This window comes from Niallia laureatilytica (assembly GCF_046613985.1).
Classification (GTDB): Bacteria; Bacillota; Bacilli; order Bacillales; family Cytobacillaceae; genus Niallia.
In genome coordinates this window covers 1-43,566 of record NZ_JBKKHP010000021.1, presented here as the reverse complement: position 1 = coordinate 43,566, position 43,566 = coordinate 1, and the positions used below count along the sequence as shown (strand labels likewise).

General features: G+C 37.9%; 42 protein-coding genes and 1 pseudogene. 7 read left to right on the top strand and 36 right to left on the bottom strand.

The window, feature by feature from the left end:
• Window positions 1–23 precede the first annotated feature (23 nt).
• Window positions 24–1,304: a glycosyl hydrolase family 18 protein gene (locus ACLIJJ_RS25835; protein WP_411411906.1), complete on the bottom strand. Its 1,281-nt coding sequence runs from the start codon at window positions 1,302–1,304 to the stop codon at window positions 24–26.
• An 81-nt stretch (window positions 1,305–1,385) separates the two neighbouring features.
• On the bottom strand, window positions 1,386–2,096 hold the full coding sequence (locus ACLIJJ_RS25830) for a GntR family transcriptional regulator (RefSeq protein ID WP_237942733.1): 711 nt from the start codon (window positions 2,094–2,096) through the stop codon (window positions 1,386–1,388).
• Window positions 2,097–2,254: 158 nt separating this feature from the next.
• Between ACLIJJ_RS25830 and ACLIJJ_RS25825 the strand changes: the two genes are divergently transcribed.
• Entirely contained in the window at window positions 2,255–4,153 is a 1,899-nt protein-coding gene (locus ACLIJJ_RS25825) for a beta-glucoside-specific PTS transporter subunit IIABC (RefSeq protein ID WP_251645824.1), read from the top strand.
• Window positions 4,154–4,167: 14 nt separating this feature from the next.
• Window positions 4,168–5,607, top strand: a complete 1,440-nt coding sequence (gene bglA / locus ACLIJJ_RS25820) for a 6-phospho-beta-glucosidase BglA (protein WP_233315265.1) — start codon at window positions 4,168–4,170, stop codon at window positions 5,605–5,607.
• A 203-nt stretch (window positions 5,608–5,810) separates the two neighbouring features.
• Here bglA and phoU read toward each other — a convergent pair whose 3' ends face one another.
• From phoU to ACLIJJ_RS25790, 6 genes are all read right to left on the bottom strand, one after another.
• Entirely contained in the window at window positions 5,811–6,470 is a 660-nt protein-coding gene (gene phoU, locus ACLIJJ_RS25815; RefSeq protein WP_251645822.1) for a phosphate signaling complex protein PhoU, read from the bottom strand.
• Between the two features lie 13 nt (window positions 6,471–6,483).
• Window positions 6,484–7,257, bottom strand: a complete 774-nt coding sequence (gene pstB, locus ACLIJJ_RS25810; protein ID WP_237942737.1) for a phosphate ABC transporter ATP-binding protein PstB — start codon at window positions 7,255–7,257, stop codon at window positions 6,484–6,486.
• Window positions 7,258–7,269: 12 nt separating this feature from the next.
• Complete coding sequence (gene pstB / locus ACLIJJ_RS25805; RefSeq protein WP_233315262.1) at window positions 7,270–8,028, bottom strand: phosphate ABC transporter ATP-binding protein PstB; 759 nt, start codon at window positions 8,026–8,028, stop codon at window positions 7,270–7,272.
• A gap of 16 nt (window positions 8,029–8,044) precedes the next feature.
• Window positions 8,045–8,932, bottom strand: a complete 888-nt coding sequence (pstA, locus tag ACLIJJ_RS25800) for a phosphate ABC transporter permease PstA (protein ID WP_233315261.1) — start codon at window positions 8,930–8,932, stop codon at window positions 8,045–8,047.
• Complete coding sequence (gene pstC, locus ACLIJJ_RS25795; protein WP_233315260.1) at window positions 8,932–9,855, bottom strand: phosphate ABC transporter permease subunit PstC; 924 nt, start codon at window positions 9,853–9,855, stop codon at window positions 8,932–8,934. Before pstC ends, pstA begins: the two co-directional genes overlap by 1 nt.
• 68 nt (window positions 9,856–9,923) lie before the next feature.
• Window positions 9,924–10,814: a phosphate ABC transporter substrate-binding protein gene (locus ACLIJJ_RS25790; protein WP_233315259.1), complete on the bottom strand. Its 891-nt coding sequence runs from the start codon at window positions 10,812–10,814 to the stop codon at window positions 9,924–9,926.
• Between the two features lie 388 nt (window positions 10,815–11,202).
• Between ACLIJJ_RS25790 and ACLIJJ_RS25785 the strand changes: the two genes are divergently transcribed.
• Complete coding sequence (locus ACLIJJ_RS25785; protein WP_233315258.1) at window positions 11,203–12,153, top strand: site-specific integrase; 951 nt, start codon at window positions 11,203–11,205, stop codon at window positions 12,151–12,153.
• 89 nt (window positions 12,154–12,242) lie between these two features.
• Here ACLIJJ_RS25785 and ACLIJJ_RS25780 read toward each other — a convergent pair.
• The 12 genes and pseudogenes from ACLIJJ_RS25780 to ACLIJJ_RS25725 form a co-directional block, all read right to left on the bottom strand.
• Window positions 12,243–13,165, bottom strand: a pseudogene (locus ACLIJJ_RS25780) (glycoside hydrolase family 1 protein).
• Between the two features lie 681 nt (window positions 13,166–13,846).
• Entirely contained in the window at window positions 13,847–14,971 is a 1,125-nt protein-coding gene (gene menC, locus ACLIJJ_RS25775) for an o-succinylbenzoate synthase (protein WP_233315257.1), read from the bottom strand.
• A 13-nt stretch (window positions 14,972–14,984) separates the two neighbouring features.
• A complete protein-coding gene (locus ACLIJJ_RS25770; RefSeq protein ID WP_411411905.1) occupies window positions 14,985–15,632 on the bottom strand; it encodes a GntR family transcriptional regulator in 648 nt (215 codons plus the stop codon).
• A complete protein-coding gene (locus ACLIJJ_RS25765) occupies window positions 15,601–16,845 on the bottom strand; it encodes an MFS transporter (protein WP_341080870.1) in 1,245 nt (414 codons plus the stop codon). The genes ACLIJJ_RS25770 and ACLIJJ_RS25765 overlap by 32 nt, the downstream gene beginning before the upstream one ends.
• Entirely contained in the window at window positions 16,817–18,211 is a 1,395-nt protein-coding gene (locus ACLIJJ_RS25760) for a M20/M25/M40 family metallo-hydrolase (RefSeq protein ID WP_233315254.1), read from the bottom strand. The genes ACLIJJ_RS25765 and ACLIJJ_RS25760 overlap by 29 nt, the downstream gene beginning before the upstream one ends.
• 462 nt (window positions 18,212–18,673) lie before the next feature.
• Window positions 18,674–18,925 carry a ribonuclease toxin immunity protein CdiI gene (cdiI, locus tag ACLIJJ_RS25755; protein ID WP_411411904.1) on the bottom strand — a complete coding sequence of 84 codons (252 nt, stop codon included), beginning with the start codon at window positions 18,923–18,925 and terminating at the stop codon, window positions 18,674–18,676.
• 111 nt (window positions 18,926–19,036) lie between these two features.
• On the bottom strand, window positions 19,037–19,651 hold the full coding sequence (locus ACLIJJ_RS25750) for a malonate decarboxylase holo-ACP synthase (protein ID WP_411411903.1): 615 nt from the start codon (window positions 19,649–19,651) through the stop codon (window positions 19,037–19,039).
• Window positions 19,645–21,318 (bottom strand): biotin-independent malonate decarboxylase subunit beta, encoded by a 1,674-nt coding sequence (mdcD, locus tag ACLIJJ_RS25745; protein WP_411411902.1) that lies wholly within the window; start codon window positions 21,316–21,318, stop codon window positions 19,645–19,647. The genes ACLIJJ_RS25750 and mdcD overlap by 7 nt, the downstream gene beginning before the upstream one ends.
• Window positions 21,308–21,607 carry a malonate decarboxylase subunit delta gene (locus ACLIJJ_RS25740; RefSeq protein ID WP_341080877.1) on the bottom strand — a complete coding sequence of 100 codons (300 nt, stop codon included), beginning with the start codon at window positions 21,605–21,607 and terminating at the stop codon, window positions 21,308–21,310. The genes mdcD and ACLIJJ_RS25740 overlap by 11 nt, the downstream gene beginning before the upstream one ends.
• A gap of 18 nt (window positions 21,608–21,625) precedes the next feature.
• Window positions 21,626–22,450, bottom strand: coding sequence for a triphosphoribosyl-dephospho-CoA synthase (locus tag ACLIJJ_RS25735; RefSeq protein ID WP_411411901.1), 825 nt, complete (start codon window positions 22,448–22,450; stop codon window positions 21,626–21,628).
• 1 nt (window position 22,451) lies between these two features.
• Window positions 22,452–24,104, bottom strand: a complete 1,653-nt coding sequence (gene mdcA, locus ACLIJJ_RS25730; protein WP_411411900.1) for a malonate decarboxylase subunit alpha — start codon at window positions 24,102–24,104, stop codon at window positions 22,452–22,454.
• Window positions 24,083–24,994 carry an ACP S-malonyltransferase gene (locus tag ACLIJJ_RS25725; protein ID WP_233315247.1) on the bottom strand — a complete coding sequence of 304 codons (912 nt, stop codon included), beginning with the start codon at window positions 24,992–24,994 and terminating at the stop codon, window positions 24,083–24,085. Before ACLIJJ_RS25725 ends, mdcA begins: the two co-directional genes overlap by 22 nt.
• Before the next feature lie 124 nt (window positions 24,995–25,118).
• Here ACLIJJ_RS25725 and ACLIJJ_RS25720 point away from each other — a divergent pair, with 124 nt between their 5' ends.
• Window positions 25,119–25,994: a LysR family transcriptional regulator gene (locus ACLIJJ_RS25720; RefSeq protein ID WP_341080883.1), complete on the top strand. Its 876-nt coding sequence runs from the start codon at window positions 25,119–25,121 to the stop codon at window positions 25,992–25,994.
• A 184-nt stretch (window positions 25,995–26,178) separates the two neighbouring features.
• Window positions 26,179–27,663 carry an aldehyde dehydrogenase family protein gene (locus tag ACLIJJ_RS25715; RefSeq protein ID WP_233315245.1) on the top strand — a complete coding sequence of 495 codons (1,485 nt, stop codon included), beginning with the start codon at window positions 26,179–26,181 and terminating at the stop codon, window positions 27,661–27,663.
• A gap of 74 nt (window positions 27,664–27,737) precedes the next feature.
• On the opposite strand, the gene ACLIJJ_RS25710 is transcribed toward ACLIJJ_RS25715, so the two are convergent.
• The 7 genes from ACLIJJ_RS25710 to bla form a co-directional block, all read right to left on the bottom strand.
• Entirely contained in the window at window positions 27,738–27,908 is a 171-nt protein-coding gene (locus tag ACLIJJ_RS25710; RefSeq protein WP_411411899.1) for a hypothetical protein, read from the bottom strand.
• A 324-nt stretch (window positions 27,909–28,232) separates the two neighbouring features.
• Entirely contained in the window at window positions 28,233–28,973 is a 741-nt protein-coding gene (locus ACLIJJ_RS25705) for a hypothetical protein (RefSeq protein WP_233315243.1), read from the bottom strand.
• A gap of 358 nt (window positions 28,974–29,331) precedes the next feature.
• Window positions 29,332–29,799, bottom strand: coding sequence for an Imm6 family immunity protein (locus ACLIJJ_RS25700; protein WP_411411898.1), 468 nt, complete (start codon window positions 29,797–29,799; stop codon window positions 29,332–29,334).
• An 89-nt stretch (window positions 29,800–29,888) separates the two neighbouring features.
• Window positions 29,889–30,170 carry a hypothetical protein gene (locus ACLIJJ_RS25695; protein ID WP_411411897.1) on the bottom strand — a complete coding sequence of 94 codons (282 nt, stop codon included), beginning with the start codon at window positions 30,168–30,170 and terminating at the stop codon, window positions 29,889–29,891.
• Window positions 30,171–30,537: 367 nt separating this feature from the next.
• A complete protein-coding gene (locus tag ACLIJJ_RS25690) occupies window positions 30,538–31,236 on the bottom strand; it encodes a hypothetical protein (RefSeq protein ID WP_411411896.1) in 699 nt (232 codons plus the stop codon).
• Between the two features lie 267 nt (window positions 31,237–31,503).
• Window positions 31,504–32,106: a hypothetical protein gene (locus ACLIJJ_RS25685; protein WP_411411895.1), complete on the bottom strand. Its 603-nt coding sequence runs from the start codon at window positions 32,104–32,106 to the stop codon at window positions 31,504–31,506.
• Window positions 32,107–32,199: 93 nt separating this feature from the next.
• Window positions 32,200–33,174 (bottom strand): class A beta-lactamase, encoded by a 975-nt coding sequence (gene bla, locus ACLIJJ_RS25680; RefSeq protein WP_411411894.1) that lies wholly within the window; start codon window positions 33,172–33,174, stop codon window positions 32,200–32,202.
• 437 nt (window positions 33,175–33,611) lie between these two features.
• Between bla and ACLIJJ_RS25675 the strand changes: the two genes are divergently transcribed.
• Complete coding sequence (locus ACLIJJ_RS25675) at window positions 33,612–33,974, top strand: hypothetical protein (protein WP_411411893.1); 363 nt, start codon at window positions 33,612–33,614, stop codon at window positions 33,972–33,974.
• A gap of 454 nt (window positions 33,975–34,428) precedes the next feature.
• Here the strand turns inward: ACLIJJ_RS25675 and ACLIJJ_RS25670 are convergent, their stop codons facing one another.
• The 3 genes from ACLIJJ_RS25670 to ACLIJJ_RS25660 all read right to left on the bottom strand — a co-directional run bounded on the left by ACLIJJ_RS25670 (window position 34,429) and on the right by ACLIJJ_RS25660 (window position 36,397).
• Window positions 34,429–35,193, bottom strand: coding sequence for an SDR family oxidoreductase (locus ACLIJJ_RS25670; protein ID WP_411411892.1), 765 nt, complete (start codon window positions 35,191–35,193; stop codon window positions 34,429–34,431).
• Window positions 35,194–35,556: 363 nt separating this feature from the next.
• Complete coding sequence (locus tag ACLIJJ_RS25665; RefSeq protein WP_411411891.1) at window positions 35,557–36,006, bottom strand: FAD-dependent monooxygenase; 450 nt, start codon at window positions 36,004–36,006, stop codon at window positions 35,557–35,559.
• Complete coding sequence (locus tag ACLIJJ_RS25660; RefSeq protein ID WP_411411890.1) at window positions 35,999–36,397, bottom strand: flavin-dependent monooxygenase; 399 nt, start codon at window positions 36,395–36,397, stop codon at window positions 35,999–36,001. The genes ACLIJJ_RS25665 and ACLIJJ_RS25660 overlap by 8 nt, the downstream gene beginning before the upstream one ends.
• Window positions 36,398–37,421: 1,024 nt before the next feature.
• On the opposite strand from ACLIJJ_RS25660, the gene ACLIJJ_RS25655 reads away from it, so the two are divergent.
• Entirely contained in the window at window positions 37,422–37,892 is a 471-nt protein-coding gene (locus ACLIJJ_RS25655; protein ID WP_411411889.1) for an SHOCT domain-containing protein, read from the top strand.
• Between the two features lie 143 nt (window positions 37,893–38,035).
• Here ACLIJJ_RS25655 and ACLIJJ_RS25650 read toward each other — a convergent pair whose 3' ends face one another.
• The 6 genes from ACLIJJ_RS25650 to ACLIJJ_RS25625 form a co-directional block, all read right to left on the bottom strand.
• Window positions 38,036–38,317, bottom strand: a complete 282-nt coding sequence (locus ACLIJJ_RS25650) for a hypothetical protein (protein WP_233315232.1) — start codon at window positions 38,315–38,317, stop codon at window positions 38,036–38,038.
• 104 nt (window positions 38,318–38,421) lie between these two features.
• Entirely contained in the window at window positions 38,422–40,533 is a 2,112-nt protein-coding gene (locus ACLIJJ_RS25645) for an SA1320 family protein (protein WP_411411888.1), read from the bottom strand.
• A 13-nt stretch (window positions 40,534–40,546) separates the two neighbouring features.
• Window positions 40,547–41,488 carry a DUF1672 family protein gene (locus tag ACLIJJ_RS25640; RefSeq protein WP_411411887.1) on the bottom strand — a complete coding sequence of 314 codons (942 nt, stop codon included), beginning with the start codon at window positions 41,486–41,488 and terminating at the stop codon, window positions 40,547–40,549.
• 442 nt (window positions 41,489–41,930) lie between these two features.
• A complete protein-coding gene (locus ACLIJJ_RS25635) occupies window positions 41,931–42,227 on the bottom strand; it encodes an NUDIX domain-containing protein (protein WP_411411908.1) in 297 nt (98 codons plus the stop codon).
• 341 nt (window positions 42,228–42,568) lie between these two features.
• Window positions 42,569–42,910, bottom strand: coding sequence for a GNAT family N-acetyltransferase (locus ACLIJJ_RS25630; protein ID WP_411411907.1), 342 nt, complete (start codon window positions 42,908–42,910; stop codon window positions 42,569–42,571).
• 118 nt (window positions 42,911–43,028) lie between these two features.
• Window positions 43,029–43,439 (bottom strand): NUDIX hydrolase, encoded by a 411-nt coding sequence (locus tag ACLIJJ_RS25625; RefSeq protein ID WP_411411886.1) that lies wholly within the window; start codon window positions 43,437–43,439, stop codon window positions 43,029–43,031.
• Window positions 43,440–43,566: the final 127 nt, after the last annotated feature.

Sequence of the window (43,566 nt, the reverse complement as noted above, 5' to 3'; positions counted from 1 at the left end):
CTTGCCGGGGTTTTTCTAATTGTTTAAAGGCTGTTAGCTCCTTTGATGATGGTTACTTCTCTTTGTAGATAGGCCCAGTTTTGCGGTGCCGGCAAGCTGATTTGCCAAAAGGTTGTTCCAGCAAGCTTGTTTACGTCGATTATTTTGTATTTTTCTAGATAACTCCTGATATCTTCAAACCAGACGATATGCTGATTATTTCCTGACCAGTATTCAAACCACGGAGATTTTGCCGCATTATCGTATTGAATGTCTGTAAGTAAGGATATTGCTGTATTTTGGGCGGCAAGGACAGATACCCCTTGTGTCGCATTTGTAGCGACTACTTTGTCATATCCATATAGCGCCATTGCAATCATCAGCTTCTCGGAACTAACCAATGTTAAAGCATAGGCAACAACCTGTTCGACAAAGGCAATAGGCGAAACAGGTTCAGGCGGACCGCCAGGGTAGCCGTAATCAATGGTCATCAATGCCATTAAATCCGCACTCCTGGCTATAGCTGCATAATCATATGCTCCAACAATCCGGTTTGCTGGAAGATCTGCCGATTTGGCGTGGACATTCACATTCAATAACAAACTTCCTAACTGTTGTTTTAATGCTTGTAAAAATAAATTAAAATCATTGCGGCGAGCTGGCGGAATAAACTCAAAATCAATACTTACGCCTCCAAAGCCGCGAGTATTTGTGAGATTAACAATGCTCGATACTAAGTTTTGCCGGTATACGGCGTTCTCCAAAACAGCACCCGCAAGTTCTGGGCTAAAACCGCTGCTTGTAAAATTGCGGATCATTAATAAGGGAATGCTGTTAAGCTGCCGGCATCGATTGATAAGTGCACTATCATCTGTTTGTGCAAAGCAATAGCCTTCCGTTGTGAAGGAATAGTTGACAATAGCAATATACGTTAGCTGTGCAGCAAGGGAATTTATAGTGGCAAGATTTGCTATTGTATTGGATGGAACAATAAAACCAAGTGTGCTTATTGTCAGTTTGGTCGGAGAGGGTATATTAATTATTTGCCCAATTTGCAAAGGATTTAAAGAAACGCCTTCATTCGCAGCCGTGATAGCAGGAATGGTTGTATTAAATTGTTGTGCGATTTCCCATAAGTTATCACCGTTAATTGTTTTATAGGCACGAACAGGTAAAGCATTATCTGTGATGTACAGGGCAAGTCCTGGCACAATACTTGAGGAAGTTAAACCGTTAGTAGTAATAATCGTATTTTCCGCCACATTATAACGAGCAGAAATTGACCATAGATTTTCCCCGCTCTTTACGACATGAACAGTCATCATAACACCCCCTTTTAATCCATTTATATGGGAGATGTTCAAGATTATACAGGTTTTATCATATGGTCATGTATGTTTATGAACTCACAGTATATGACTGTTTCCTTGGAGGAAGAACTGTGATTGCTCGTAATTATACGTTACCTTTGAAAAATCAAAGGGCTGGCCGTTTGTTAAATGAAAAATGGTCTCAGCAGAAAGCTTCGGATCTCCACTCACTAGTCCTAGATAACCTGCTTCCGCCTCATCCAGTTTCCCAACTTGAAGATACATATCTGAGAAACCAACCTTAAGTCCTAATCCCTCTGTAATATAATGAAAAATCGATTCAGTAACAATTTCTTTATTCAAGTAGGAAATGATGCCTTTATGATAGTAAGATTCTTCCAAACATAAAGTTTGCCCATTAATATACCTTACCCTTTTTACATAGTAAACATCTTCCGTCTCCTTTAAGTTTAAGCTTTGTGCAGCTTCAGCTGTCGGTTTTCTTACATCGAATTCAATTACTTGTGACGTTATTTGAAAACCCTCTAAATCCTTTTTAAACCCTTGATTCGAAAGTAAGCTTATATAGCCTTTGCGGTGGTGTCTTCTTACAAAAATACCGCTGCCTCTTACTTGAAAGATAATGCCCTTTTTCTCGAGCATATCAAGAGACTTGGTTATTGTGCTTTTACTGACCTCAAACTGATTCATTAATGCTTCGATGACAGGAAGTTTGTCCCCTTGCTGGAGGGAATGGTCCTCAATATATCTTTCAATTTCTGCTGCGATTTGCTGGTACTTTAACATATACATTCCTCTTTAATTATTTATAGAAGGATTATAGCATAAATCAGCAAAAATCTCATTTATCATTATGATGGTACAAAATAATTTGTTGGTACTTGATAAATTATACCGATACAATTATAATGTAAGCGTATAAAGGATTGAAGGAGGGGTACAAATTGGCAGGAAATGTTAGAGATTATCCGAAGTTAGCTAAAGATATTTTGAGCGCTGTCGGTGGTGAGGACAACATAGTCAGTGCAACAAGATGTGCGACAAGATTGCGTTTAGTATTAAAGCGCTCTAACCCGCAAGCGAAAGAAGAAATTTCTGCAATGCCGGGAGTTGTAACGGTTGTAGAAAACGGCGGACAATTTCAAGTTGTAATTGGTCAGCATGTCGGAGAGGTTTATGAGCATTTTTCTAATCTGATTAATTTAGATGCAGTACATACGGAAAATGAAAATAAAGGAACCATCCTCAACCGTATCATCGCCACGATGTCTGCAGTGTTTGCGCCATTTGTTTATATCTTGGCAGCAGCTGGTATTTTGCAAGGTTTATTGATTATCATAAACTTATTGTTTGATAGTTTCGCAGAAACTGGCACCTATCAAGTATTGAGCTTTATTTCTTGGGCTCCATTCACTTTTTTGCCGATTTTTATCGCAATTACTGCGTCCAAGCATTTTAAAACAAATACTTATATTGCAGTGGCCTGTTGTGCTGCATTAGTGAGCCCGACTTGGGCAGAAATGGCTGCACAAATTTCTGAAGGTTCAAATATTAACTTTATTGGAATCGCTTTAACAGAAACAACTTATACTTCATCCGTATTACCTCCGCTCTTCTTAGTGTGGATCTTGTCTTATTTGGAACGTTTCTTAAATAAGTACATCAATGAAGTAATCAAGCCATTATTTGTTCCCTTTTTCAGTTTAGTTATTATGGTACCGTTAACCATCACGCTTATTGGCCCGCTAACAACAATGGGCGCAAACGGCATTGCTAACGGCTATAATTTCTTGGCAGAAAATGCACCAATTGTTGCTGGTGCTATCATCGGCTCTTTATGGCAAGTTATCGTCATCTTTGGTGTTCACTGGGGAGTTACCCCGATGGTATTGGCCAACTTTGATTTATACGGCCGTGATTCCTTCCAAGCCTATCAAACGATTGCTGTTATCGCACAGGTTGGAGCAGTTTTAGGGGTAATCTTAAAGGCCAAAAGCCAAGAAACAAGAAAAGTCAGTGTGTCTGCAGGCGTAACTGGTATTTTCGGAATTACCGAGCCTGCGATTTATGGGGTTAACTTACGATTCAAAAAGCCATTCATCTTCGGATGTATCGGCGGCGGTATTGGGGCGATTACAGCAAGCTTTTTTAACCCATACTACTTTGCATATGCAGGCTTGCCTGGTCCGTTAACAATCGTAAACGGCATCAATGAAGACTATCCAATGTCCGTTTGGGGAATATTGATCGGGGCAGCAATTGCCATCATCCTTCCAGTTGTACTTGTGCAAATTTTCGGTTATGGAGAAACAAATGACAGCAGCAAAACAGCAAGTCTAGAAAATACTAACACATCAAGCGCTCCGGAAATTGCAGCAACAACGATCACAGAGCTTACTGTTAACTCTCCAATTAGCGGCAAGGTTGTTCCTCTCTCTCAAGTGCCTGATGAAGTATTTAGTTCAGGTGCCATGGGGCAAGGAATTGCCATTGAACCAACAGAAAATAAAGTGATTGCACCATTTGAAGGCACTGTTGTGATGATTGCCCCAACAAAACACGCAATAGGCCTAAGATCAGAAACTGGTGTTGAATTGCTTATTCACATTGGTTTGGATACTGTTACACTCGATGGCAGCCCATTCACCGTCAAGGTTAAAGATGGCGAAAAATTCAATAAAGGTGATTTATTAATTGAATTTGATAAAGACTATATTGAGAGTAAAGGATTAAAGACAATCACACCTGTCATTGTTACTAACACATTCGCTTACGAAGAAGTTATCATCGAGAAAGTGGAAAATTGTACTTTTAATCAAACATTATTTACAGTAATTAAATGAGGAGGAATACAAACATGAGTAAATTACCAAAAGATTTCCTATGGGGCGGCGCACTTGCTGCTCACCAATTTGAAGGTGGCTGGAATGCAGGCGGAAAAGGTCCAAGTGTCGTCGATGTTTTGACAGCTGGTGAACATGGTGTTGCCAGAAAAATCACGGATACGATTGAGGAAAATGAGTTTTATCCTAACCATGAAGCAATCGATTTTTATCATCATTACAAAGAAGATATCGCATTGTTTGCTGAAATGGGCTTAAAATGCCTAAGAACTTCTATCGGCTGGAGCAGAATTTTCCCGAAAGGTGATGAAGCTACACCGAATGAAGAAGGCTTGCAATTCTATGATAATGTGTTTGACGAATTGTTAAGCAATGGCATTGAGCCTGTTATCACTCTTTCTCACTTTGAAATGCCATTGCATTTAGCAAGAGAATACGGCGGTTTCCGCAATCGTAAAGTCGTCGATTATTTTGTGAAGTTCGCAGAGGTTGTTTTCAACCGTTATAAAGATAAAGTGAAATACTGGATGACATTCAATGAAATTAATAACCAAATGGATGTAGACAACCCATTATTCTTATGGACAAATTCTGGTGTTACGATTAAAGATGGCGAAAATCCAAAAGAAGTTATGTACCAAACAGGTCATCATGAATTGATTGCTAGTGCATTAGCTGTTTCTGCCGGCAAGAAAATCAATCCAGAATTCCAAATTGGGGCAATGGTATCACATGTTCCTATTTACCCGTTCTCTTCTAATCCAGAAGACATCATGCTTGCAGAAGAAGAAATGAGACAGCGCTACTTCTTCCCTGATGTGCATGTACGCGGCGTTTATCCAAAATACGCATTAAAAGAATTTGAACGAGAAGGCTATAATATCAAATTCGAAGAAGGCGATGACGAGATATTACGCAATGGTACGGTTGATTATTTAGGCTTCAGCTACTATATGTCAACGACTGTAAAAAGCGATGTAGTAAATGACAACACTGGCAACATCGTTAACGGCGCATTACGAAATGGTGTAGAAAATCCTTATATTAAGTCAAGTGACTGGGGCTGGGCAATTGATCCGACAGGATTGCGCTATACATTAAACCGCTTCTATGATCGCTATCAAATTCCGTTGTTTATTGTAGAGAACGGCTTTGGGGCTATCGACACAATCAGTGAGGATGGCTCTATCCATGACCCAGAAAGAATTCAATACTTGAAATCTCATATTGAAGCATTAGAAAAAGCAGTTGAATACGACGGCGTTGATCTTATCGGATACACACCTTGGGGTATCATTGATATCGTTTCCTTCACTACAGGAGAAATGAAGAAACGCTACGGAATGATTTATGTTGACCGTGATAATGAAGGCAACGGCAGCATGAAACGCTTTAAGAAAGAATCCTTTAACTGGTATAAAAAAGTTATTGAAACAAACGGCGAAGTTCTTTAATGACAGAAAAAAACCTTATCCTTTTAACAGGATAAGGTTTTTTTCTATTACAGCCATTTATTTTAAGTTTTAACAAAATCCGGACATACTTTTGACATATTTATGCTCTACAATATGATTAAGTTGCCGCATCCCCCACCTCACACACTAACAATGCTGCGATAATCAAAAACAGGAGCGGATTCTATCCTGCTCCTGTTTTTTTATGCATTTAAATCATAGCGCTTTCCAGTAACTAAATAAATAACATGCTCCGCAATATTGGTTGAATGGTCTGCTACTCTTTCAATGTATCTGCACACAAAGGCAAGCTGTGTTATCTGGTTTGTATTATCAGGATTTTGCTTGAGATAGCCCATTAACTCTTTAACAAGCATGCCATACATTTCATCCACTTTATCGTCCTCTTGTGCACATTGTCTTGCTAGAGCAACATCCTCCTGCAAAAAGGACTGTAAGGAATCGCTAAGCATTTTCAATGCCATATCCATCATCTTTGGGATATCGACTATTTCCTTAATCAGTTTTTCGTTGCCGATATGCAATGTTGATTTTGCGATATTCACTGCATTATCTGCAATGCGCTCCACTTCAGAAGATATTTTCAAAGCAACAATAATTTTGCGCAAGTCTCTTGCAACAGGTGCTTCCATCGCAATTAAAGATATGGCTTTATCATTAATATCATTTTCTAAATCATCAATTGCTGTGTCTCGTTCAATAATTTGTTTCGCTTGTTCCAAATCTTGCTTAATAAGTACTTGGATGCTGTCCTGGATGGAAACCTCCGAAAGGCGGGCCATTTCCATCAGCATATCCTTTAATTGATTCAAGTTACTATCGAAGTTTGATCTTATATTCATGAGCTCACTCCCATTATCCAAATCTTCCTGAGATATAGCCTTCTGTCCGTTCATCGGCAGGATTCGAGAATATCTTCTGCGTATTATCCAGCTCAATAAGCTGACCCATTAAAAAGAAGGCGGTTTTATCTGATACCCTTGAAGCCTGCTGCATATTATGGGTAACAATGACAATTGTGTATTTTTCCTTTAATTTTAAAATTAATTCCTCAATCTTTAAGGTTGAAATCGGGTCTAATGCAGACGTCGGTTCATCCATCAACAGTACATCTGGCTTTGTTGCAAGCGCTCTTGCGATACATAACCGTTGCTGCTGTCCTCCTGACAAGCCAAGTGCTGGACCGTTCAAACGATCCTTCACCTCATCCCATAAAGCAACATCCTTCAGGGAGCTTTCCACAATGTTATTGAGTTCTTCTTTCTTCTTGATGCCGTGTATTCTAGGTCCATAAGCAACATTGTCAAAGATCGATTGAGGAAATGGATTACCCTTTTGGAATACCATTCCTACCTTCTTTCGTAATTCAACAAGATCCAGTCTGTCACTTAAAATATTTTGTTTGTCAAAGTTGATCTCTCCTGCCATCCTTACATTCGGCACATATTTGATCATTAAGTTCAATGTTTTGATGAACGTCGACTTCCCGCAGCCGGAAGGACCGATGATCGCGGTAACCTCCTTTTCATTAATAGGAAAGTTGATTTCCTTTAATGCATGATGGTCACCATACCATAAATTGAGATCGACACAATCGAAAATCGCCTTCGTACTAATATCTGTAGACAATTCTTTTCCTCCTTATCCGAACCGGCCGGAAATATATTCTTCCGTCTTCTGATTAGAAGGCGCCGTGAATATCGTTTCCGTCACATCGTATTCAATTAAATCACCAGAGAAAAAGAAGGCGGTTTTATCCGAAATACGTGATGCCTGTGACATATTATGGGTCACAATGATAATGGTATAATCCTTCTTCAGCTCTAATATTAATTCTTCTACCTTCGCATTAGAAATCGGATCTAGTGCAGAGGACGGTTCATCAAGGAGCATCACAGTTGGTTTCATGGCTATGGTTCTCGCAATACAAAGCCGCTGCTGCTGACCACCAGATAAAGATAAAGCTGATTTATGAAGCCTGTCCTTTACTTCCTCCCATAGGGCGGCTTTCGTTAAGCTTTCTTCTACAATGCGATCAAGCTCTGCTTTCTTCCTTACTCCATTATATTTCAAAGCGTGCGTAATATTATCATAAATTGATTTCGGAAATGGATTAGGCTTTTGAAAAACCATCCCGATTTCCTTTCGTAATGCAACGACATTTATATCGTCTGATAATAAATTAATGTCCTCGTACAGTATCTCTCCTTGTGCCCTCGCACCTGGAATAAGATCATTCATTCTGTTAACTGTCCTTAAAAACGTTGATTTTCCACAGCCGGAAGGACCAATTAGCGCTGTGATGGAATTCTTTTCAATCTGCATAGAAATCCCGTTAACTGCCCGCTTATCTCCATAAAAAAATTCGAGATTTTTTACATCTAAAATAGGTGTGCTCATTTTTTTCACCAGCCTTCTATTTCGTTGCCGTGATTTTTTTATGAATAAGTGTTCCAATCCATCTTGCTAATAAGTTGAAAATTAAGACTGCCAAAATTAAAACCGCAGATGCGCCATTAGAAACTTGTTCAATGTCTGGAATTAAGCCTTGTGTATTAACAGACCAAATGTGGACAGCCAGTGTCTCGGCAGGCCGGAAGATATTCAGCGGTGATCTGTCAGAAAACGGATTCCAATCAAGATAATTTAACCTTGGTGTGGAAAGTCCTGCTGTAAACAGCAAGGCGGCAGCTTCGCCAAAGACACGCCCTGATGCAAGAATCGCACCAGTCAGAATTGAAGGAAACGCACTAGGCAGAATAACTGTTTTAATCGTATGCCAATGGGTAATACCAAGAGCAAGACTTCCTTCCTTCAGTTCTCTTGGAACAGTTCGAATAGCATCTTCACTTACCCTGACTAGAACAGGAAGATTAAAAACGGTAAGCGCCAAAGCTCCCCCTAATATTGTGTATCCCCAGCCAGTCAAGTTCACAAACATTAATAAACCAAACATTCCAATAACAATGGATGGGAGAGATGATAATACTTCAATACAAGAGCGAATAATATCTGTTACTTTTCCAGGTCGGGCGTATTCTGCCATAAATATTCCGCCGCCAATTCCAAGAGGAAGAGAAATTATCATGGTAATTACAAGAATATATAAAGAATTAAACAGCTGGTCCCTAACCCCGCCGCCAGCGCGAACATTACTGGAAGGCGATGTTAGAAAATCAAGGGAAACATAACGTAAACCATTAAATAAAATATAAGCAAACAATCCAACTAATATACATACTATGATGGTGGCAATAGCAACTAATACAACTGTTGCAACACGGTCTGCTGTTTTACTGTTCATTACATTTTCCTCCTTGATGACACATAACGAATGAGGATAATAAAGATAAATGACATAATTAACAAAATCAGTCCCATCGACCAAAGTGTATTATTTTCCACACTGCCGTATGTTGTATGGCCCATATTCAACGTAATAATCGTTGTTAATGTTGCAGCTGCATCAAGAAAGCTAGATGGCAAATCCTTTACATTTCCAATTACCATTTGCACAGCTAATGCTTCACCAAATGCACGTGCCATCCCTAAAATCACTGCTGTAAGCAAAGTTGGCAGTGCTGCTGGAATAAGAACCTTCCATATTGTCTGCCACCGAGTAGCTCCGAGTGCAAATGAACCTTCCCGTAAATTATTAGGTAAAGAACTCATTGCATCTGTAGCAATACTTGTAATTGTAGGCAATATCATAATGGAGAGGACAATTGTTCCCGCAAGTAAACTAAAACCGAGACCACCGATATTATCTCTAATAAACGGCACTAATACGGATAATCCAATAAATCCATACACAACAGATGGAATCCCAACAAGCAGTTCAATGACAGGCTGAATTATCTTTTTCCCCCAAGAAGGAGCAATCTCTGTCATGAAAATAGCAGCTCCTATACCGAGTGGCGCTGCAACAAGTGCAGACAGAAAAGTGACCGCAAAGGAGCCAAAAATAAATGGAAATGCCCCGAATTTTGGATTGGCTTTATTCGTTGGATTCCAATCAGTGCTTGTCAAAAACTCGAGCGGGCTAATTCCGTTTTTAATAAATGATTGCAGTCCTTTTACTCCAAGGAAAATCGTAATAGAAATCGTCACAGCAATCATAATGATTGCACATAATGTCACGAGAATTTTCCCGCGGAACTCATTGCCTACTCCTGTTTTTGCTGATTTCAATAATCTGTCTTTTGCAGGAATCGTTTTTTCTCTCATGCTAAAAAACCTCCCCTTATGGCTTAACAGGGTAAATGCATATAAAAGCATCTACCCTGTTCAATTTTTTAAAGATCCTTCAGATTACCCTCAGCATCTCTTTCTACCTTCATTTCTGTTACAGGTAAATATCCTTGCTCTTTCAGCAATGTGCTTTGAATGTCTTCTGACATCACATAATCAAGAAATGATTTTGTTAAGCCTTTTGGTTCCCCTTTCGTGTAGGAATGCTGATAGGCCCAGATTGGGAATGTTCCATTTTGCACATTTTCTTCTTTTGCCTCAACTCCATCAACAGACAGTGCTGTTATAGAATCATCTGTAAAATAGGAGAAAGCAAGATAACCTACTGCACCTTCTGTTTCCGTTAAGATTTTCTTCACTGTATTAGACGAGTCCTCTGTTATCCCTTCTGCAGGTGTTGCATCATCGAGACCAAATTTATTAAAAACTGCACGAGTTCCAGAAGAATCAGGACGATTCACGAGGACGATTTTTTGGTCTTTACCGCCAACATCCTTCCAGTTTGTAATTTTACCTGTGAAAACCTTAATTAAATCCTCTTTCGAAATATCTGTAATTCCTACATTCGGATTAACGGCAGCAGTGATACCGACAACTGCTACTTTATGATCCACTAGCTCATCAGCCTTAATGCCTTCTTTTTCTTCTGCATACACATCAGAGTTACCAATATCAACAGAACCTTCAGATACTTGAGATAATCCCGTACCAGAGCCACCTGCGTTTACTTGGACATCTGCATTTGGATTTTCGGCCATGAACTCTTCTGCCGCTGCAGCAATTAACGGCTGCATAGCAGAGGAACCAGAAACAACTAAGGAACCAGAATTTTCGTCACCGTTATCTGCATTTTCATTACCGCCACCGCATCCTGCAGCGATGACCATTAATGCAAAAATCATTAATACATAACCAAACCTTTTAAAGCTCTTCATTAATAGCCCTCCAATAAAATATTTAAATATTTTCACTACCGGCATGATTGCTTCTAGTAGAAAGGAATATTTTTTCTAACTTAGTATGTGTTACAAGATAATTAGTTATTAATGCGAGGATTAAAAATATCGCATACAATCGCAGTCATTTTATACCAAATATTAGGAATGCAGAGATTCGCTCTCTGACAAAATTAACTTTCCTTTAATGGATAACCATTCACCTAATTTCCTTGTAGAGCTCCTTAGAAACATTCTTTTTTATGGAAAAAACAAAGGCTAAATAAGAAATTTTTACTTAAAAATGGCTTAAATACTTCTCATTTAAGCTGACTTCCGATAATATATAGTTATCGGAAGTCAAGAAAAGCAGTTAGGAGAGGAACAAATGCTCGTTCCAGATCATAAAAATACCCCTGCATTTACAAAGCAGCAAATGGACAAAATAAACTATTATATCTCCCACTCGAAAAGTAATAATACGAAAAAAAGCTATTATGCAGATTGGAAGCATTTCACCGATTGGTGTGCCTTACATAATGTCTCCCCCCTCCCTGCCGAAGTGGAAACAATTTGCTTCTATTTAACAGAGCTAGCGGAATCACATAAATTCTCCACATTAAGAAGACGAATTGCATCTATCAGTGAAGCACATAAAATGAGCATGCATGTCAGTCCCACGAAAAGCTTAGAAGTGATTGCATTGATGGATGGGATACGAAGAGAAAAAGGATCACGGCAAAGACCGAAGAAAGCATTGATGCTCCAAAACCTGCCTGATTTAATAAGTGAGATAGATACTGCCACCTTAGCAGGAGTCCGCGACAAAGCAATTATCTTATTAGGCTTTGCCCTTGCCAGCAGACGGTCAGAGTTAGTGGCGATTAATGTCGATGATTTGGAATTTCATGATTTCGGCATGGACGTTAGTGTCCGTGACACGAAAACAAGAAATGATGATTTAATTAAAGGGGTTGTGTTTTCCAATAATGAATATTGCCCTGTCAAAGCAACAGAGGATTGGATCGAAACAGCAAAGCTTTTCAACGGCGCGTTGTTCCGCTCCATTGATCGCCATGGCAATATAAATGGAAGACTTAGTGATAAGTCGATTTCCTTAATCATTAAAAAGTATGTCGCCTTGGCCGGTATGGACCCAAGACAGTTTGGCGGACACAGCTTGCGAAGCGGCTTATCGACAAGTGCGGCGATGATGGGAATGACCGATATTGCGATCATGAAACAGACTGGCCATAAGACGAGAGAAATGGTCGATCGGTATGTACAGGCAGGGCAAAGATATCGTAATAATGCGAGCAGTGTGCTGCGAAATTTGTGAGGGTATATATAATTGAAGAAACTCGGATTTTTCCGGCGAATTTTTCATAAAAAAAGAGAAATTGAGTGGGCTCAATTTCTCTTTTAGTGTTACAATTCTGCACCGTTCGTCTTTATAACCTTCTTATACCAATAAAAGGAGTCCTTTTTAATTCTGTCATAAGAACCGTTTCCTAAATCATCTGCATCAACATAGATAAAGCCGTAACGTTTTGACATTTGTGAGGTAGACGCACTTACGATATCAATACAGCCCCATGGTGTATAGCCCAGCATTTCGACTCCTTCCTTGCAGGCGAGGTTCATTTGCTCAAAATGCTTTCGACAAATAGAAGGTGCAATGCTTGATAGATTGCTGCCTCTGCGTCTTTTTTACTCGCATACTTTTCTTCTACCACACCAACTGTTGTAAATGGATGTCTAAAAACACTGTCAATTTCATTAAAGGTTAGCCAGTACTTAACATACTCTCCAAAGTTTTTAAAGCATACCTTCGAATAGGTAACAAACATATCTACTACCTCACGGGAAACCCAGCCATCATAATGATTAACTAGATAGAGTGGCATCTCGTAATGAGACAGGGTAACAAGTGGTTCAATATTTCTTCTGCGCATTTCTTTAAAAAGACGTACATAGTAATCAATAGCCGCTTGAATCGGCTCTTCTTCTGTACCTGTTGGAAAAAGCCTCGTCCAAGCAATAGATACTCGCAAACATTTCATGCCTATTTCTTCCATTAATGCTAAATCCTCTTCATAGCGCTGATAAAAGTCAATGCCGTGTCTTTTCGGATAATAAACAGGACCATCTGTTTGCATGGCCTCTTCTATTTGTTCTGGACTAACATGCCACTGACTGACATAATCGCTTTTATCTATATTCGGCTTATACATTGCCACATCTGCCACAGACATTCCCTTACCGTCCTTATCCCAAGCACCTTCTGCTTGGTTTGCTGCAATCGCTCCACCCCATAAAAATCCCTTTGGAAAATAGCTTTTCTCTGTCATTTAAATCTCCACCATTTCATCTGCTGTTGGAAGCTCAATATCAGCACCAGCTGATGGCATATACTTCCCACACCAAACAGATATTCAGACACATGCAGTGCTTTATCAGATTATTATGGATATATTGGTTAGTAGATTTCGATATTATCGTAAGTTGGAAAGTGAAGAATAAATAAGTCTTATCTGTAATAAAAGAAGAACCAATTAACTAATTGGTTCTTTAAGATATTCGGAATGAAAATCTTTCATCCTTCAACTGTGTATTTATATCATGTATAGGATGTACAAAGGCTATGTCAAGGTGATGCGGAATAGGAGTAAAATATGTATAGAAAGCAGCCCCTCTCTTCTCTTCAAAAAGAGCGGCTACTTAATGAAAGGAAGCGAACCAAGTGGATTTGCCATACAAAAGGCGAATTGTATTTTTTGAACAGCATGTCCTCCATGCAATTCCCTAACATCATATGTAGACAACCTGGTTTGGTGCACAATATTAAATCAAAATTTCAGGAGACTTTTTTCTTGTGCTGATAAGTGTCAAATTAACTGGACAAGAACATGATAACGCTCACATTCTGTCTTTTTATTTTCAAAACGCTTGCCAAAAAACCAAATGACCTTAGCTTGAGCTAAGGTCATTGTTCTACATTGGTGATAACAGTTCAGTTTGAACTTTTTTTATTAGACAGCTACACTCTCATTCACAACCACTTTCTTTTCAACAGTAAACTGATCTAGTGCGTAATCGTCAATATCATAACCAAGTCCTGCTTGTTGTGGGACATCTACATAGGTGCCGTTTAATTCAATCGCTGGGTTAATGATATCTTGGTTGTAATAACGAGATGATGCTGCGATGTCGTTCGGCAGTGTGAAGCCTGATAATGTTGCCGCAGCGATGTTATGGGCACGTGCGATACCTGAATCTACCATGCCGCCGCACCATACTGGAATACCGTGGGACTCACAAAGTGCTTGGATTTTTTTCGCTTCTGTCAACCCGCCAACACGGCCTACTTTAATGTTGATGATACCGCAGCTTCCTAGTTCGATAGCTTTTCGTGCATCTTCAACTGTATTGATGCTTTCATCAAGACAGATTTTCGTATTGATTTGTGCTTGTAGTGTTGCATGGTCCACGATATCGTCATGATCAAGCGGCTGTTCGATCATGATTAAATCGAGTTTATCTAGCTCTTTGAATACCTCGATATCATCTAGTGTGTAAGCAGAGTTAGCGTCTGCCATCAGCATAATGTCGCTGAATTCTTCTCGAACAGCTTTCATAATTTCAACATCTTTGCCTGGTTTGATTTTAATTTTAACTCGTCTGTAGCCTTCATCTAAATAGCCTTGCACAACTTTAACCATTGTAGCAGCATCCTTTTGAATACCGATGCTGACCCCTGTTTCTACTTGTGATTTTGTTCCGCCAAGGAGCTGGTAAACTGGTTTGTTTTCGATTTTTGCATACAGATCCCAAAGCGCACAGTTAATAGATGATTTTGCTAAGTTATTTTTACGGATATGTTCAAAGATAGTGCTTGTTTCGTCAGGATGGGCAATATCTCCTTCTTTTAGCAATAATGGAATTAAGCAATCTTGTAATGCTGCCCAACAGCCATTTACAAACTCTTCGTTGTATAAAGGGAATTCAAATGCTGAGCATTCTCCATAACCAATTTTCCCTTCGCCATGAATCTCAACAATGATGCATTTTTTTGCAGTCATTGCAGCAAAGCTTGTTTCGAATGGTGCTTTTAACGGGATGTCTACTTTTCTTAACACAATTTTATCAATTTTCATGGTCATACACTCCTTAAGATTGTTTTTTTAAATAGTCTTTTAAGTTTGTTAATACGCGATTATTGTGCGTCAACAAGATGTCTTGCAGCTCGTCAAACTTGCCTTGTTGTATCAAATCAAGCATCTTTTCATGCTCCGAAATGGAGAGATTGATGCGATTTTCAAATGTAAAGTTAAGATTTTGGAACATTAACAACGGATATTTCAGCTTCAAGTAGAATTCTTGGAGAACATCACTATTGCTTAAACAAATCATATGATAGTGAAAGTTAAAGTTCATTAACGTATAGTCCACTTGATTTTTGACATTTTTCATTTGCTTTAATTCTTCTTGTAAAGAGTTAAATGAATAATCAGAAATATCAACTTGGTTTAAGCGGCGTATCGCCATTTGTTCGAGATTGTTTCTGATTTCAAAAATATCGTAAACATCTTGCGTCGAGAATTCTTTGACAAAGCTGCCTTTCCGCGGCTTTTTAACAGCAATTCCTTCCTGCTCGAGCCGGTATAATGCTTCTCTTACAGGCGAACGGCTGACAGAGAATTTATCCGCATAATCACTTTCCCGAATGCGGCTTCCTTGGGGCAATTCACCATTAATGATTTGATTGACCATATAATTAAAAATCTCATTGGGCAATTGTTGGGTTTGCAGTAACATCCTCTTCTTCCTTTCTTTTAGGTACAGCACGTAATGTTAATGAAACGATAAAGGAGAGGGCAACAGCAGCAATCAAGAACATAAACGCCGCATTGTATGAACCATTAAATAAATCTATTAAGAATCCAATTGCAAGCGGTGCAACAAAACCAGCGATCTGTCCGCCGAAATTAACAATTCCAGAAGCGGAACCAAACTTATCGGGTAAGATGAAGCTTGCAAGTAAAGCAAAGATAGAGCCAAAAGCAATGGATTTAAAGAAATACACTAGTATTTGAAAGATGATAACAGATGTTAATGTTTTAGAAGAATACATTCCATAAATAAGAACAGCTGTTAAAACAGACACAATACTAAGCAAGTACTTTTCTTTTTGCTGGAAGAACTTCATCATAAGCCATCCGCTCATTGCTGCCCCTAGACCTGCAGCAATAAATGGGAGCGGTACAAGAATCGAGATTGCCTTTAAGTCAACACCGCGAACATTAAGCAAGTAAGTTGGCATCCAAGAATCTAGCCCTTTGTTGACGATACTGACACCGAAACAAATGATTACTAACTGCCAGATGATGGTACTTTTTAATAGCTCTTTATAGCTTATTGAATTTTTAGCTTTAGCTTGCGTTGCGGCCGTAGTTTGCTTCATTGGGCGAAGCCAGAAGTAGTAAAAGACTGCAAATACGATACCGACAACTCCAATAATATAAAACGTGCTTCTCCAGCCGACAGCTAAGATTAATGGAGCAATAATCAGCGGTGCGATGGCACTTCCAACATAATTGGAAGACAGCATACCAGTTACTGCTTTTGGTCGCTGCGACTGTGGAAATACTTCAGACACTGCCTTCAAACTAGCTGTTGGATAAGCACCTTCACCAATCCCGAAAAGGATACGAATAAACAATAAGGAAACTAATGACCAGGCCATACCTGTCATCGCAGTGAAGAGCGACCATAACAGGATCGCGATAAGTGCAACGATATTCGAACCAAACTTATCGGCTAACCAGCCGCCTGGAATTTGCATTAACGCATAGCTGAAGAAGAAAACACTGACAACTAAACCGAGCTGGGTTGCATCAAGGTTGAATTCTGCTCCAATATACGTTAAAGCAAGTGAAATAGCGGCCCTGTCGATATAACAAATACAATAGCCTATGTACACAAGTGTAAATACAAAATATTTAGATCGAGTTCCCTTTAACGTACTCATTCGCCTTCACTCCGCCTTCTATTATTTTAGAAATCTCCGAGATTATATGATAAGTAGATTTAATGCCACTTTCAAAATTAACAAGCTTCAAGTTTTCATTCGGCGCATGATTCGCTTGATCGAAGTTAGCGTAAGGCACAATAAGAACAGGAACATTTAAAATATCTGTCCACACATAGTTTGGCAACGTTCCCGGCATAACTGGTTCTAAAATAGGTTTAATGCCAAAGCCTTGTTCAAGTGCTGCTAAAACAGGTTTCACAAAAATGGAATCAATATTTGTATTGGACGGAGGAGTGGATACCATTTTTAAAACAGAAACACCTTCAAGCGGTTCAATCATTTTTTCGATATTTTGATAAATTTCATCAGGATTTTGCTTCCCGACGAGACGCATGTCTAACTTCAGCAAAGCTTTTGACGGTATAACCGTTTTTGCGCCTGCATCTACATAACCACTATGGATACCGGAAATGTTTAAGGTTGGTTCATACATTAATTTCGTGAAGTATTCTTCTTGGGAGAGAGTCAGGTTTGGTAACCCGATCTTAGCTGCTAATGTTTCACTATCATAAGGAATGCGGTTTAAAATTGCTTTTTCTTGTTCATTCGGTGCTTGTACGCCTTTATAGAAATCTTTAATTGCCACCTTGCCGTCATCGCCCTGCATCTGTGACAATAATTCAACTAACTTCCACGCCGGATTTTTAATGATATTGCCTGTGTTGCCGGAATGATTATCCTGGCTCGCAGATACAGCTTCAAGCTCCACATATAACATGCCGCGAACACCAAGACGAAGCACAGGTGCGCCGCTTTCATGACAAGAGCCGTCGATTGAAATGGCAAGATCAGATTGTAAGATTCCATCTTTATGCTCTTCCACAAATGCTGCAAGGTTAGCACTGCCTTGCTCTTCTTCCCCTTCAAACACAAATTTCACATGAAAAGGAAGCTGTTTATGTATTTCTAAATAAGCCTTAATCCCAAGTAATTGCGCCATTAGCTGACCTTTATTATCACCAACACCACGGCCATACAAGCGGCCATCTCTAATACTTGGTTCAAATGGAGGGCTGACCCATGCATCAATTGGGTCTGGTGCCATCACATCATAATGACCATACAATAAGACCGTAAAATCCTGCTCCCCTTTAATTTCACCAAACACGATCGGGTGTCCAGCCGTTTGAATGACCTGTGTCTTTGCTTGCAGACTTTCTAGCAGCTCAGACACTTTCAGAACCGTCTCCTGCATCCCTTCACCGCTAGAGCTAATACTTTTTTGTTTAACTAATGCGATAAGCTCATCTATATTCTTCGTTCTGTTAGAATCAACAAATTCTTGAATATTGGTAGTTGCCACACGAAAACCTCCTTCTTCATTGTCGATTGTCGACAATTTCTAATCAATAAGTTACTACCTAGGGAAAGAGAAGTCAATATATTTTCAGAAAATTATTTATATTATATTTATTTATTATCAATGCTATTTTGAGATAAGGCTGGGAGGTTATTATTTTAAAATAGAAACTAAGTTTGCATGATTTTACAGAAAATGGAGAGATAAACAGTTTGTCCCACTTTTACCTAGTACAGAGTTTCTATAGTCTTACTTTATTGCTAATTCTTATTAATTTTTTGTTATTTTGGATGCGTAAAAATTACTGCATAGTATATGAGAAATAACTATAATTAAAGGACTCGTAGGGCTATACCTACTTAGTCTATCCTTCAATATTAAATTTCCCTTTGATTTTCAGAAGATATTCCTTTACCTTTTCTCTATTCTTTAGGCGTTTTTGTAAATACTCTTCACAGTCTTCTTTTAGATATCGATAAAACGTTTGGTATCTTGGTCGACAGCAGGATAATCAATGAAATAAATAATACCTTCTTCACCGAAGTAATCTTCTTCCCATTCTTCGTAATAACTCGCAAAAACATATCGCGTGTATTCGTCTCCATATCCGCATTCTTTGGAATACTGTTCTAATATAGTTAAGAATTCCCCATTTCCCATATGTCCATAATAAAATTTAATTAGCTGTCTTTGTTCTGCTTCTGATAATTCTTTCATATCTGTATCACCTAATTCTTTAACAATAGACGGGAAAAAGTTCTTAATAATACCTGTTCTTCAACTACTTCCCCTCTTTTTCTATGATAAATTTTCATTTGAATCCCTCTATTACCAAGGGTTAGAAACCAATTCTGGTCCCTTTTGGGTACGTAAAATTATTTTATCTGTTCGTTTGTTTATCCATTCTCGCAATAAAAACGCACCGTTACCTGTTTCTATTTGGATATCTGTGCGAATTGGTAAAAGATCTAATTGCTGCAGTACCTCTTCTGCCTCTGTGATCTCAATTGGATACAGTGCTAGTACTACAATATCTAAGTCGCTTGTTTCCTTTAAGGCTTGATATCCAGTCGCTATTTCAAAACCGGCACTGCCTGTCGGACCCCACTGCCAGTTGCCCATGATTTCTGCCACTTTATTGAAGCTTCTTAACACCGGCAATTCTCGTCTTTGTGCGTCTAATGAGTTCCAGCTTTTTTGTTCTGCTAGTTTGTATGGGGTAATAATCTCTTCTATTCCGTTGCGATGTAATAACGCTGCTTGCCGCTGATTACGTTGCTCCCCTCGGATACCTACAGGAATATAATCACTAGTTTGTTCCGCTCGGCGCACGACAACGAATGGGGCTTGCCTTAACGAGGCAGTGACCCATTCGTTGTCTTCCTTCCATTGCAGCTGTGATAAATCAGCTATTTTTATAAGATCATGTGGTTGAATTACCATTGCTGTCTCAACATTTCACGGACTTTAATCGTTGCAGCACGGCCGCCGTTTCTTGCTTCATCTGTTTGTAAACGGAAGCTTAAATCAGTCGCTGCATTCTTTGTGCTATTAATTGCTTCTGTTAAAGTTTGCTCTACTATTTCCATATCTTTTTCCGTTGGAGAATCCGCATCAATATTGGCAAGTAATTTATACAGCGGTCCTAATGATTGATAACTGCGAACATCATATGCCATTGAGGGCACGGATTTCGTTGCTTCTTCCAGCTTTTCAATTGTGCGTTTTGTAATTCTTGCTGCAGAGGCTTTTGACATTGCTTGAATGTTGATTTTGTCATCGTCAAGTGCAATTAACCGGTTAGACTGTAAGCCATGAGCTAAAAACCCGCCAGAGATAGCATTGCCGGCAATTAATCCAATAACAGGATGGCCCTTTTGCCGTGCTGTTGCATAAGCATCTGCGCTTGCTGCTAATGCTAAGCTGATACCAATCAGCTCTTCCTTATAGCCATACGCCTGACTCGGTACATCAATAATAGCGACAATCGGGCGTTTTGTTTCCTTGTCTGCATCTTGATGGATGACATCGCGTACTATTTGCGCAGCAGTCCAGCCCTCAAGCAGACCTACTTCCCCATTCCGAGCTCTAGGAAAATGATTATTAGCATCCGGTACAATTGCTATATAACGAGCAAGTTGGTCATTCTTAGTTACATCAGCAGCTAGAATGGATGGTGTTGCACTAGTCGGATGTGTGATACCTGTTAATGCAGAAAACCATTTATAGCCTCTTGATTGTGACATAGCACTAACTCCTGCTGTTGCCATTGGCACAGACTGCTTCACTGCCTTATGCTGGTTGTAATACTCAGCATATCGTTTTGGACTCCATTCTATTGCAGTATCCATTTCTTTTAATAAAGAAAGATGAAAGTCGACTTGTTCTGTTTTGGCCGATTTTTTTCCCGCTGAAAACGCCGCTTTAATAGCAGCGACAATCGACTCAACATCGTCCTTCACTACTTCCTCCAGCAACCCTGTTCTCTCCCGCTGACTAGCACCAATCGTATTCCAAATCAATGCTTTATCACTTGAATCAAATTCCATGACACCAGCTTCTTGTTCAATAACCTCTGGTCCATTCAGACCTAACCGTGCTTTATTTGTTGCAAGCAATGTTGTACATAGTTCGGCGACAATGGACATGCCTCCGAAAGCGCCGACTCTCCCTGGAATTAGTCCAACAACAGGAACGTATTGACGTAAGGCTACAATCTGATTGCAGATTTCGGAAATGGACAATAATCCGTAATTCGCTTCCTGCAGACGGACGCCGCCTGTATCAAATAAGATAATTGGATAAACAGGGTTGCCTTGTTTATTCTCTTCAAGGGCCAATTCCAGTGCGCCAGCAATCTTCGCACCGCTCACTTCACCAATGCCGCCGCCTTGAAACGCACCTTCTAACGAAATAACGACAACATCCTTTTGATTAATTTGTCCACGAGCAACGATAACGCCATCATCACTTTGCGGAACAATTCCTTGTGGCTCTAAATGGGGTGACTGCATTTTATCGAGCGGTCCCAGCAGCTCGCGGAATGTACCTTTGTCCACTAATGCTTGTGCCCGCTCACGGCCATTTAATTCTACTAAACTATTCCGCAAAGCCGATCACCTCCAATGCTTGTGTAAGCCTTAACTGCACAACGCCTGGTGTTGCACCGAAATCATGGATTGTTATATTTGCGGTAATAGGGTAGCGATTGAAAAAACGTTCCAATACATTGCCCCATACTTCACCAAATCCATCACTGCCGGTGAGCACGCTGACTTCTGTTTTTGTTCCCTCTGCTGGCTCTAGAATGATTTCCAAATCTCCTGAACCGACAACACCTATATGTGCTGCAGTTTGAATCGGTTTAGAAGTTTCAAAGTGAAACTGTAGTTTTTCCATAGATGAACACCTCCGTAATTAACTGACTAAAAATAGTGTTGCTGCTAATAAATCGGCGCTGCCTCCCGGCGATAGGCGCTTTGTTTTACAGTAATCAGATAAGCATTGGAAAATCTCTCTTCCCTTAGTGGTTGTGAACCCATCCCAAAGTAAAAATTCTCCTGCCATCGTTTTTATTGCAACTAAATCCGCCCAATCTCCACGGTGTAATATACATGTATCATCGACGGTTGCCATTAAAGCCAGCAATGCTTCTATTTGTACTTCCTCTTCTGGCTTTCCTGCAGCCCGAGCTTTAAGTAAGGCAAGTAAAGATGCATCACGGATATGAGGGAAACCGAATTGTGCTTCTTCTTGTGCCCCCATAACTGCATACTTCTTTTTTACTGCCTGTCCATGGGTTTGATTATTTGGTGTGAACCTGTCTTTAAAGGAAGCAATTTTTCCTGCCGTTTGTAATATCTTAATAGGGTTCTTTTCCTCTGGAAGAGAAGACTTTGCACTAACCAATAACCCCAATGCCCAAATCGCACCTTTATGTGTATTGATGCCATTAGTAGCAGAAAGCATCGCCTGCTCCCCTTGTCTTCCTATGGCTGCTATTTTCTCACGAAGCTTTTGATTCACAGGATGAAGATAAGAAACGAAAGCAATCTCTCTAAATGTTCCTTCTAATGCTTTTGCTGATTTCAGCATGAGTTCAAGGGACATATCAGCATGGGAGCCGTTATTGTTTGCATCTACTAATCCTGGCTTAGGGGTGAGCATTGCTTCATCGATTAACGCTTTTACTGCTTTTAAAGCTAATTCCTCTACAAGTGCTGCAGATTTAACTGCCAGCATATTAAGACCAGCTCCGGAATTTTGCAGGCGGCACGTAAAGACCTTCTGACCACTCTACTAAATCACTAACAGACCTTGCAGCAAGAAGAGAGCGTTTTGCTTGCTGTCTGGCAATGCCAAGATCCTCTGGATAGGCGACAATGCCTTGGTCTCTCAGGCTCCTAACATCTTTTTCTTTGCTATCCATCCCTAATGGCGTTACACCTGCGATTGCGGCAAGGGCTTTTTTCCGTTCTTCTAAGCTGTCAGACTTATAAAGATACGCGATGCCTTCTTCTGTAATAACATGAGTAACATCATCGCCATAAATCATCGTTGGTGTAACCTGAAGTCCTGATTGTGTTTTTACTTGAATAGCATCTAAAGAATCAACAAACACTGGCTTTTTATTAGCACCGAATGTTTCAACCATTTGCACAACAAGCTTACGGCCTTTTGCTAGCTCATGCGGTTTTTCAATCATATCAAGCCATGCTGGTGTAGCATGTCTTCGTCCCCTTGGATCATGCCCCATGTTAGGTGCACCACCAAAACCTGCTAAACGACCTGAAGTTACCGTTGAGGAATTAGCTTGTGCGTCCATTTGCAGTGTTGAACCGATAAACATATCAACCGCAAATTGTCCTGCAACTTGGCATAATGCACGGTTAGAGCGCATCGAACCATCTTTGCCGACGAAAAAGATATCAGGTCGAGCTGCAATATAGTTCTCCATGCCGACTTCACTGCCAAAGCTGTGGACACTTTCGACCCAGCCGCTTTCAATTGCCGGTATTAATGTTGGATGAGGATTTAACGCCCAATGTCTAGCAATTTTTCCTTTTAAACCGAGCTGTTCCCCGTATGTTGGCAGCAACAGCTCGATGGCAGCTGTATTAAAGCCAATCCCATGATTTAAGGACTGAACATTATGTTTTCCATATACCCCTTTAATGGCCATCATGCCCATCAGCACTTGTAATTCGGTAATGTTTTGCGGATCTCGTGTGAAAAGCGCTTCAATGACATATGGCTTATCAGCTTTTACTACCACATCAACCCATGACCCTGGTATATCAACACGAGGCAATTCATCCACAATGTCATTAACCTGCACAATAACAATGCCATCTTTAAAGGCAGCTGCTTCTACAATCGTTGGTGTCTCTTCTGTATTATTACCTGTATACAAGTTTCCGTCCTTATCTGCTTTATCTGCCGCAACTAAAACAACATCCGGGATTAAATCAATAAACAGACGTCCAAATAACTCTAAATAGGTATGTATATCGCCAAGCTTTAACGTTCCATCTTCAATCATTTGTGCAACACGCAAGCTTTGCGAACCAGAGTAGGAAAAATCGATTTTTGAAGCGATTCCGTATTCAAATATATCTAAATGTTCAGGCATTGAGATGCTCGACATGATCATATGCAGCTCATTTACCTTGGCAGGGTCTACTTCTAACAGTTTTTTAGACAGGAATGACGCCTGCTTTTGATTATCTCCTTCTAACACTACTCTTGAGCCTGGTTCAATCAGTAATTCCATCAGCTCTACAATCCGAGAGGTGTCTACAAATTTTCCGTCCAGCAAGCGGCTTGCTTTATCTAATTTCGCTCGTTTTTTATCACGCTTTTGCGTCCATTTATTCACTCTGCTTGCTCCTTCCATTTATTAATTAAATAACATGTTGCTTCCAGACCGACTTCATCGACAGCGATTTGCCGTGTTGTTCCATGTGCTTGCTTAACAAGATTCGTTAATACATTACCAGGCGGCATTTCAACAAAAGTATCCGCACCAGACTCAACACATATCTCAGCCATGTCATGCCAGCGCACAGGATAGGCTACATTTAAAGCCAAGTCTTCTGCGATTTTATCTTTTTGTCTTATAACTCTTCCAGTGTGATTTGCCAAATAAGGAATTTTCGGATTATTTAAAGTAAATGTACCTACTAACTCCAGCAGTTCTCGTGAAACATCAGCCATTAATGGACAGTGCGATGGGATTGCTACTTTAAGCACTGTTGTTTTTCTGGCACCAAGATCTTGCGCATGTTTGAATGCTGTATGTATTCCTTTCAGAGTTCCAGAAACGGCAATCTGCAGTTCTGAGTTAAGATTGGAAAGAAACACAGGTGATGCTTGCGTATGTGAAAGTTCAACTGCCTTTTTCACTTCACGCTCCGTAAGTCCGCTGATTACACCCATTCCATAACCTTCTGGATATGCTTCCTCCGTTCGTTTTGCCCGCTGATATACTAGTTTAATAGCATCGTCAAAAGTCAATACACCAGCAATAACCGCTGCCGCAAATGCACCAATCGAATGTCCAGCCACAAACTGCGGAGTAATCCCTTTTTCCATTAACTCTCTCGCAGCCGCTACTCCTTTCACAAATAGAGCTAACTGCACCCAAAAAGTCGACTGAAAAGCCTCCTCATCATCACGCAAAGTAATTCCGATACTCTCTTTCACCTTATTCACATAGTCTGGCACATCACTCAGCATTCCAGGAACTTGTGCTCCTTGCCCTGGAAAGGTAAAGACAATATTCATGCTTTTCGCTCCTAAAAGTTTATACAATTCTTTACAATCTTTATTTTAATGTGTTTCAATTAAAAATAAAAATATATTTTCGGCCACTATTAATAACCAAATGGTTATAAGGAGATTATTACATATGGATTTACTGCAGTTAAGATATTTCCAAGTAACAGCAAAGCATGAAAATATCACCCATGCTGCCAATGAACTATTAATATCACAGCCTGCCCTCAGTAAAATGATTCGGAAGCTTGAGACAGAACTAGATATGCAGCTGTTTGATCGAAAAGGAAAAAATATCTTTCTCAATACAGCTGGCGAAAAGTTTTTAAAGTGGGTAAATCTATCACTCTACGCCCTTGAACAAGGTGTTTCAGAAATGAAAGACATTAAAAATGGGCAAATGGATACGATTACCCTTTATGTAACAGTTGGTTCGATGCTGCTGCCGAAGCTACTTCAGCAGTTTCGAACTAAGTTTCCAAAAACACGCTTTAATCTAACACAGCATACGAATAAAAGTATTACCTATAATTTTGCGATTACATCTGAGCCATTAGAAGGCAATGAGCACATCGTTTTACTGGAAGAAGAAATATTACTGGGTGTTCCTATCTCCCATCCGCTAAGCCATTTAGACTCTGTTTCTTTAAAGGACTTAGAAAAAGAAAAGTTTATCAGCTTAACGAGTGGAAAACCATTGCGGCACACAACCAATAAATTTTTTGAACAAGTCCATTACGAACCAGATATTATTTTCGAAAGTGATGATCCAGCTACAGTTAGAGGACTAATTCAAGAAGGATTAGGCATCTCCTTCATCCCTTCAATCCTGTGGAAAAATGTCAGGCAGGATCCCCTTAAACTGCTGCATATAAGGGAACCTGAATGTAAACGGACGATTTATTTATGTTTTCCAAGCGGGCATTCGTTTACCAATGTGGAGAAGTCACTATTCGATTTTCTCGTTGGTTTTTTTGAAGAACAGATTGATGAATCACAAGGTCATTGAAGCTTTTAACCTTCAATGACTTTTATTATGTTGAAATATGTAGATATTTATCTGTTAACTTACAAGGAAATGCTTGTTTTTGTCAAATATTATCAGAATTTTTATATAAATAAGTGTTGTTTCCTTATTTTCACAGTGTTAACATTACTTTTGTAAGCGATTCCAAAAAATAAGGAGGAGTTAGATGACTCAATTATCTGGAGTGCTAAAAGAAAAGGTGGAAAGATTCCTAAACGGCCAGAAAAAACTATTTATTAACGGTGAATTTGTTGAAAGTACCTCACAAAAAACCTTCGATACATACAACCCGGCAACTGGAGAGGTTTTAGCGACTGTTTTCGAGGCAGGCCCAGAAGACATCGACCGTGCCGTCAAAGCAGCCCGCAAAGCATTCGATGAAGGCCCATGGTCCAAAATCAGTGCATCAGAGAGAAGCCGCCTCATGTACAAACTCGCAGATTTAATGGAAGAAAACAGCGCCGAGCTAGCCCAGCTCGAAACATTAGATAACGGCAAACCAATCCGCGAAACAACCAATGCCGATATCCCGCTGGCAGTCGAGCATATGCGCTACTACGCAGGCTGGTCCACAAAAATCGTCGGCCAGACAATCCCAGTCAGCGGACCATTCCTAAACTACACACGCCATGAAGCAGTCGGAGTCGTCGGGCAAATCATTCCATGGAACTTCCCGCTCCTAATGGCCATGTGGAAGCTCGGCGCCGCACTCGCAACAGGCTGTACCGTCGTCCTAAAACCAGCTGAACAAACACCACTGTCAGCCCTTTACCTCGCAGAATTAATCCAACAAGCCGGCTTCCCAGAAGGAGTCGTCAACATCGTCCCAGGCTTCGGCGAAACAGCAGGCCAGCCGCTAGTAGATCATCCATTAGTAGATAAAATTGCCTTTACCGGTTCGACTGAAGTCGGAAAACTAATTATGGCAAATGCCTCTAAAACATTAAAACGTGTTACATTGGAGCTAGGCGGTAAATCACCGAATATCATCTTGCCTGATGCTGATTTATCGAAGGCAATTCCTGGTGCCCTAAACGGGGTTATGTTTAACCAAGGCCAAGTTTGCTGTGCAGGTTCCCGCGTGTTTATCCAAAAGAAACACTTCGATAATGTGGTTGCTGATATGGCATCCCATGCTAAAAATATTCAACAAGGTGCTGGTATTCATGCAGATACAGAAATCGGCCCGCTAGTTTCTGTTGAGCAGCAGAATCGCGTACTTGGTTATATTGAAAAAGGGTTGAATGAAGGTGCACAGCTAGTTGTTGGTGGTACTAAGCCACAGGAACAGGGCTACTTCGTTTCCCCTACAATATTTGCTGATGTGCGAGATGAAATGACGATTGCGAAGGAAGAGATCTTTGGTCCGGTTATTTCAGCGATGCCATATGATGATTTGGATGAGTTGATTAACCGTGCTAATAGCAGTGAGTATGGCTTAGCAGCAGGTGTGTGGACGCAGAATGTTGGAAAAGCACATTATATTGCGAGCAAGCTCCGTGCAGGGACTGTTTGGGTGAATTGTTATAATACGTTTGATGCTGCTTCTCCGTTTGGAGGGTATAAGCAGTCTGGTATTGGGCGTGAGATGGGGTCCTATGCGCTTGAGAATTATACGGAGGTTAAGAGTGTTTGGGTTTCTTTGGATTAAGGTTTTAATTGTTATATGTTTGGAAGGTACTGGTTTCAGTACCTTCCAAACATTTTTTTCTGCTACTGGCTTTCTTAAGCTTCCTCTTTCTCATTGTTAATTTTATTCAACATGATACAAGCTGCGGCAGTAATAGCAAGAGGAATAAATGCTTCATAAACCTCTGACAAATCATCTTTAATAGCGTAAACTATTAATACTAAAATGGAAACCATCACATATAGAAGTATTAAAATCCTATTCATGACAAATCTATGTTTATTTTTCATATTTGCCCTCTCTTAATACAAAAATAATTTAAAATTTATCTTTTTTGTAGAAAAGTTAAAGACTTAAAAATACTAAACATTGTTGCTTTTGGTAGTTTAATTATTAGTTTGGCCACTAGTAACAATACAAAGTACTTCTTTGATTGTTTAATAACAATTTAGCAGGACATAACAAAGACAGCTTTTGTTACTGTGTTTTATCATTATAAAGTAAAAAAGTCCTGTGAAGTCGTGAGCAATAACAGGTAAGGTATTTACCTACTTAATAATTACTGGTTATTCTATACCGGTAGTTTTTACTTACCGATCGCCACTTGATGGAACAAAGGTATCCACCACATGATTAACCATTTCATCGTACTTTTCTTTCTGGCTAGCTGGGTATGTTAGCTTTACTGTTGAGATGACACCAGCTTGCAGCTTGCTCTTCTGATACACGATATTATCATTTGCATCTATAAAAGATACGATAAAGTAATTGTCCCCTCTTTTTTGTAAGGCAATAGGATTTACTGCATCATCTGTAGAAAATTCATAGTAAGATTGGAGATTATCCTGTAAAACATCAAAACTTCCATATGCTGAAATCTCAGCTTCCCCATTACTAAATCCTAATCCATCACCATTATCTGGTGCCCGTCCTGCTTTAAATGTATCAGGATACTGAACAATAAAACCAAAACGTGCATTTTCATAGCTCATGTAGTTGAATTCCTCAAGCATGGCATTTTGGCTGATAGCTGTAGTTGTGTTTACACCGTTTTCAGAAAAGTTGTTTTGATCTTCCGTTTGTTGAGGAGTGCTTGTACTTTCTGCAGCCGCATTCTCCGTAGTTTCTTCGGTTTGTTCTTCAGTGTCAGCACTTTCCTTAGATAGAGTCTTCTCTTTCACTTCATTTTCCATACTTTTCTTAGACACTGCCTCTGCTTTCGTTTCTTTAGTCTTGCTTGCTTCTCCGTTATCGGTAGATTCACTGCATCCAACAAGCAACAACAGTGGTAGAGCTAAGACGCTTGTGAATCTAACTATTTTCTTTTTCATCTGTGTTGGTTCCCCCTCAATTATGTACTTCATTATTATACCTATCTATACAATATTTGGGTATATCCACAAATCACTTTATCCTACGGATGTCTTTTATTTCCTTTACTAGTTTAAGATCATCCTGCTAATTAACCATTTCCCCTTATTCTATTTATTTCACATTAATAGATTATTCCTTTTAACTATTAGAATTTCCCTAAAGTTAGGAAATTTATCTTAAAAAATAATGAACATTCAATGGAAATTCCTTAGTCAATACATAAGGTTCTTAGCCCGCATATTTTAAATATGCAATAAAAAAATGCCGAAATCTATTATATCGGCATCCTTAAAATCAGATAAATTATTATATGTTTTATTCTTTATCTAAGGTGGATAAAAGTAGTCGTTCGAACGTTTTCTTTATAAGCAACAAAGTAGAATCACCTTTAACTTGTTCGATAGAGCTAATAAAATGTTCCACTATTGTATCATCCACTTGGGCAATTGGTTCTGGAAAGTATATTACACCTTCTTTTTCCATTGCTTTGCGACATGTATAAGCAACTGTATCAATAATGCAATTCCAGGCAGCACTATCTTTCTCATTTTTGGACATTTCTTGAATAATTGTTATGCCATTCTCATCATCGTCTAATAGATCATAAAGTTCGTAACCAATTTCTTCGTTGTTTTTTACCCATTCCAAACATTTTGAAAGAGCATTTTGTGCTAGCTGTCTATCTTCAATCTGTGAAAAGTCACTTAAAATTTCTTTTGATAGCAGAATAAAAAAGAGTACTTTTCCTTCATCTGTTAAATGGCTAAATGTATGTTCTTCCATAGTAAATCCCTACCAATCATTCACTTCACTACAGCATAAAATTTAAAATCCGTAAATTGCCATTCTTTTCACTACTATTCACTTTTTTCTTATCTCCAACGCCAATTTATATCCCCATCTGGATAAACAGCAGGAATCTCAATTCCTTCTTTATTCCCCTGATCATCAGCAATATACCAATTGCTTTCATCTAACCATTCTGCATCAAATTGGCCTTCATCAAACACATTGTCTTCATTCGTAAGAGCCTCAAAAAATGTTTTATACTTTTCATAATTTCCTGTCGGTTTGAATATTCCATATACCCAAGAACCTTCTCTATTTGCATCCAGAATGTCGCCTATGTATTTCTCTTTAAAGTATAACTTCATTTTACACCCTTCTTCTTCATTATCGAGACAAATTAGTAAGAATTTTTTAGATGAGTAATCAAACTCCAGAATATAGTTACTGATGGATGTGGTTATTTCAAGTGTTATCAATATTTGGAACAAAAGAAATTATCTAACCATACAACAGCTCATTGGTATGGATAATACTAATCTGAATAAGACATAAATATACACTAATGTCAGTAAGGAACAAAGACGTATCTTTTTACTTTTAATATACCAATTAATAGAATCTCGATTTTTTTCAGGCTATATTTTATTAGTGATTCTTCTTTAAATTGTCATGTTTTTCACGGTATATAAACATCAATGAGGCCTTTTATACAGAAGGACTCATTGATGTTTTTTAATTGCGATATGGCCTCTGAAGATTAATTAATTTTATAATATTCTCACCCTCTGCAGGTTCGATATAAATCTTTTTAGTGTTGTTGAGTATCTCTTCTGTATCTTCTTGAAGTGTTTTTTCATCTACATCGGGTGGAGGTGCTTCCCAACGCATTGGTGCGTTATAAACATTTATTGTGCCATCGCCGTTCCCTTTATAGGTTATGGATCCGTCGATTAGACGAGACCCTGATAATTGTATAACGCCTTCTGGGTAGGTGGCGCTGTTATCGATATTTGGATTGATGGGTTCTCCAACAGGTATATGCCGAATATTTAATTCGTCTATATCCTGATTTGCTCCAAGTTGCAACCAAACGCGTGCATATTCGATTTGTTCACTGGAATATGGAGCTAGCGGATCTTTGTTTTCTTTATCACTTGTGTTTGAGTCGTTACTTTCATTTGATTTGTCCTCAGAACCAGAATTGGCTGGTTCTTTCGAGATGGTGTTAGTTGATTCGTTCGTGTCTGTTTTTTCACCCTCGCTGGTATGAGTGCTTTTGTCTTTCTCCGAGGATTGTTCCGTTTGCTTAGGTGCAGAATTACCTGATGTATTACTGGTTTCTTCGCTTGCCTTATCAAAGCATCCTCCCAACAGTATTAAAACGCCAAGTAAACCAATTAACCTAGAAAACATCTTCATTTGATAAGTCATTCCTTTCGACCAAAATACCAATTGATGTAAATTAAACAAATTATATACAATTGATTATATCACAATAATCATTTTAGCTGATTAACCTTCTTTGACAATTTGTATACATTGCAGATATATTGGTTGAAATTAAATTAACATGATGATTCGGGTCAAAAAGAATTTAAAAACACTGTCCCTTTCAATTATGTTTTATAGAATAATGCTTCTTAAAACTTGAAGCAGCTTTATCAAGCCTCTTTTTTCATAAGAAAATAAAAATAAAACTTATTCTTCTACAATTAGATATTCCTTAATACTAACTGCATAACGACTATTTGGGAGGTAGGAAATTTCTAGAGTCTTTCCTGATAAGTTTTCTTGGTAATAATTTTTTGATATATTGAAGCTGTACACGTCTAAGGTGAGATTATTAAATTCTAATTCCATTAGAATTTCAGTTCCATAGTCAGCGTCATCAAACTCCGCTCCAATTGGGGTTGCTACAACCGTTTCAAACTGTTTGTTTTCAAAAACTGTTTTATCTTTATAAAGATTTATGGAAGTTTCTATAAATGAATAGCTCGTTATCATCATTAACACGGTAATAAGTAAACAAATGATCTTTGCAATCCAATTTCCTGCCCCAATAATCAAGGCTATAAAAATAATACCAAAGCAGAGACAAAGGCTTGCAGCACTAAAGGAACCAAGCATTTCCGAAAAAATGAAATTTTCATCGCTTAGCTCGGATATCCCCCATAGAATTAACGTTATAATGAAGAATAACAATCCAGTAAACGCGAATAGGCCAGCAATAATTTCCCTTCTATCCTTACCTAGCCAAGTTCCGCGTGTTAACCTCTTTTTCTTTTTTAGCTTCTTAGTCATGTTACCCCCCTTAAAAATCAAATTCGAACTAAAAAGGAACAGGAGTCGCGAAAAAAGTTCAGTCTCCTTATAATTGAAAGAAGAGAATTTTTCTTATTCCTCTTGCCATTGCTGGCGCCAATCTTCATCTTTGGCATTAATTTTATTTTTATTTTTTAGGGCCTTAATCACTTCTTTTGTTGCCTCAGCAATAAGTTCGTCGTTATAATCAGCATCTTTTTTATCGCGACTCGAAAGTACAGCAAGAACAATAGGATCTCCTTTTGATGGCCAAATAATCGCAATGTCATTTCGCGTACCATATGATCCTGCTCCAGTCTTATCAGCCACAACCCAACCTTTCGGCACTCCAGCACGAATTAACTTATCTCCAGTAGTATTTCTCTTCATCCAATCTAGTAAAAGTTCACGTTTCTCTGTTGGAAGTGTATCTCCCAATGTAAAAGCCTGAAGACTAGTCGCAAGTGCTCTTGGTGTACTAGTATCATGAGTCTCACCAGGATTAACTTCATTTAAATCTGGCTCAAATCGCTCAGGATTGGTAACATTATCTCCGATATTCTCCAATGCTTTTTTAAATCCAAGTGGTCCCCCCAGTTGTTTGAGGATGAGGTTTCCAGCAGTATTGTCACTGTATCGGAGAGATGCATCAGAAAGCTCCTTCAGAGTCATTCCCGTCTCAACATGCTTTTCTGTAATGGGATTATAATTAACAAGATCCTCACGTGTATAGAAAATTCTTTGATTAAGATCTTCTATTGATTTTTGTTGTAAAAGTGCTCCTACAGCTAAAGCCTTATGAGTAGATGTATATGCAAAACGCTCATCTGGATGATAGGTTATTGTTTGGTTGGTACCAGTATCCAATGCAAAAACACCAAGTTTAGCATCATATTTATCTTCAAGCTTCTCAAACTTATAATTAGTGACAGTTTCTTGTTTTTTGTGTTTAGTTAACTCAGCTTGAACGTTATTGTTTGAATAACCAAGCGTTGCACAAGAAAGAAATAGTAAAATCACAATTTTTCTGAGTGTGGAAGTGTTAAGTATGTTGCTTAATGATTTCATAAAAATTCAACCTCTTTCCTAAAAAATTTTTTAAATGTTCTCCTGGATAGCAGCCGAATCATTTAACTTATTTCATAAATGTAGACCTCCTAATTATGTTATTAAGCTCCTATGTACGAATTGAACATGCAAGCAGTTTTACTGAATACACATTAAATACCACAAATGTAGTATTTCATATATAATCCAGTAATGTCAATATTTTTTGTTTTATAGTATCCCAATTTATAACAGAACGATAACGTTTAGTTTAATTATTGTCTTGGTACATTTAAGCCTGTTAGCCAGTCTAAAGGTTTTTTCTAATTACATATAATTGACTAACCAAATTCCTACTAACGATTTATTAATTATAAATTTCTTTATTGGTAAATAGCGAGAATATTCCATACAAATTCTGTCAATCATTGAAATAACATGAATTACGGAGGAATTGTATGAATGCTATTTATTTTATAAATGAACGGATATCCTTAGGAGGGTTATCGAAAGAAGATAGTGTATGCCTACAAAAACAGAACTTGTTAAAATACATCCAAACAAACAACCTGAATATTGTTAAACCAAATATATATCAGATTAATGAGTATTACACCATCCAACACGCCCTTTTATACGATTTGGAAAAATTCGAAATAGAAAAAATAGATTACCTGCTATATTACTCCGAAGAAGTGATGCAAGACTTTATTTACATCTATCCAGACTATTGGTCTTTATTAAAAAGCCACTTTAATGTTGTGATTTCTTTAAAGAGGTTAGATACTTTTGAGGACAACTCCAATACATTAATTAGTTAACGGATGAAGGAGTAAGTATTTTCGTATTTTGATTCCTTTATAATTAAACCTTTATTAATTTAACTGAGATGAATATAGTACTTTTTATATAAATAGAGTAAAATCTTGAGGTGCTTAACACGCTATATAAAAACGAGTTTTGAACCGATTCATACGAACGAACGCTTGAAGAAGGGTTTTTGCTTAAAAACCCCATGTAATATTACTATTTTCTATCTGAACAATGAAAGGTCAACAGAAGAACGCTCCTAGTATACCCTTTTTATTAAGACTAGATAGTGATTTTATTTCGTTTTCTTTCTTAAATATCTTATGAGCCAAAATACTATAGATAAAATCAATATAACAATCGAGGTCGAAGCTATTAAAAAACATAAAAAATGAAATTATTAGGCCTAAGCAATTTTAAAATAGAAAGAAATTCCTCTTTTACTCTTTGTATTATCACTTTGTTCTACTTATTACGCAGAAACTGTTCGAAGGTAACTTCCCCCTTCTGATTATTTATATTTGTGTTCTTTCCATCAATGAAAGCCTTGGATAACCTCCCCGGCAAAGAAACATCAAATACTGTCTTCTTTTCCTTCTTCGCGTTTATTTTTACTTCAGCCATCTCTCTAATTGTCATTATCTCAGGTCCGCCATAATCCTCCACCCTTCCTTTGGGACCATTATTCACCAAATCAATTAGATGGGTTGCAAATTCATGCACGTCTACACTCTGCACTTTCCATCTCCCTGGAATGACATATCTGTTAAAGAGAGGTTTGGATAAAAGTAAGTTTTCCACAAAGCCATGAAATTGCGTGGCACGTGCAATAGTGTAAGGAACAGTACTTTTACTTAACAATTCTTCCGCTTCCAACTTCAGTTGATAGTATTTCCACGGTATTTCTTCGATACCCACGATGGAGGGGTAAATAAAGTGCTGTATATGTTGTATCTTACTCAACAGATTTCGTAAGCCTTCTATTTCTACCTTTTTGACGTTTTTCATCGGGCTTGTTGCTGCATGGATGATGACATCCACATCCTTTACAGCCTCTTCCAATCCCTCTCCTGATACCAAGTCGCTGTAAATCCACTCGAACTGTTGCCAATCTTGAGGTCTATTTCTAGATGTTATCTTCACTTTGTATTCTGTATCTTTTAGACGTAACAGCAAGGCGGAACCTAAATAACCTGTTGAACCTGTTACCAACACTCTCACGTAGAACACGACCCTTCTGAGGACTATTTCTTTATATTTTATTATTCATTTGTCTATTGCTTTATACGTCTTATTAGAGTGATACAAAATAAGCCACCAAATGGCAGCTAGAAATCTAATTATATAAATGGATAACAATAAACAGATTAAAGCTAAGCTAAATGAAACATTGGCGTTTCTTCGATTTCTTCTCCATTTTACCCCCGAAAGAAAAACGAAATTCCAGCAGAAATAGCAGAGCAATCAGCAATATCTTCAGGATGCTGATTTTCCTAAGGTTAAGCTAAGTTCACTTCAATTACCAAAGTATTCAAATCATAAAAAACGTAAAACTTTTCTTAGCTATAGCAGTCTATATAAAGGGAGAAATATTCAAAGTAACCCCTCAAGATTCACTTCATAGAGGTATTTCAACTGTTTTTCCATAATTATGGATGGAACATGAGGGAATAATGCATCTCGAAGAGTTACAGAAACGCGGTCATTCAGCTGTGCAACCACTCCAATTCGATTTGACATTCTGGTAATTGCACTTGTCCGTCCAGTTCGTTCTTGTTCATATCTTTCCAATGCTTCCTTAATTGTAGGACTTGTCTTTAAATGACCTGCGAGGATGATTGCATCTTCAATAGACTGTCCAGCCCCTTGCCCCAAATTTGGCGTCATAGCATGTGCCGAGTCACCAAGCAAAACAATGTTTCCGAATACAAAGCGGCTAATTGGTGGCAGATCATAAATATCATGGTTGAGCAATTGGTTATCAGAGCTTTGCGCCAGTATCTCAGGGATTGGATCATGGTAACCTTCAAATATCTTAATCAAGTTCTGTTACAGAAAAGTTTCTTAATGGAGAATTCTCAACTTTGGCATTAACGCATGCGAACCAATAGATTCGATTGTCCTGTAAAGGAACCAAACCAAAGCGTCCCTTGCGGCCCCAAGTTTCTATAAATACTTTCGGATTGTATCCTCTCAAGTTCGGTTTAGTCTCTACAACAGCTCTCCAACAGGTGTATCCCGCATACCTTGGTTTAACACTTGGCATTAGAGTATCACGAATGGTAGAATGAATACCGTCCGCAGCAATTAGTAAATCTCCTTCCTCTGATGTACCGTCTTCAAACCACACTTTCACACGGGAGTCACTTTGTTCAAAACGTAAAGTCTTTCCGGTATGAACAATTTGTGCTAGACCTAAGGAGTTTATTAGCAACTCTAAGAGTTTCCCTCACTCAATGGCAACATTGTCAAGTCCATACTTGCGGCTAATTAGAGCTGAGTCCGTCTGTTGGAGGATTTTCCCCGCAGGTGTAGATAGCTTTTATTCATTTTCATTAAGCCCTACTAACATAAACAATATGTTATTTTTTTGAAAAAGATGCTCCAATTACTCTTATTTTGGAAGTTACTCTGTTTAGCGATTAAGCTATCCTGCACCAGATTGTTATATAAGAGTATTCTTTTCTACTGATTACAGCATTGGCTCGCATCCTTTGTTTTCATAAATAGTTAAGCAGCTACCCTAATTTTATAAAAGGTAGCTGCCTATGTTTGTTATATAGTGCTGGTTTATATTGATTGACTATAACAATATGTGTCATTCGGGATAAAGTGATAGAATATATTCTTCAGTTGTGAAAGTGTTGAGGATCCCTAAAAACCTCTAGCTGAGCATGATTACGAATTAATCCTGGTATCTGATTTTCATCTAATTGTTCTAAGATTGTCATTAGTCTTTCCGCAGTAGACCTATTAACTTGTCTTATTTGATAGAACCCATCTACAAATTGTTCTACAAGGCTCTCATCAACGTTTTCAATAGGGGCAGGTAATATTCTTGACCTTCAATTTACGGTTATATGAAGAATTCTTCACATAAACGCATTACATTTACTTCTAAATTTGATAAAATGTTACTAAATCTAATGAAAACTGTACATTCCGTTTTTATTAGATTTTAAATGAAATAATAGCAGACTCTTTCTTTTCAATATAGTTCTACTCCCATTTTTCTCCGTTACTAGCAAAATAATTTCTAAGTATTCTAAACTTTCTGCTCAAAAGTGTATACATAAAGCTTTAAATTAGCTAGGTTATTAAAAGTTTAGATGGATGACTAGTATTCGATTGAAGATGTATAATATTACTATTTGTCTAATTTTGTCGAATCTATATGCTTTTTTCACTATAAGTTTTATTATTTAAACGGATATTATTATTATAAGGAGAAATATACTATGTCTAAAGTACTCGAATTTAAAGCGGCTGGAAAAACAACAGTTACACTTGAGGGGAATTTCTTAAGAATTAAAAGAAAAGGTTTATTGAACTTTGCTAATCATGGCTTAGATGGGGAAAAGTCAATTGATATAAACAATATTTCCGGTGTACAAATGAAAAAAGCTGGTGCATTAACAAATGGTTATATTCAATTTGTAATTCTGGGAAGCCGGGAAAGTAAAGGCGGACTTATGGCCGCTACACAAGATGAAAACACAGTTATGTTTGCTAAGAAGGAACAAAAAATGGCTGATGAAATAAAGTCTTATGTAGAAGAAATCTTAGCATCTAAGCATCAACCTACGATTCTATCAGAAACAAAGACAGATTCAGCAGAAGAAATTCGTAAGTTTAAAGCATTATTAGACGATGGGATTATATCAGAAGAAGAATTTCAACAAAAGAAAAATCAATTATTGGGATTATAAATATAAAAAATGCCCCGCTCATTGAGCAGGGCTATTTCTGTGCATACTGATAGGCCAACGATCTTAGGTATACTTTTTTATTAATATTAAGTTAACTACAAAATAAGCCGCAAACAGCAGCTTTTTCACTATCCTCTATTCGATTATCTCCAACGCCAATTTATATTCCCATCTTTAAAAACAGCAGGAGTTTCTATTCCCTCTTTATTCCCCTGGTCATCAGCGATAAACCAGTTGCTCTCATTTAACCATTCTGCATCAAATTGGTCTTCTTCAAAATCATGTTCTTCATTTGTAAGAGCTTCTAAGAATGTTTTATATCTTTTTATGTTTGCTGTCGGTTTGAATGTTCCATATACCCAAGCGCCTTCTCTATTTACATCCTGAATGTCACCTAAGTATTCTTCCTTATAGTACAACTTCATTCCGGTACCCTCCTTCAAGTTATGGAGAAAAGTTACATTATAATTAGCATTATTGCACAACTTGAAGAAACCCCCAATATACTTGAGGGTTCTTGCTGAATAAGTCAGTTTAATGTCCCACGATTCACCTGTTCATAAAAAATGCCCATATTTTCCTTCAATTTCATGGATACTTCACATAATACTTCAATTGCTTCAGCTTTGTTGTTTCCTAATTGATAAACCACATCATTAAATAGCATTTGCATCTCTCTTAAAATGGCGATAGATGCCAGGTTATAAAGATGAACATTAAAATAACCACTATTATTAAATATGGCACTTTCTACATAAGGTCTAAAATTGTTTAGTAGAGTTGGATATTCATTAATTAAACGGCCTAATCCTTTACGGACCCCTTCGATGGTAGCGGCTAGTTCATCCAATGGCTTTAGAGTGTTAGCGACACCGGTTCGGATTTTATCATCAAAGTCTGAAAAGAGACTAAGTAACTTCCCTGGAATGGTTTGACTTAGAGCAAGATGGGTCGCTCCTTTTATACTTGATGATAGGATTTCTAATGTGCTTTCGATGGCGAAAGTCAAAATCTGTCCTTTTTCCAGAAGAGGGTAAAGCAGTGCCTGAGTCGATAAAGTAAAGGAAGTGTAAGAAGTATCTAATTGGATTTCCTTAATCTTCATCCTCCATTCCATGTAAGGGGAATCTTCCAACTTGTAATTATTAGTTCCCTGTACTGAAATCGAGTCGGAATGAGTAGATTTACTTTTAATAGATTGCCCGAGAGATTGATCACGCATTTGAAAGTTTGCGGCAACATCCTGTACTTGCTTTTTGAATTCCCTAATATGAGAAAGAAGTATATCTCTGTTAGTATTGACAATACCATAATGGGCATTTAACTCACCGACTACTGCATCATACCAGGCATCCTTTCCGCCTCTAAATAGTTCGGGAATTTTATCTGAAATAATGTTAATAATGTTTCTTGAGATGTTATGAATATCAGCCTTTAGTTCGTATAGATTATTGCGAATCTCTGAAAACAAGCTTTCTACACTGACATTCGTCTTGAAGATATGCTCAAGAAGCTCTGCCGGTGGAGAATTTAATATGTAATTCAATGATTTGCTTTGGCTTTCTGCGATATTTAATAATGAAATTAAATAATCAATCTCCGCTGTCAATCTATTGCTTAATGAAGTGATGCCAAGAAATAGCGGCTCACTGATCATGTTTTCAAACAAATGCTCGAAAGTATTCTGCAGCCCATTAAGCCGCTCGTTAAAACGATTACTTTCATCCTCCACAATGGCAACCGAATTGCCAAGATATTCGTGAACAAGGTTCAGTCTTTCCATCACATTGTTTTGCAGAGAGGCGGCAAGTATATCCAGGTTTTCTTTATTTATTTCAATGCGGTCTGAGTGTCCCCCATATAGAGGAACACCCGTCCATATACTTGATACAATGTGTGAATCCGCATCGATATAAATCCTGCCATATCCCGGCTTTCCTACTTCTCCTATCACATAGAACTGGGAGCCATCTTCATTTCTTAAATATCCTGTATGGTTTGTAGCAAGCTTTGAAAACTCAGGAATACCATTGAAAATTTCATACTGCTTACCTGGAATACGGTCATGAAGATTTAAAGCGATTAAAGTCTGAGTCAGTACATCGTAGCTGCTGAAGTAGTTTGTGATATTATCATAAGTTTGATTAGGATCCACCATCCCTTCAGGAAGAAGGGCGGGGTTTAAAGTAACCGCATTTACTTCTGGATTCTCTACCGCTACTGCACCAACTAGCCCTCCACCAAGGGAATTACCTGCAATAGATTTAACGCCGCCCACGTTCTTATATTTTTGGTTCATTTCTGTGTAATAATTTCTTGCTGCTTCTAGCTGTACAGGAGTAAGGTCACTTAAAAGCTGCGCATCTGTAATGATATCCTGCTTGCCATATTTTCCACTAGCATCTGTTCCGACATAAATAATGGATATTTCCTCTGTCTCCATATTTACAACTGTCATAGAATCAAGGCCGGTTGGATCTTCATAATGGGTATCAATAACTGTATAATCTGTATCATTTACTTGTATTACCGATTCAAAAAGCGGATAGGTATATGCATGTAAGCCTGCAAGTTCAACTAAATCTTTATCATTATTTGCTATATTTGTATTTATATTTGGTGAACCTTTAAGTGTCTCCATATATTCACCTGCTTTATTCCTTAGTAATGTAATCCGGGAAACCACGTTTTAAAGAGTTTTCCTTAGCACCTTCAGCACTCTGTTTATCTATGAAGTTATCATTGAGCGAGAAACTGTAGGTACCATTAGGTATTGAGTCCATTTCCTCTAACTCTTTTGTGACTTGATTAAATATTTCTTCACTTGGTTTTGCCTGCTTATCAGTCATAAATAATTGAATATTAATTTTGAAATTTTCGGCGTTAAACATGTTCTCATCATAGGCATTCCGCAAATTTTCTACACTTTCATTAGGATTGCTTATATATAGGTCATAAACTGGTTTAATCGCCTCTTCTTTACTTGTTAGCGCTATAAAGTAATATGGAGTCATATATCCATGTCCGCCAACATTTTGGAGGGCTTCTATAGTTTTGCCAGTAATTTGCCCTTTTGCTGCAAGCGACTCAAGGTAACTATCGAGCTTCTTGAATTCATCACTAAAGATCATATGATATAATCCGCCTTTAATAGCATTTTCTACCTGGAATTCATCTGCCCAAATTTTATCTGTCAACACTTGCTTTCCTTGTTCCTCAATTGGTACAACCGCATACGTATAGAAATGTAGATTCCCTTTAGATTCTACAAAAATCGTTGCCCCATCACGGCTACCGACTACATTATGTACATAAACATCAGTTTTATAGTTATCCTTAAAATACTTTATAGTTGCTTCTTCTATCTGGTTCCGATTCTCTTCAGCAAGTTTATCGGTTTCTTTTCCATATGGAAGAGCATAACCTTCACCTGTGTAATCCTGAACGCTCACCAAGCTGTCACTAGAAGTTCCAGCTTGTGTTTCTTTAACTTCTTCATTTTCATTATTAGTATTTGTACTATTCATACCCGAACATCCTCCAAGCATTATTGATAACCCAATAGTGCAGAGCAAAAATTTTGTATTCTTAACCATAGTTAGTATATCCTCCCTAAAGGACTGTGCCATACCTATTATTGTAGCTGATAAAGTTATATATTTACAATTAAAAAGGTGAAAAATTACCCTTTTTACGCAGAAATAGGATGAAAGTCTGGAAGGAGCTAAATACAATAATACAATACAAGACAACGCGTGTGTTTTAGTAATGCTGCCTTCTCTTCTGTAAATAAAGGCTATGTTAAAGGTAAAGGTTGATTTAAAATACAAAAATAAAATGAGCTGGAGAATATATCTCCAAGCTCATTTTCTTTTTGTATCTTTTTTTACTAAAGCCCCCTATAGCTTAAGTACATTTATTCACAAAGTTAATTATCCATATCAATTTATTGCAGGAAAAATTCCAAGTTAGCACCATAAAATTTGAGTAATAAGTATACTCCATTTAGTTAGCGCAATTGTTAATTATACAGCGGAATTAACCACTCCTTTTTAATGATTCATAAACTGCCCAACAATGGTGGTCGTGAACAAGAAGACCTTGAACACTATTAATATCTATCCACTTAATATCATGGTCATCTTCTGTAGGTTCTTGTATTTTATCTAACAGATCTGCCAAGTAAAAATATCCTTCGTTTATTAAAGGTTCATTTTTAGTGGATTGAAAATATCTCTTTGCTTCTCCTAAAAAAGGACCTATGGAAACTTTATATCCCGTTTCTTCTAACATTTCTCTTTCTAGACAGTCTTGATAACTTTCATCCTTCTCAATACCACCGCCAGGTAAAAAAAATGTCCTCTTGAATTCTGGACAGTTAACACTTTATCCTTCGTAATATTAAGAATAACAGCATAAACGCCTTTTCTTATTTGATAATCAATACCATAAATTTTCTCACCAAAAATCTTAAACATACTCCACACCTCAACTTTTTTCCTTAACTAATCTGTAGGATCCTTTTTGGTACAAAAAAGAGCATTAATCCTTCTGGATTAAACTCCTTAATGTAACAACCTTCTCTTTTAACATAAAAAAATACTGCCATGTTTGTCATAAGAAAGGCTTATCCCTTTAATATGAGTGCGAAGTCTTTTATTACTTTAATTTATTAATTACTTTCTATGCATTACAAATTGTGATTTGCTGTATCTAAAATTGCTTTTTTCATAGAAGGGTATTAGATGGTCCTCACAAAACAAACTTATTACATCTATATTTGAAAGCTCATCCACCATTTTTACTAGCATTTTTTTTCCGATACCATTCTTCTGAAATGAACTATGTATAACAACATCTTCAATATATGCTCTAAATTTACCATCTGAAACTGCTCTTACAAAACCAATTAAATTATCGTCTTTCCAAGCACCCACCGATGGAACCTTATTTAGCATCTCGGCAATATCTTGTTCTGATCTTTCTTCCCACCACCCTACATCTTTATATAGTCTCATTACATCTCTTGATTTGATTTGTTTTTCTGTACAACTTAATATTTCTATGTTCAATTTTTATGCTCCTTCTAATTACAATAGGTTATCTATAGACATTTATTATAGGATGGGGGTAAATTTATATTTGGTATATATAAGGAGCAGCACTATTTAGTAAATTTTCTACACCGTTGTTATGGTAAGGCATTAATTCATTAGCCCTTTGCAGGTCAACCCATGCTATTTCTGATATTTCCTGCTTATCCTGGATTAATATTTCTCCTACTATAATCCTAGCTTTAAAAGTAAAAAAAATTGCGTGATGTCCCTTTTCTTTAAACATTGCTTCATTTACAGCTACAATGTTCTCTGCTTGTACTATTAGTCCTGTTTCTTCCTTAGTCTCACGTACCACTGCTTGTTCAAGAGTTTCCCCTTTTTCAACTGCTCCACCAGGAAGAGACCAACCGCCACCCTTATTATTAACCATTAGGATTTCTTGTGTTTCTTCATTATAAATTAATGCATATCCTACATCTACTCTTATCATTCTTCTCACTCTCCAAATTAGTTAGCTTTACTAAAGGAATAATTATATCAAACACTAAGATAAAGTTAACAAACCAACCTTCCATGTTTCTACCAAAAGCTAGTTTTAATTTATTACAGGAATGCTC

What these genes read in the sequence shown, in the direction of transcription:
- ACLIJJ_RS25645 (WP_411411888.1), bottom strand. Translation starts at nt 40,533, where the DNA reads ATGGAGACACTTAAAGGTTCACCAAATATAAATACAAATATAGCAAAT.
- ACLIJJ_RS25715 (WP_233315245.1), top strand. Translation starts at nt 26,179, where the DNA reads ATGACTCAATTATCTGGAGTGCTAAAAGAAAAGGTGGAAAGATTCCTA.
- ACLIJJ_RS25640 (WP_411411887.1), bottom strand. Translation starts at nt 41,488, where the DNA reads ATGGTTAAGAATACAAAATTTTTGCTCTGCACTATTGGGTTATCAATA.
- menC (WP_233315257.1), bottom strand. Translation starts at nt 14,971, where the DNA reads ATGAAAATTGATAAAATTGTGTTAAGAAAAGTAGACATCCCGTTAAAA.
- ACLIJJ_RS25790 (WP_233315259.1), bottom strand. Translation starts at nt 10,814, where the DNA reads ATGAAGAGCTTTAAAAGGTTTGGTTATGTATTAATGATTTTTGCATTA.
- pstA (WP_233315261.1), bottom strand. Translation starts at nt 8,932, where the DNA reads ATGAACAGTAAAACAGCAGACCGTGTTGCAACAGTTGTATTAGTTGCT.
- bla (WP_411411894.1), bottom strand. Translation starts at nt 33,174, where the DNA reads ATGAAATCATTAAGCAACATACTTAACACTTCCACACTCAGAAAAATT.
- ACLIJJ_RS25655 (WP_411411889.1), top strand. Translation starts at nt 37,422, where the DNA reads ATGTCTAAAGTACTCGAATTTAAAGCGGCTGGAAAAACAACAGTTACA.
- pstC (WP_233315260.1), bottom strand. Translation starts at nt 9,855, where the DNA reads ATGAGAGAAAAAACGATTCCTGCAAAAGACAGATTATTGAAATCAGCA.
- ACLIJJ_RS25630 (WP_411411907.1), bottom strand. Translation starts at nt 42,910, where the DNA reads ATGAGACTATATAAAGATGTAGGGTGGTGGGAAGAAAGATCAGAACAA.
- bglA (WP_233315265.1), top strand. Translation starts at nt 4,168, where the DNA reads ATGAGTAAATTACCAAAAGATTTCCTATGGGGCGGCGCACTTGCTGCT.
- ACLIJJ_RS25830 (WP_237942733.1), bottom strand. Translation starts at nt 2,096, where the DNA reads ATGTTAAAGTACCAGCAAATCGCAGCAGAAATTGAAAGATATATTGAG.
- cdiI (WP_411411904.1), bottom strand. Translation starts at nt 18,925, where the DNA reads ATGAAAGAATTATCAGAAGCAGAACAAAGACAGCTAATTAAATTTTAT.
- ACLIJJ_RS25700 (WP_411411898.1), bottom strand. Translation starts at nt 29,799, where the DNA reads ATGGAAGAACATACATTTAGCCATTTAACAGATGAAGGAAAAGTACTC.
- ACLIJJ_RS25740 (WP_341080877.1), bottom strand. Translation starts at nt 21,607, where the DNA reads ATGGAAAAACTACAGTTTCACTTTGAAACTTCTAAACCGATTCAAACT.
- ACLIJJ_RS25690 (WP_411411896.1), bottom strand. Translation starts at nt 31,236, where the DNA reads ATGACTTATCAAATGAAGATGTTTTCTAGGTTAATTGGTTTACTTGGC.
- ACLIJJ_RS25770 (WP_411411905.1), bottom strand. Translation starts at nt 15,632, where the DNA reads ATGTTACTGCAAACCCAACAATTGCCCAATGAGATTTTTAATTATATG.
- ACLIJJ_RS25735 (WP_411411901.1), bottom strand. Translation starts at nt 22,450, where the DNA reads ATGCTGGCAGTTAAATCTGCAGCACTTGTAGAGGAATTAGCTTTAAAA.
- ACLIJJ_RS25750 (WP_411411903.1), bottom strand. Translation starts at nt 19,651, where the DNA reads ATGGTAATTCAACCACATGATCTTATAAAAATAGCTGATTTATCACAG.
- ACLIJJ_RS25685 (WP_411411895.1), bottom strand. Translation starts at nt 32,106, where the DNA reads ATGACTAAGAAGCTAAAAAAGAAAAAGAGGTTAACACGCGGAACTTGG.
- ACLIJJ_RS25705 (WP_233315243.1), bottom strand. Translation starts at nt 28,973, where the DNA reads ATGAAAAAGAAAATAGTTAGATTCACAAGCGTCTTAGCTCTACCACTG.
- ACLIJJ_RS25720 (WP_341080883.1), top strand. Translation starts at nt 25,119, where the DNA reads ATGGATTTACTGCAGTTAAGATATTTCCAAGTAACAGCAAAGCATGAA.
- ACLIJJ_RS25650 (WP_233315232.1), bottom strand. Translation starts at nt 38,317, where the DNA reads ATGAAGTTGTACTATAAGGAAGAATACTTAGGTGACATTCAGGATGTA.
- ACLIJJ_RS25725 (WP_233315247.1), bottom strand. Translation starts at nt 24,994, where the DNA reads ATGAATATTGTCTTTACCTTTCCAGGGCAAGGAGCACAAGTTCCTGGA.
- pstB (WP_233315262.1), bottom strand. Translation starts at nt 8,028, where the DNA reads ATGAGCACACCTATTTTAGATGTAAAAAATCTCGAATTTTTTTATGGA.
- mdcA (WP_411411900.1), bottom strand. Translation starts at nt 24,104, where the DNA reads ATGGAAGGAGCAAGCAGAGTGAATAAATGGACGCAAAAGCGTGATAAA.
- ACLIJJ_RS25785 (WP_233315258.1), top strand. Translation starts at nt 11,203, where the DNA reads ATGCTCGTTCCAGATCATAAAAATACCCCTGCATTTACAAAGCAGCAA.
- ACLIJJ_RS25675 (WP_411411893.1), top strand. Translation starts at nt 33,612, where the DNA reads ATGAATGCTATTTATTTTATAAATGAACGGATATCCTTAGGAGGGTTA.
- ACLIJJ_RS25835 (WP_411411906.1), bottom strand. Translation starts at nt 1,304, where the DNA reads ATGATGACTGTTCATGTCGTAAAGAGCGGGGAAAATCTATGGTCAATT.
- ACLIJJ_RS25695 (WP_411411897.1), bottom strand. Translation starts at nt 30,170, where the DNA reads ATGAAGTTATACTTTAAAGAGAAATACATAGGCGACATTCTGGATGCA.
- ACLIJJ_RS25765 (WP_341080870.1), bottom strand. Translation starts at nt 16,845, where the DNA reads ATGAGTACGTTAAAGGGAACTCGATCTAAATATTTTGTATTTACACTT.
- ACLIJJ_RS25625 (WP_411411886.1), bottom strand. Translation starts at nt 43,439, where the DNA reads ATGATAAGAGTAGATGTAGGATATGCATTAATTTATAATGAAGAAACA.
- phoU (WP_251645822.1), bottom strand. Translation starts at nt 6,470, where the DNA reads ATGAATATAAGATCAAACTTCGATAGTAACTTGAATCAATTAAAGGAT.
- ACLIJJ_RS25710 (WP_411411899.1), bottom strand. Translation starts at nt 27,908, where the DNA reads ATGAATAGGATTTTAATACTTCTATATGTGATGGTTTCCATTTTAGTA.